Raw genomic sequence first — 56442 nt, forward strand, 5'->3', positions numbered from 1 at the left:
ACCGCCTCACCGAGGCGACCGTCCGGGCGCTCGGCGCTCACGGCGTGGCCGAGGTCGTCGTCGAGGTCGTCGACGTGCGCGACGTCGCCCACGACGTCACGAACAACGTGCTGACCGGGTTCGCGTCCCCCGAGCTGCAGGTGCGGCTCGACGCGATCGCCGAGGCCGACGCGCTCGTCGTCGCCACGCCCGTGTATGCCGCGTCGTACAGCGGCCTGTTCAAGATGCTCGTCGACGTCCTGCCGAAGGACGCGTTGCGCGACACCCCGGTTCTGCTCGGGGCGACGGGCGGGACAGCGCGCCACTCGCTCGCCATCGACCACGCGCTTCGACCGCTCTTCGCACACCTCGGCGCCCTCGTCGCGCCGGTGGCCGTCTTCGCCGCGAGCGAGGACTGGGGCAGCGTCGAGGCCGGGCGACTCGGTGAGCGCATCGAGCGGGCGGGGACGTCGTTCGCGGCGCTCGTCTCCGGCGCGCCTCGGGCCGCTCGGGTGGACCCGTTCGAGCAGGTCACCCCGTTCGAGGCGATGCTCACCGACCTGCGCGCCTGAACCCAGGCGTCCACGTCTCGTGCCCGGTCAGCCCTGTGGCTGACCGGGCACGTCGTCGTCCGGCGACGGCCGGCATGCCGGTGGTGCCTGGTGTCGCGTGCCCCCGACCGGCACCGACCGACCCGAACGCACGCGGCCGGGGAGTGCTCCCCATGGCCCCCTCGTCGGGGACCCCCTACGGTGGGGCCACCGTCGACAGGAGGACCGCGTGCTCTACCGCAAGGGTGCTGACCCGGAGGCTCTGGACCGTACCGCCCGCGAGCTGAGCGCATGCGCCGGCGAGGTCGAGGGCATCCGCGCCAACGGCACGAGAGCCCTGGCCGCCATCGGCCGCTCGTGGGGCGGCGCCGATGCCGAGGCGGCCCAGCAGAGCTGGCGTTCGACGGCCGAGGCGCTGTCCTCACTGGGATCGACCCTCGACGGACTGGCACGCCGGCTCGGCGACAACGCGCGTGCCCAGCGCACCGCGAGCACGACCACGGGCCCCCTCCTCGAGCCCGGCGCCCTCCTCCCACTGGCACCGGGCACCGTCCCGGGCTTCCCGGGCGGCCTGCCGGGTAGCGGCGGCACGGGACCGTCCCTGCCGCCGTTCGCCGACGGCCTCCGGGGCACCATGCCGCACCAGCTGGACCTCGAGCTCGCCCAGCTCGCCCAGGGCGTCTACGACGGCACGGGCACCGAGACCTACCACCCGCTCGAGCCGTCCGAGCTGGAGTCCCTGGGCATCGACCCGCGCGCCCTGAGCGGACCCGGCGGCTTCGACGCGAACATCTACCGCGACGAGCAGGGCCACTACGTCCTGGCCTTCGCCGGCACCGACCCGAAGAGCGCCGCCGACTGGGAGGCGAACGCCCAGCAGGGCGTGGGCCGGCCCAGCTCACAGCACCTGCAGGCGATCGCGCTGGCGCAACAGCTCGCTGCCGGGGTGGGCAGCGAGAACATGGTGCTCACCGGGCACTCGCTCGGCGGTGGACTGGCCAGCACGGCCTCCGTCGCCACCGACGTGCCGGCCGTCACGTTCAACGCGGCCGGAGTGCACCCCAACACGGTGGCTGCCGCCCTCGGCCTCAGCCACGGCGAGGGCGGTCTGGCCTCCGGGCAGATCCGCAACTACCACGTTCGCGGGGAGATCCTCACGACCCTGCAGAACCCGCTCGGGTCGTTCGTCGACCACGTGCCCCCGATCGGCGACAGCGTGCTCCCCAACGCCCTCGGCACGCAGATCGCGCTGAACCCCGTCAAGGGTCCCGACCTGCATCCCACCCCCTGGGGACTCGTCAGTCCCGTGATCGGTGTCGCCGACACCGTCAAGGACCTCGGTGGCTACGCCGTCGGCCTGCACCAGACGCCCTCGGTGATCGAGGCCATGAACGCGAGCTCCTACTTCGGCAAGCAGTGAGCGCGCTCAGCCGAGGTCGAGCTGCTCGACGATCATGTCCGCGATGGCCAGGGAGGCGGTCGCCGCGGGCGACGGGGCGTTGCGGATGCACAGGACCGGGCCGACCCGACTGAACCGGAAGTCCTCCACGAGCGAGCCGTCCGGGTCCATGGCCTGGGCGCGCACCCCCGGTGCAGCCGGCAGCACGTCGGAGTCGGCGATCGCGGGGACGTAGCGCCGGGCCCGGTGGACGAACGCACGGCGGCTGAGCGAGCCGACGACCTCGTAGGCCCCGGTGCGCACGTTGGCGCGGGCGAGGCGCCGGAACCCGCGAGACGCCGCCAGCTCCCTGAGCACCTCGAGGTCGACGTCGCGCTTGCGGTATCCCTCGCGTGCCGTCGCGAGCACGGCGTTGGGGCCGAGCAGCACGGTGTCGTCGACCCGCCTGGTGAGGTGGACGCCGAGGAACGGGTAGCGCGGGTCGGGCACCGGGTAGACGAGGCCACGCACGAGCTTCGCCGCGGAGGGGGACAACCGGTGGTACTCGCCCCGGAAGGGCACGATCGCCGGACTCGGGCCGTCGCCCGCCAGCATCGCCAGCCGGTCGGCGTACAGGCCGCCGGCAAGGACGACCCGGTCGGCGCGAAGGGCGCGCTCGTCGGCGGCGCGGACGTCGACGGTCTCGCCCCGACGCTCGAGAGCGACGACCTCGAATCCGGTGACGACCTGCGCCCCCGCCCCCTTCGCGTCGTCGAGCATGGCGGAGGCCACCTGCGAGAAGTCGGTGATCGCGGTGGTGGGGGAGTGCAACGCGGCTCGGCCCACCGCGTGCGGCTCGATCTCGCGCAGCTCCCGGGCGTCGAGCCAGCGCAGGCCCGGGACCCCGTTGGCGAGCGCCCTGGCCTCGATGTCGCGCAGCCGCGTCTCCTCGGTCTCGTCGAGGGCGATGACGAGCTTGCCGACCTCCTCGTAGGGCAGTGCCCGCTCGGTGCAGTACTGCTTGAGCCGCCGGACCCCCTCTCGTGACAGCGTCGCCTTCGCCGAGCCGGGCGCGTAGTAGATGCCGGCGTGCACGACGCCGCTGTTGCGCGACGTCTGGTGCCGGGCGGGCTCGGGCTCCTTCTCGATGAGCGTCACGTCCGGGCGCGGATCCGACAGCGCGAGGCGTCGTGCCACGGCGGACCCCACGATGCCGCCCCCGACGACGACGACGTGCGGGCGGCTCACTCGTCGCTCACTTCTCGGTCACCCGCCGCTCAGCCCGCGCTCGCCCGCTTGGCCGCCTCCACGTCGGCGCGGGTCGGCTTCTGGAGGTGGGCGGCATACGGCTCCGGGTGACGCTCGACGTATTCCTTGATGTACGGGCAGAGGGCCACGATCGAGCGACCGGACTCCACCGTCCGGTCGAGCGCGTGCGAGGCGAGGCGACCCGCGAGGCCCTGCCCCTCGTACTCGGGACGCACCTCCGTGTGGAAGAAGACCACCCGCTCGGGCTGGTCGGCACCGCCACCGGGGACGACGGCGTAGGCCGCCACGCCGATGACGTCATCTCCGTCGCGCAGCTCGAACCGCCCCTGCTCCGGGTTGTCGACCACCTGCACGGAGTCAGGCGAGTCGGTGGAGTCGGTGGCCCCTTCACCGTCGCTCTGTCCTGTGTGCTCACCCGTCTGCTCCGTCATGGGCCCAGCATGGCAGGGTTGGCCCATGGCGAAGTACTTCGACGTCCATCCCGTTGACCCGCAGCCCCGGGCGATCGGGCAGGCGGTCGAGATCCTGCGGTCCGGCGGCCTCATCGCCTACCCGACCGACTCGTGCTTCGCCCTCGGCTGCTCCCTGGACAACCCCGAGGGCAAGGAGCGCATCCTGCGCATCCGCCGCCTCGACGAGAAGCACCATTTCACCCTGGTGTGCGCCGACTTCGCGCAGCTCGGCCAGTTCGTGCACCTCGACAACGCCGTCTTCCGCGCCATCAAGGCGGCCACACCCGGGCCGTACACGTTCATCCTGCCGGCGACCAAGGAGGTGCCCCGGCGGTTGCTGCACGCGAAGAAGAAGACGGTCGGCGTCCGCATCCCCGAGCACCCCGTCGTCCGCGAGCTGCTCAAGGCCATGGGCGAGCCGATCCTCTCGAGCACGCTGCTCCTCCCCGACGACGAGGAGCCGATGACCGAGGGGTGGCTCATCAAGGACCAGCTCGACCACGTCATCGACGCCGTCATCGACTCGGGGGAGTGCGGGCTCGAGCCGACGACCGTGGTGGACTGGTCCGAGGGCTATCCCGTGGTGACGCGGGTCGGAGCCGGGGACCCCGCGCCTTTCGAGTGACACGTCCTCCCGCGGCCGCCACCTCTGTCGCGGGCCGCCTCCCGTGCTGTTCAATCGGGCCATGAGCCACGCGCCGACGCGGGAGTCGATGACGGCACTGCTGGCGGGGCTCGACCCCGCTGAGCAGGAGACGATCCGGCTGCGCCTGGAGCGCTGGGGCGACGACCTCGTCGCGGCACTGGCCACGCTCTACCCCGAGCGCGACGTGTCGACGCTCGCCCTGCGGCTGCTGGAGCGTGCCGTCACGGGCTTCCGTGAACGCGACCCGGAGCTGCGCCGCCTCGACCAGAGACGCCTGCTGCGTCCCGACTGGCTCCAGCAGCCCGAGATGTTCGGCTATGCCTGCTACACCGACCGCTTCGCGGACGACCTCCACGGCGTGGCCGGTCGCCTCGGCTACCTGCGCGAGCTCGGGGTCACCTACCTGCACCTCATGCCGCTGCTGCTGCCGCGAGAGGGCGACAACGACGGCGGCTACGCCGTGGCCGACTACCGGCGCATCCGCCCCGACCTCGGCGACACCGAGGACCTGCGGGCGCTGACGAGGGCACTGCGCGGTGAGGGCATCTCCCTGGTGCTCGACCTCGTGCTCAACCACGTGGCCAAGGAGCACGAGTGGGCCCGCCGCGCCAGGGCGGGGGAGTCGCACTACCGCGACTACTTCCACGTCTACCCCGACCGGGTCGTGCCCGACGCCTACGAGCGCACCCTTCCCGAGGTGTTCCCCGACTTCGCGCCGGGCAACTTCACGTGGGACGACGAGCTCGAGGGCTGGGTCTGGACCACCTTCAACCAGTGGCAGTGGGACGTCGACTGGTCCAACCCCGACGTGCTGGTCGAGTACGCCGAGATCGTGCTGCACCTGGCGAACCTCGGGGTCGAGGTGCTGCGCCTCGACGCCATCGCCTTCACGTGGAAACGGCTCGGCACCACGTGCCAGAACCAGCCCGAGGTGCACGCGGTGGCCCAGGCACTGCGGGCCGTCGCCCGGATCGCCTGCCCGGCGCTCGCGTTCAAGGCCGAGGCGATCGTCGGCCCCCGCGACCTCGTGCAGTACCTCGGCATCGGCACGCACGTCGGCCGGGTCAGCGACCTCGCCTATCACAACAGCCTCATGGTGCAGGTCTGGTCGATGCTCGCCACCGGCAGCACGCAGCTGGCCCGAGTCGCTTTGTCGGCGCTGCCACCCACGCCGCCCAGTGGGACCTGGATCTGCTACGTCCGCTGCCACGACGACATCGGGTGGGCGATCGACGACGAGGACGCCGCGCGGGCAGGCCTCGACGGCTTCGCGCACCGGCGGTTCCTCTCGGACTGGTATGCCGGCGAGTTCCCCGGCTCGTGGGCGCGCGGTCTGGTGTTCCAGGCCAACCCGGCCACCGGTGACAAGCGGATCAGTGGGACTGCCGCGGCCCTGACCGGGCTGCAGGCCGGCGAGGAGGCCGGCGAGGAGGCCGACGACCTCGCCGGGCGCGACCTGGGCCTGGCACGCCTCTTCCTGGCCCACGCCGTCGTGGCCGGATGGGGCGGCATACCGGTCGTGTGGAGCGGGGACGAGCTCGGACTGCCGAACGACCCGCGATGGGACCGGGAGCCCGGCCACGAGGACGACAACCGCTGGGTGCACCGGGAGCGCCTCGACTGGGACGTGGCCGCGCAGCGGGCGGACCTCGACACCACCGCCGGCAAGGTGTTCCAGGGGCTGCGCCACCTGGCCCGCGTCCGCGCGGGCCTGCCGCAGCTGCACGCCTCCGCCGTCGTGCAGGTCGTCCCGGACAGCGACGACGGGGTGCTCGTCGTCGTCAGGGCGCATCCCAGCGGGTCGATGGTGTGCGCGTACAACGTGACCTCCACGTGGCGCACGGTGGACGTCCGGCACTTCGCCGACGCGGGGATCGAGCGGCCGTTCGACGCGATCGGCGGACACCCAGTCTTCGGCGGGGCGGATGGCCTGGCCTCCCTCAGCCCGTATGCGGCGTGGTGGGTCGTCGAGGCTCCGCCCCAGCCGCGCCGGTTCTAGTCCTCATGAATCACCTTGTGGCACAACCGTTTTCGCCCATAATCGACATTATGATGTTCGTGCCGTGACCGCTCGGCGTCACCACGTGTCGACCCACGCACCGTGCGGGTGGGCCACGCCGACGAGGCGCGGCTCGGCCTCGACGCCGGCCACCCAGGTCCGCAGGCCGAGGACGGTGGGGGCACCCTCCGTGCGCGGGTCGTCGTCGGGCAGGCCGGGCACGCAGCCGGGCGGCTCGGCCGTGAGCCAGGTCAGCCGCGGAACGGTCCCGGCGATCCCGGCCAGGTTCTGCGCCAAGGCTGCTCGTCGGTCGCGGTCGACGTAGGTCAGCGCCCAGGAGCTGTAGACGACGACGTGCTCGACGCCTCCGACTCCACGGGCCTGCTCACGCGCTGCGTCGACCCCTCGCGCGACGTCGCCGACGAGGTCGCCCTGCAGGACGAGGGGAGGACGGGAGCGCATGAGCTGCCGCGCCGTCCGGAACCGCTCGACGCGTCCCGGCACGTCCGGCCAGAGACACGCCAGCAGCCACCGCACAGCGTCCTCGTCCTCGAGGTCGACGGGCTCCCGGTCCACGCCGGCGCGCCCGAGGACCTGTGGCAACGGCCCCAGGGCGCGATGCCCGACCGACCGGTCGAGCCCCTCGCACCGGACCGGAGACGCCGCGTCGCCGACCGAGCTCCGGTTGCCGTCGGTCGTCACCGTCGTGACGCGGTAGCGATCCAGCCCGAGCAGCAGGCCTGCGCTGGCCCCGAGCTCGACGAGGGCAACCGGAGCGACTGCGGGGGCGGGAGCCGGGGAGCCCTCGCCGCTCAGGCGTCCTGCGGCTGCGAGTCCTGCCGCCAGGTACACGCTGCGGTTGACCTCGTTGGTCTGCGTGGTCCGGGTGGCGATCAGGTGGCGCAGCTCCTCGGCGTGCTCGAGGACGGTGGCGCGCACGCCGGGCCAGGGGTCGCCGGCGGCCAGGGAGTCACGCCCGACCACGTTGGCGTACCACCGGGCCGCCCGGACGTCGGGCTGCCGCAGCACGAGGTCGTGGAGGGCGGCGAACCACAGCACCGGACGCGCCTGCCCGGGCTGCGCCGCGACCAGCAGCTCTGCTGTCGGCGGGTCCTCGGCGACGCTCCGGCTCACGGCGCCGTAGAGCGGCAACGACGCGTACTCGCTGCCGAACTCGCGGAACCGGCGGCGCACCCGGTCCAGGCGTTCGGGCTCCGTCCCGCCGCCCTCATCGCCCGACCGGTGCTGGTCAGGTGGCGCCGGCACCGTCGGCCCGCTCGAGCAGCACGGCCACCTCGTGGTGGGAGGTCTGGGGGAACATGTCGAACAGGCGTGCGTCGCGGGCCCGCAGTGACGGCATGGCGGCGAGGTCGCGAGCGAGGGAGTCGACGTTGCAGCTGGAGTAGAGGACGTGGGTGGCCGCCGATGCCTCGAGCCAGGCGGCCAGCGCCGGGCCGATCCCGCGTCGGGGCGGGTTGACGACGACGAGCGAGGCGGTGTCGGCACGCTCGGTCACCCCGGGCAGCGCCGTCACGTCGGTGGCGTCGCCCACGGTGAAGGCGAGGTCGGCGCCGGTCGCCCCGGACGAGCGCAACGCCGCTGCGCTTCGCCGTGCCGAGGCGACGGCCTCAGGGGCGACCTCCACGCCCCGGACCACGCGGTCGGTCCGACCCGGCGCGACCGCGGCCTGCAGCGCGAAACCGCCGACGCCGCAGTAGAGGTCGAGGACGACGGCGGGGTCGATCCGGGCCACCCACTCCCGAGCCTGCTGGTAGAGCCCGGCGGCCACGCCGGTGTTGGTCTGGAAGAAGCTGTTGGGACGCAGGAACAGCTCGACGCCGCCGAGGCGCATGGGCAGGACGTCGGCCTCGGTCAGGATGACCTCGACGTCGCCCTCGGTGACGGCCTTGTGCTCCGGCTGGAGGTTGACCGACACGACCCGCGCCTCGGGCAGGGCGTCGAGCACGCGCGGCAGGCGTGAGCGCAGCAGCGCCAGATGCTTCTGCGAGCGCAGCACGAAGCGGAGCATCGCCTCCCCGTCGGGGGAGTGGGTGAGCAGGACGTGCTTGACCTCGCCCCGGCGCGCCGGCACGTCGTAGGGCTCGAGGCCCAGCGCGTCGAGCAGGCCGGCGACCCGCGGCACCAGCTCCGCGAGGCCCGGCTCGTAGAGGCCGCAGTGGCGCAGGTCGATGCCGGCGCCGCCGCGGTCGAGGATCCCGACGGTCACCGCGCCGGGGGAGCCGCCGACGACGAGCTTGGCCTTGTTGCGGAACTGCGCCTCGGGACCGGCGTGCGCGGGCAGCCAGGCGACACCCGGCGTCACCGGTGCCAGCACGTCGCGGACGTGGCGTTGCTTGTCGTCCAGCTGGACGGCATACGGCACGCCCATGAGGGTGCACGAGCGGCACCCGGCGGCGTCGAAATAGTCACACTGCATCGCGGCCAAGGCTACGGGGCGCGGGAGGCGTCTACGTCGACGGCGGGACGGACGAGGAGGGCTTGCGATCAGCGAAATGACATAATGTCGATTATCGGCGTTACAAGGGTTTCTCCGGGAGCCGCGCCGCGCCGGTCTCGAGCGACCTGAGCCACGTGCGCAACGACGACTCCAACGTCGCGCGCTCGTCGGGCTGCAGCCCGACGAGCAGCGCCTCGTCGCCCGCCATGACCTCGGCAATGATGCCGTCGAGCCGTGACGAGCCGTCGGGTGTCAGCTGCACGTGCACCGTCCGGCGGTCCGGCTCCTCACGGACCCGTGCCACCAGGCCGAGCCGCTCCATGGCCTGCACCCGCTGCGTCGTGGCTCCGGGCGTCACCCGACACCGCCGGGACAGCTCGCCGGCGCTGAGGCGGTACGGTGCGCCACTGAGCCGCAGCGTCACGAGGACGTCGAGATGGCTCTGGTCGAGCCCGTGGGCGGCCAGCACATGCGCCCGATGGTCCATGACGATCGCGGCCAGTCGCCAGACGGGCGTGATGATGCCGATCGACGAGGCGTCCACGTCGGGGCGCTCTCGCCCCCACGCCTCGACCATCTCGCCGACCTCGTCCCCCGGAACCGCGCTCACGCATTCATTTTAGCACTAAAGTCACTGCTCGTCCCGGCCCGACGCCGTCTCCGGCGTGTTGGCCGCCGACCCTGCCCGGGTCGCCCGGCCGTGTGGGACAGTCCTGCCATGTCGCACGTCGTCGTCAACGCCGCACGCCCGGAGACGCGTGAGCAGCGCGCCTGGTACTGGTACGACTGGGCCAACTCGGCCTACGTCACGACCACGGCAACGGTGCTGATGAGCCCGTACCTGACGTCGGTGGCCGAGCAGGCGGCGTGCCCAGGCCTCCCCTCCGGCCAGGACTGCGCGACGGACCTGTCGGTGCTCGGCATCCCGGTGGCGCCCGGCTCGCTGTGGTTCTTCACCGTGACCTTCACGACGCTCCTGTCGGCCGTCGTGCTGATCTTCATCGGCGCCGTCGCCGACCGCAGTCCCCGGCCGACGCGGCTGCTCGCCGGCTTCGCCTGGGTCGGCGCCCTCGCGGCGAGCCTGATGTTCCTCGTCGCCGGCACCAACTGGCAGCTCGGGGCGCTGCTGGTCGTCGTCGCCGGGATCTGCCTCGGGGCCTCCCTGGTGGTCTACGACTCGATCCTGTGCCGCATCGCCAACGAGAACGAGCGCGACCGGGTCTCGTCCAAGGGCTGGGCCTTCGGCTACCTCGGCGGCGGCACCCTGCTCGCGCTCAACTTCGCCCTCGACTTCTTCCACACCGACCTGGGCCTCGACCGCGCCCTGTCCACCCGCATCAGCATCCTGTCCGCAGGGCTCTGGTGGGGCGGGTTCACCCTGATCCCCTACCTCGGTCTGCGCCATCTCGAGGGCACCGTCGACACGCCGGTGTCGCGCTCCGCGGGCATCGTCGGCGGCAGCATCGCGCAGCTGCGCACCACCTTCCGCGACCTCGCCAACTACCCGCAGACCAAGCTGTTCCTGCTCGCCTACCTCTTCTTCAACGACGGCATCCAGACGGTCATCGGCAGCTCGAGCGTCTACGGCTCCAAGGAGCTCGGCTTCTCGGAGACGACCGTGCTCGGGGTCTTCCTCTTCGTGCAGTTCGTCGCCTTCTTCGGCGCGCGCCTCTTCGGCCGGGTTGCCGCCAGTATCGGCGCGTGGCGCACCGTGCTCTACGGGCTCGGCCTGTGGACCGTCGTCGTCGTCTTCGCCTTCCTCGTCCCGTCGAAGTCGCTCGTGATCTTCCTCGCCCTGGCCCTGCTCATCGGCATCGTGCTCGGCGGCACACAGGCGCTCTCGCGCTCCCTCTACAGCCAGCTCATCCCCCGCGGCCGCGAGGCGGAGTACTTCAGCCTCTACCAGGCCATGGAGCGCGGCACGAGCTGGTTCGGCACGCTGATCTTCGGGCTGGTCTACCAGTTCACCCTCAGCTACCGGTGGGCCATCATCGCTCTCATCGTCTTCTTCGCCCTCGGCGGCGCCCTGCTCTCCCGGGTCCGCATGCGCGAGGGCATCGAGCAGGCTGGCAACCCCGTGCCGCTCGTCGTCTGAGGTCCGCTTACAATTCGACGTCCGCCCGGGGAACAAGGCGGCGTATTCGGTCGTTCAAGCGTCTGTGAGGGTATGACACCGACAGAGGTGTCACAGGGCAGAGTCTTGGAGGGGTCCAGATGGCCGATCGAGCACTACGCGGTTCCAACCTCGGTGCGAGGAGCATGGAATCCGACGAGAACGTCGTCCCGAGTGAGCGTCAGCTCACCATCTACGTCTGCCCGCAGGGACACCGCACCGAGCTTCCCTTCTCGATCGAGGCCGACATCCCCTCCACGTGGGAGTGCCGTTGCGGCCTCGACGCCAAGCTGCAGGGCGACGGCCCCGAGCCGGAGGCCAAGCCGGTCAAGCACCAGCGCACGCACTGGGACATGCTGCTCGAGCGTCGCTCCATCCCGGAGCTCGAGGAGCTGCTCGAGGAGCGCCTGACGCTGCTGCGCGAGTCCCGTGGCGAGAAGCCTCGGCGCCGCAAGACGGCCTGACGGCCGACACAGACCGCACAACCGAGAAGCCCGTCCCGTTCGTGGGGGCGGGCTTCTCGCCTGCCGTATGCCGGACGCCGGGCCAGGTGATCGCGTGGAGGTGATGCCGAGCCTCAGACGATGTCGCCACCACCTCGGACGGAGCGACCGGCGCGTCAGTCCTCGTCGATGATCTCGCCCTCGACCACCTCGTCGCTGCTGCCCGAGCGCTGCGGTCCGTGCGGGTCCGGCTCCGACCAGCCCGTGCCGCTCGGCTGCTCCGTGACCCGCGGCCCGGTGAAGCGTTCCGTCTGGGCGAGCAGGCGGCGTGAGATGACCGCGGCGAGCAGGCTGCGGGCGACCGGTCGGGTGAACGGCAGGACGAGGAGGAGCCCGAGCACGTCGGTGACGAAACCCGGGATGAGCAGGAGGGACCCGCCGGCGAGCACGACGATGCCGTCCGCGATCTCGCGCGCCGGCATGCGGCCGCTGCGCACCGCCTGCTGCAGCTCACGCCAGGCCCGCCCGCCCTCGTGACGGATGAGCCACGCGCCGAGCAGCGAGGTGGCCACCAGCAGCAGGAACGTGGCCCAGCCGCCGATCCACTGCCCGACCGCCACGATCACGACGATCTCGAGGATCGGGAGCACGAGCAGCGCGGCCACGGCGAGCCGGGTCAGGCGTACGCGCCGCGTGCGCGAAGGCCGGGGCGTGGCAGTCATGACCGCTTCCCCACCGGCTCGCGCTCGCGGACCTTGCCGACGGCCGAGCGCAGCTGGCCGACGCGGTGCTCGAGCCCCCACCGGGTGACGCTGGTGAGCGCCTCCCGGACGATGTCCTTGCCCATCTTCGAGACCCCCACCTCCCGCTCGACGAACGTGATGGGCACCTCGACGACGGTGAGGCCGGCGCGGACCGCACGCAGCGTCAGGTCGATCTGGAAGCAGTAGCCCTGCGACTCGACGCCCTGCAGGCCCATGGTCCGCAATGCGCTGGCCCGGTAGACGCGGTAGCCGGCCGTCGCGTCGTTGACCGCCATGCCGAGCAGCACCTTCGTGTAGATGTTGGCGCCGACCGAGAGCACCTTGCGGCGCAGCGGCCAGTTGCGCACCTCGCCGCCCTTGACCCAGCGGGCGCCGATGACGACATCGGCCCGGGGCAGGGCCGCGAGCAGCGACGGGAGCTGCTCGGGCAGGTGCGAGCCGTCGGCGTCCATCTCGACGGCGGCGTCGTAGCCGCGCTCGAGAACGATGGCGAAGCCGGCGAGGTAGGCCTTGCCGAGGCCCTCCTTGCTCGTGCGGTGCACGACGTGGAGCTGGGGGTCGGCAGCGGCCAGGTCGTCGGCGACCTGGCCCGTGCCGTCGGGTGAGCCGTCGTCGAGCACGAAGACGTCGGCAGTGGGCACGCTCGCGCGCACCCGCGCGACGATGCCCGGCAGGTTGTCCCGCTCGTTGTAGGTCGGGATGAGCACGGCCACTCGGGTCACGGGCTCACGGTGCGTCGTCGTCATCCTGCTCCTTCGTTGGCTCCGGCGTCGGCTCCGGCGTCGGGTCCGGGGTCGGGCCCGGGGTCGGGCCCGGGGTCGGGCCCGGGGTCGGGCCCGGGGTCGGGCCCGGATCTGGGTCCGGGATTCGGTCCGGCGCAGTGACCGGCACGGTCGGCGACGTCGCCGGGCGACCACCGCGGAGCCCGAGGGCGAGCATCGTCAGCAGCGCGGCGGCGGCAACCCATTCCGGGGCCTCCCCCAGCCGGGTCGCCAGTGTCGTGGCGTCTCGCAAGGGTAGTGCCCCTCGGACCACCGCCTGTGTGAAAAGCGACGTCACCTGGTGCGCGGTTCCGTCAGGAGTGATGAGCGCACTCTGGCCGACCGTCGAGACGTGCACGACCGACCGGCCGAACTCCATGGCCCGCACGCGGCTGATCGCCAACTGTTGGGGCGACTCCGCGGTGTAGCCGAACGTCGCGTTGTTGGTCTGCACGACGAGCACGTTCGCGCCGGCCTGCACGGCGTCGCGCATGATGTCGTCGTAGGCCACCTCGAAGCAGATCGCCAGCCCTGCCCGGATCTGCCGACCTCCGGCGGTCGTGACGGTGAAGACGCCCGGCTGCGGGCCGGGGACGAAGTCGTTCCGGACGAGGTCGACCTCCTTGCTGAAGTTCCTCCAGAAGGACCGGTTCGGGATGTACTCGGCGAACGGCACCGGGTGGCGCTTGACGTAGCGGTCGGTGTTGCCCTTCCCGGGCTCGAAGAGGAGCGCGACATTCGACAGGTACCCCACCGGCTCCTCGAGCAGGCCGCCGACGATGAGCGGCCGTTGCAGACTCTGCACCGTCTGGAGGATCTCGGCCTTGGCGTCGGCGTTGCGCAGCGGGTCGATGTCGGAGGCGTTCTCGGGCCACACGACGAGGTCCGGCGCCGGCGCCCGGCCGGCCGCGACGTCCTGCTGCGCCTTCAGCGTCGCCGCGACGTGGTTGTCGAGCACCGCCCGTCGCTCGGCGTTGAACTCCAGGCCGGGGCGGGCCACGTTGCCCTGCACCCCGAGGAACTGCACGGCCGGCCCGTCGGTGGGCAGCGGCACGGCGAACCCGGCGAGGCCCAGCACGAGCACGGCGAGCGCCGGGAGCCAGACTGCGCGTGACGGCATACGGGAGGAGGTGGTGCCGGACGCCTCGGTCTCGACGCGTCCACTCCCCCGGGCGTGCCGGGCGAGCACCCGCTGCGCGGCGAGCGAGAGCAGGCCAGCGCTGAGGGCGATGACGAAGCCGACGAGCGGTGCCCCGCCGAGCGCGACGAGGCGCCCGAAGGGCGAGTCGGCCTGGCTGAAGGCGAGCTTCACCCACGGGAAGCCGCCGTAGGGCGCGCGCCCGCGCAGGCCCTCCGTCACCACCCAGACGAGGGCGAAGGCGACCGGGCGGACGGTCCCGCGGCGGCTCAGCCAGCCGTAGAGCGCTCCGGCGAGGGCGACGAAGAGCGCCTCCAGCGTGGCCAGCGCGATCCACGGCACGGAGCCGACGTAGATGCCCGACCAGCTGAGGGTGGGCACGAAGAAGACGAGGCCCCCGGCCAGCCCGAGCAGGAAGCCGCGCCGGGCACCCGTTCCGGTCCACGACCACGCCCACAGCGCGAGCGCCAGCGGTGCCGTGACCCACACGTCGAACGTCGGGAAGGCGAAGCAGAGCAGCCCGCCGCCGAGCATGGACAGGAGGAGACGCAGCACGGGACCACCGTATGTTGCCCGGCGCCGAGCTCGGCGGTCAGGGCACCACCACGACGCCCCGCGCCGTGGTGGCGACAACCGGCGGGTCGAGCACCCGGGCGGCCGAACCGCCGCCCTCCTCGTCGCCGCGGGCCACGACGCGCACCTCGAAGTCCATCTCCCGCGAGCGCCGGCCGACGCGGACGAGCTCGGCCGAGATCTCGATCACGTCACCGGCCTGGACCCGCGAGCGGAACTGGACGTCGCTGTAGGAGGCGAAGAGCCCCTCGTCGCCGTCCGTCACGATGCACAGCTCCGTCGCGACGTCACCGAAGGCGGCCAGGGAGTAGGCGCCGTCGACGAGGTTGCCGGCGTAGTGGGCGTAGGAGTAGGGCACGTAGCGGCGGTGCGTCACGCGCATCCCGACGGTGGCCTTCGTCGTCGGGCGGGTCGTCGGGCGGATCGTCCGCGGGTCCTGGGCCTCGGTCATCATCTCGCCTTTCGCTCGGTCATCTCGTGCACGAGGTAGCTCGCGACCTCGGCAGGGGTCGTGCCGCGGCCGAAGATCCGGTCGACCCCGAGCGTCGTCTCGGAGCCCTCCTCGAAGCGCGGGCCGCCGACGACGAGGATCGGGACCTGCCCCGCGGGATAGGCCTCGCGGAACGCCGCGGACATCTGGCTCGTGTTGTGCAGGTGCGCGTCCTTCTGCGTGACCACCTGGCTGACGAGGACCGCGTCCGCCTTCTCCGCGCGGGCCCGCGCGACGAGGTCCGGCACGAGCACCTGGGCGCCGAGGTTGACCACCTTGACCTCCCGGTAGTACTCGAGTCCCTTTTCCCCTGCGAAGCCCTTGATGTTGAGGATGGCGTCGATGCCGACGGTGTGCGCGTCCGTGCCGATGCACGCGCCGACGACGACGAGCTTGCGGCGCAGCTGCCGGCGGATGGCGAGGTTGGCGTCCTTGGCCGAGAGCAGCGGGTACTCGCGCTCGACGACGTGCACCTCGTCCAGGTTGACCAGGTGCGTCGAGCTGCCGTAGACGACGAAGAAGGTGAAGTCCGGGCCCATCGCCTTGGCGTGGACGAGCAGGGCGGGGTCGAGACCCATCTTGCGCGCCAGCCGCAGCGCGGCGCCCTCGGCCAGCTTGTCGTGCGGCAGCGGCAGGGTGAACGACACCTGCACCATCCCGTCGCCCGTCGTGTCTCCGTAGGGCCGGATCACCCTGCTCATCGAGCGACCCCCTCCGAGGGCGTATGCCGTGAGCCGGCGGGCGGTCGCCACGCGTCGAGGGCGCTGATCGCGGGGTTGTCGTAGTCGTCGGCGCGCCTGCTGACGCCGTCGAGCCCCTTGCCCCCGGTCGCTGGACGCTTCATCAGGCCGAAGGTGCCGTCGGCGATCGCCGCCAGCAGCGGCGCGTCTCCGGCTGGGTCGGTGTCGCTCACGATGCGGTCGAGCAGGTCCACCGCCTCGGAGAGGACCTGCCGGGCCCGCGTCTGGATGAACCCGTCGCGTGGCGGATGGAAGTCCTCGGCCAGCCCGCTCGCGGCGTTCATGACGTAGCGGACGTTCTGCAGGGCGAGGTCCCGGTCGGACAGGAACGGGGTGACGACGGCCTCGGTCATCATGCCGACGAGCAGGATGCCCTGGCCGGTCATGGCCCCGACGAGGTTGAAGAAGCCGTCGAGGAGGTAGCCGCGGAAGATGTCGCCCGTCATGTGCTTGGTCGGCGGCATCCACTTCAGCGGGGCGTCCGGGAAGAGGGTGCGCGCCAGCAGGGCGTGGGCCAGCTCCATCCGGAAGCTGTCCGGCAGGTCCGGGTTGATCTCGAAGGCGTGGCCGAGGCCCAGCTGCCAGTCCTCCAGCCCCGCCTCCTTGGCGAACTCCTCGTTGAGCAGCTGGCTCACCGTGACCGTGTGCGCCGCCTCGACGGCGTCGGCGGTCGTGAGGTAGTTGTCCTCACCGGTGTTGATGATGATGCCGGCGCGGGCGTGCACCTGCCGCGAGAAGCGCTGGTCGACGAAGGTGCGGATCGGGTTGATGTCGCGGAAGAGGATGCCGTACATCGAGTCGTTGAGCATCATGTCGAGACGCTCCATGCCGGCGAGCGCCGCGATCTCGGGCATGCACAGGCCCGAGGCGTAGTTGGTGAGGCGGACGTAGCGACCGAGCTCCCTGCTGACGTCGTCGAGCGCGGCGCGCATGAGCCGGAAGTTCTCCTGAGTGGCGTACGTGCCGGCGAAGCCCTCACGGGTGGCCCCCTCGGGCACGTAGTCGAGCAGCGACTGTCCGGTCGAGCGGATGACGGCGATGACGTCGGCGCCCTCCCGGGCTGCCGCCTGGGCCTGCGGGATGTCCTCGTGGATGTCGCCCGTCGCGACGATGAGGTAGATCCACGGCTTGCTGGCAGGGTCGCCGTGACGCCGCACGAGGCGCTCCCGCGTCGCGCGGGCGCGGTCGATGGTGCGCAGGCCGGCGCCGACCCCCTTGGCGGCGGCACGCCGCGCGGCCGCAGCCTCGCGCCCCGTCGGGAGGCGGAAGGCGACGTTGCCGCTCGCCGCCTTCTGGGCCAGCGTCGTCAGGTCCGGGGCCTCACCACGCAGCAGCGCGTCGTAGACGGGCGTCGTCGCTCCGTGCTCCAGGCCGACCGCGTCGCGGACGGCGGTGACGAGGTGGTTGACCCACGGCACGCGTTCGTGGTCGGCGCCGGAGAGGCCGGCGAGGCGCAGCGTGGCCCGCTCGACCGACACCGTGGTGTGGCTCCTGGCGATCTCGACGACGGGCGCTGCCGCCTTGCGCGCGAGCGAGCGGGCCCGCCGGACCACGGCCGGGTCGAGGTCGAGCAGGGCGGAGGAGCGGCTCATGCGTCAGATCCTGCCGTCTCGTGCGCGAGACGCGACTCGAACAGCGTCCGGACCGCCGGTACGTCTCTCAGGAGCGACAGGGCCAGCTCGGCGTGCCCGGGCACGAACCCGTTGCCGATGAGCATGCGCACGTCCGCGGCCAGGCCTTCCGCGCCGAGCGCGGCGGCGGCGAAGCTCGTCGCCATGCTGAAGAAGATGAGCGTGCCGCCCTGGGCGGTCGCGAGGATGGCGGGCTGCTCGCACCCGGGCACGTCGACGCAGACCACGGTCACGTCGGCGGGGCCCCCTGCGGTCTCGACGGCCGCGGACAGGCCGAGGGGAGAGCGCGCGTCGGCCAGCACCACGGCGTCGGCCAGCCCGCTGACCTCGAGGGCCACCCGCTCGCGCTCGACGGGGACGACCCCGATGGTGCGGCCGGCCCCGGCTGCACGGGCCGCGGCCAGCGACAGCGAGCCCGACTTGCCCGCCCCGCCGAGGACGGCGACGGTGGGCCCGACGCCGCGGGCGGCATACTCCCCCACGACCCGCTCGACGAGCGCGGGCGCGCCGCACACGTCCATGACCATGAGGGCGAGGCGCGGGTCGAGGTCGTCGGGCAGCCGGGCGGCGATGCTGCGCCCGAAGAGGATGGCGTGTCCGCGGGCCGGGACCTGCTCGGAGAGGCCGTCCCAGCGCTCGAGGCGGTCGGTGACCGCCAGCGGCGTCAGCGACAGCGACACGAGGGTCGCGACCCTGTCACCGGCATGCAGGCCCAGCGGGCTCTCGGGGCCGACCTCCTCGACGGTGCCGATGAGCATGCCGCCCGACCCGGTCACGGGGTTCTGCATCTTGCCGCGCGTGGCGATGATGTCGAGGACCTCCGCGCGCACCGCTCCCCCGTCGATGAGCCCGTCCGCGGAGTGCTTCTCGGCCAGCTGACGGTAGGACGCGGCGTCGAGGTTGAGCGTGTCGACGGCGATGCGCACCTCGTCGGGCCAGAGCTGCGGGCGGGCGTCGAGGCGCCGGGCTGTCTGCGGGAGCGTGATGTCGTCGTCGGTGGGCTCGAGGACCCGGTGCAGGCCGACGGGCGAGGCCACCCGGTCGTCGGGCGTGGACACTGCATTCACGGCGAAGATCCTCCGGTCGTCGTCGACACCTACGGGAAATCCTTTCGCATCATAGGGGTCGTCGCGTCGCCCCTTCGGATATCGTCGGTTCATGACACTGGTGTCACAGCCCTACGAGTACGCCCGCCGCCGGCTCGTCGAGCCGGACTGGACCCGGCTGCCCGGCTGGGCCCACGTCAGCCAGGCCGACTGGGACAGCGCCCAGTGGCAGCGGGTCAACTGTGTCAAGAACCTCAAGCAGCTGCGAGCGGTGATGGGCGACCTGCTCGACGACCGCTTCTACGACGACCTCGAGCGGGACCAGGCGGAGCGCGCGACGATGTCGATGCTGGTTCCGCCGCAGATGCTCAACACGATGGTGCCCGCGACGGACGCACCCGTGCCGACCGCCGGCGCCGACTACACCGAGGCGTTCTACGCCGACCCGGTCCGGCGCTACATGCTGCCGGTCTTCTCCGACCGCCGCACCGACTGGCCCTCGCACCCGCACTCCACCCGGGACTCGCTGCACGAGCACGACATGTGGGTCGCCGAGGGTCTCACGCACCGCTACCCGACCAAGGTGCTCGCCGAGCTGCTGCCCACCTGCCCGCAGTACTGCGGGCACTGCACGCGCATGGATCTTGTCGGCAACTCGACGGCGCAGGTCGCCAAGCTGCGCTTCGACCTCAAGCCGGTCGCCAGGCACGACGCCATCCTCGACTACCTGCGCCGCACCCCGGTGGTGCGCGACGTCGTGGTCTCCGGCGGCGACGTCGCGAACATGCCGTGGAAGAACCTCGAGTCCTTCGTCGACCAGCTGCTCGACATCGACAACATCCGCGACATCCGCCTCGCGAGCAAGGCGCTGATGGGCCTGCCCCAGCACTGGTTCGCCGGGGACGTCGTCGAGGGCGTGGCGCGCGTGTCGACCAAGGCCCGCGCACGTGGGGTGTCGCTCGCCATCCACACGCACGTCAACAGCGCCCAGTCGGTGACGCCCTCGGTCGCCCGGGCGGCGCGGGCGATGCTCGACGCAGGCATCCGCGACGTGCGCAACCAGGGCGTCCTGATGCGCGGCGTCAACGACTCCACCGAGCAGCTGCTCGACCTGTGCTTCGCGCTCGCCGACGAGGCCTGCGTGACGCCCTACTACTTCTACATGTGCGACATGATCCCGTTCGCGGAGCACTGGCGGCTCTCGCTGGCCGAGGCACAGCACCTCCAGCACTCGATGATGGGCTACCTCCCCGGCTTCTCCACCCCACGGATCGTCTGCGACGTGCCGTTCGTCGGCAAGCGGTGGGTCCACCAGGTCGAGGAGTACGACACCGAGCGCGGTATCTCCTACTGGCGCAAGAACTACCGCACCTCGATCGAGGGCGACGACACCGAGGCGCTGTCGCGCGAGTACGTCTACTACGACCCCATCTACACGCTGCCCGAGTCAGGCCGCCGGTGGTGGCAGGAGTCCGTCGACCACGAGGCGGTGGCAGCGCGCGCCGCCGCGACGGCCGCCGCCAGCCGCGCCGTCGCCCAGACCCAGCTCGTCTGACAGGCACCGTCCCGGCCGCGGAACCCCTGCTCACGATCCTGCGCCTGGCCGCGCTGCTCGGCTCGCTCGTCGGCATGCCGCTCCTCTTCCTCGTGGCCGGGATGTTCACGCCGGCGTCCTGGCGCCGCAAGGGTTCCCATAGGTATGCCGTCGACCGGTGCCTCCGGCTCCTGGTCTTCTCGTGGCACGTGACCCTGCTGCCGCTGTCGACAGGGGCTGGGTCCGGTCCGGCGGGACGTCCTCGCCATAGACTGCGTCGGTGACCTCCCGCTCCCCCGGCGCCCGTGTCCGCGTCCCCCGCGCCGAGCGCGAGGCACAGATGCTGGCCGTGGCGGAGCAGGTCTTCTCCACCCGCGGCGTGCAGGCCGCCACGATGGACGAGATCGCCGAGCTCGTCGGCGTGACCAAGCCGCTCATCTACGACTACTTCGGCTCCAAGGAGGGTCTGCTCGCCGCGACGATCGAGCGGGCCCGGGGCCAGCTGCTGTCGGCGCTCATCGACTCCTGGGTCGCCCGGCCCCTGGCGGCGCCGCGTGAGCGGGTGCACGGAGCGGTGCACGCCTTCTTCTCCTTCATCGACGACCACGACTCGGCGTTCGCGCTGCTGCGCACCGAGGGCGCCCTTATCGGGGAAGCGTCGGCGTCCGTCGAGCGCATCCGACAGCAGACTGCCAAGGCGTTCGCCGAGGGACTACGCACGCTGCCGGCCTTCGTCGGACTCGAGCCGAGGCGGGTGACCGTCATGGCCGAGATCCTCATCGGTGGCTGCGAGAGGCTGGCCGTGTGGCGCACCACGCACCCGGGCACCACCGCCACCGAGGCCACGGAGCTGGTGGTGACGACGATCTGGGACGGCCTCTGCTCCGTCCCCGACGCCTGATGGCCCGGGACCGCCCCGGCGCCGGGCCCGCGACCCCCGCCACCGTGGCACTCGACCGCGCCGGCGTGCCCTACGCGCGCCGCCCGTACCCGCACGACCCGGCGGTGCCCAGCTACGGGATGGAGGCGGCCGAGGCTCTCGGGGTGGACCCGGCCCGCGTCTTCAAGACCCTCCTCGTCGACGCCGGGAAGGGCCTGGCCGTCGGGGTCGTGCCCGTGGACGGCCGGCTGGACCTCAAGGCGCTCGCCTCGGCGCTCGGGGCCAAGAGCGTCACCATGGCCGACCCCTCGGCCGCCGAGCGCAGCACCGGCTACGTGGTGGGCGGCATCTCCCCCGTCGGGCAGAAGCGGGCGCTGCCCACGGTGCTCGACGAGACGGCATACGCCCATTCGACGATCTTCGTCTCGGGTGGGCGCCGTGGCTTCGACATCGAGATCACGCCCGACGACCTCGCCGCGGTGACTCGAGCCGTCCGGGCCCGGATCGGCAGGGCCTGACGACGCTCAGGCGTCCTGGGGTGGCGCGACCGAGGCGCTGCGCCCCTCCCACGGGGTGGAGAGCACGACGGTGGTGCGGGTCGAGACGTTGGCGGCCGAGCGGATGCGCGCCAGCAGGTCCTCGAGGTCGCTCGGGGTGGCGACGCGGACCTTCAGGACGTAGCTCTCCTCCCCCGCCACCGAGTGGCAGTCCTCGATCTCGGTGATGTGCCACAGGCGCTCCGGGACGTCGTCCGGCGCACTGGGGTCGAAGGGGGTGACGGAGATCAGCGCCGTCAGCGGCAGACCGAGCGCCTCCGGGGACACCTGCGCGGCGTAGCCGGTCACGACCCCGCGCTCCTCGAGCCGCCGCACCCGCTGGTGGACCGCTGAGGTGGACAGCCCCGTGGCCTTGCCGAGGTCGGTGTAGCTCATCCGGCCGTCCGCGAGCAGCAGGCCGACGAGGCGACGGTCGAGATCTTCCATGGCCGCAGGCTAGTGCAGGGGTCACGGGCCGGGCGCTCCGTTCCTCATCGCGGTACGTCCGCAGGTCCGTCCGCCGTCGCGTGCGGCCGGTACCCTCACGCGTATGCCGTCCCGCACCCCTCGGATGCTCCTCCTCGACTCCGCCTCGCTCTACTTCCGTGCCTTCTTCGGCGTGCCCGAGGTCTTCGGGCCGAGCGGTGTCCCCACCAACGCCGTGCGGGGCCTGCTCGACATGATCGCCTCGCTCGTGGAGCGTGGGCGGCCCACTCACGTCGTGGCCTGCTGGGACAACGACTGGCGGCCGGCGTTCCGGGTCGAGGCGATCCCGTCGTACAAGGCGCACCGGGTGGCCGAGCCGGGCGACGACGAGCTCGCCGGCGAGCAGGTGCCCGAGGCCCTCGGCGTGCAGGTGCCGATCATCGTCGACGCACTGCGTGCCCTGGGCATCGCCCGGGTCGGCGTCGACGGCTACGAGGCCGACGACGTCATCGGCACGCTCGCCACCCGCTACAGCGGGCGTATGCCGGTCGACATCGTCACGGGCGACCGCGACTTGTTCCAGCTCGTCGACGACGCCAACCAGGTGCGTGTGGTCTACACCGCCCGCGGCGGGGTGCGCTCCCCCGACCTCGTCGACGAGGCCTTCCTCGCCGCCAAGTACGGCGTCGGCACGGGTCCGGCGTATGCCGACATGGCGGTCCTGCGTGGCGACACGAGCGACGGCCTGCCCGGCGTGGCCGGCATCGGTGAGAAGACCGCCGCCAAGCTCATCACGACCTACGGCACGCTCGAGGCGATCCGCGCCGCCATCGACGGTGGTGACCCCGCCATCAAGGGCGCCCAGCGGGCCCGGCTCGAGGCGGCGGCCGACTATCTCGACGCGGCCCCTCGCGTCGTCGCGGTCGCCAAGGACGCCGCCGTGCCCGACCACGACCTCACGGCGCCGTCCGCCGTGGCCGACCCCGTCCTGATGTCCAGGCTCGCGCTCGAGCATGGCCTCACCTCGTCCTTCGACCGCCTCATCTCGGCGCTCGGCATCGCCTGACGGGGACCGCCCCCGGGAGGGCGCATACTGGAGGGTGCCCAACCACGGAAGCCCAGACCGCCGACGCCATCTCTCCAGCAGCCCGTTCAGGCCAGCTCCGACACCCGACGTCGAGGAGTTCTCGGTCGGCGACCGGGTGTCGCACCTGCGCCACGGCCTCGGTGTCGTGATCGCGACCACGGCCGACACGGTGACCCTGAAGTTCGAGTCGGGGGTCGTACGCGTCAACAGCCCCTTCGAGCGCGTGACGCGCATCTGAGGCGCATCAGGGGCGCGCTGGCGTGGGGAACCTGTCGCCCCACGTCGCGCCACGGCGCTTGGAACGATGACGAAGGCCGGTCCCCTTTCGGGGACCGGCCTTCGGCGTGCGGACCTGGGTCCGGCGGGTTCAGCTCAGATCGGTGCGATCAGAGCGCGCGCACGCGCATCGCCTGCGGACCCTTGGGGCCCTGCTCGACGTCGAACTCGACGGCCTGGTTCTCCTCGAGGCTGCGGTAGCCGTTGCCCGTGATCTCCGAGTAGTGGACGAAGACGTCGGGACCCTCGGTCGGGGCGATGAAGCCGAAGCCCTTCTCCGAGTTGAACCACTTGACGGTTCCCTGTGCCATGTTTTCTCCTTTGGGTGAAGTGAGCCGTTGCGTGTCAGCGACCCCCGGTCGGCAGAGACGCGACCACTCCAGAAACCCTGAAGAAACAGTTGCGCTCGCAATGTCGTTCCTTGCGAGCGTGTGAAGACACGAGCACCAAAAACGTCGACCGGTGCTGCAACCATAGCCGAGGCAGGCGCTCCGGGGACAATCGCCGCCACATCGGGAACGGCGGGACGGCTCCGGAGTCTCAGTCGAGGCGGTCGGCCGCGACGACGCCTCGCAGCACGGCGTCGCTCGCCTTCCGCGCCGTCTTCGCCAGCTCGGGGTCGGCCGCGTCAGTGAGCTGGCCCAGCAGGTCGATGACCTGCTTGCAGCGGCGGACGAAGTCCCCTGCTGCGAGGTCGGTCCCGCGCAGCACGTCCTCGAGCCGGTGCCCGCTCGCCCACCGGTGCATGGCCCAGGCGATCCCGCCGTCCGGCATACCGGTGCGCGGCAACGCGAGGGCGCCTTCGGCGTCCTCGAGGTCGGACCAGATCTCGATCATCCGGTCGTACGCCTCGCGCACGTCGTCGTTGGGCCAGCGGGGCGTGAGCCCGCCCTCCTCACGGCGCGGCTCGTGGATCAGCGTCGAGACGATGGCGGACAGGGACGGCGCGTCGAGCCTGCGCCAGGTCCCCTCGCGCAGGCACTCGGCCGCGAGCAGGTCCTTCTCCGTGTAGAGCTGGCGCAGGCGGTTGCCCTCCTCGGTCACCGACTGCCCACCGTCGCCGAGGTAGCCCATCGTCAGGAGCAGCTCGCAGATGCGGTCGAACGTCTTGGCGACCGAGTTGGTGCGGCCGTCGATCTTGCGCTGGATGCCCTCGGTCTCGCGCCGCAGCCGCCACCACCGCTCCGCCCAGCGCGCGTGGTTCTCGCGGTCGGGGCAGCGGTGGCAGGGGTGCGCCTTCATCCGCCGGCGCAGCTCGTCGATGCGCTCGTCGGTGGGGTCGTGCTCGGTGTCGCGCCGGCGCCGCGGCGGGTCGTGGGGCATCGTCGTGCGCAGCGTGGCCGCGAGGTCACGGCGAGCCTTCGGGTTGCGGGCGTTGAACTGCTTCGGCACGCGCATCGAGCCGAGGGGCTCGAGCGGCGTCGGCACGTCGTGCAGCGTGAGACGCCGCAGCTGGCGGTCCTCGGTGACGACGGCGGGGGACGCGGCCTCGCCCTTGCCGCCCCGGTTGGGCATGACGACGACGGCGAGGCCGCTGTGCCGCCCTGCCGGGATGCGGACGATGTCGCCGATCTTCAGCGACTCCAGGGAGATCGCCGCCGCAGCCCGGGTCGAGGCGGACCGCGCCCTGGCCCCCTCCTTCTCGAGGTCACGGATCTCGTTGCGGATCGCGGCGTACTCGGAGAAGTCACCGAGGTGGCAGGTCATCTGCTCGGCGTAGCCGGCGAGGGCCTCCTCGTTGCGCCGCACGGTGCGCACGAAGCCCACCACGGCGCGGTCTGCCTGGAACTGGGCGAACGAGGTCTCGAGGATCTTGCGAGCGTTCTCGCGTCCGAACTGGCGCACGAGGTTGACGGCCATGTTGTAGGTGGGGCGGAAGCTCGAGCGCAGCGGGTAGGTGCGGGTCGACGCGAGGCCCGCCACGCCGGCAGGGTCCAGCCCGCGGTTCCACAGGACGACGGCATGGCCCTCGACGTCGATCCCGCGCCGGCCGGCGCGGCCGGTGAGCTGGGTGTACTCGGCCGGGGAGATGTCGACGTGGCTCTCGCCGTTGAACTTGACGAGCTTCTCGAGGACCACGGTGCGGGCGGGCATGTTGATGCCCAGCGCCAGCGTCTCCGTCGCGAAGACCGCACGGATGCGGCCGGCCGTGAAGAGCTCTTCGACGATCTCGCGGAAGGTCGGCAGCATCCCGGCGTGGTGCGCGGCGAAGCCCCGGGAGATGCCATCGACGAAGTCCCAGTAGCCGAGCACCGAGAGGTCCTCCTCGGCCAGGCCCTGGATGCGCTCCTCGACGAGCCGGCGGTTGGCCTCGCCGTCGATCTCGGGGATCAAGCGCATGCCGCTCGAGAGCAGCTGGCCGACCGCTCCGTCGCACCCGGCCCGGCTGAAGATGAAGGTGATGGCGGGCAGCAGGCCCTCCCGCTCGAGGCGGTCGATGACCTCGGCACGGGTCGCTCCCCCGCCGGGACGGCCGCCCCGCGCGAAGCCGCGGCCGCCGTCCCCGCCTCCGGGGCCCCGGCCACCCGAGGAGTCCCCGCCTCGGCGGCCCCGGACCGCCCAGTCGTCACGACCACTCCCGCGACCGTTGCCGTGCCCGCTGCCCCGGCCGTTCTTGCCGCGCGGGCGCCCCTTGTCGCGCCCGCCCCGGGAGCTGACCCAGTGCGAGTCCCACGCGCCGCGGCCCTCCGAGCCGCGGATGGCGTGCACCAGGTCCGGGTTGACGCTCACGGGGTAGTAGCCGGGGTCGGCCGCGAAGGACTCGTCGTCCGCGTCGGACGGACGCTCCTCGACGAAGAGGTCGAAGAGCGTCTGGCCCACCATCATGTGCTGCCACAGCGGCACCGGCCGGTGCTCCGAGACGATGACCTCGGTGTCGCCCCGCACCTCGCCCAGCCACGCACCGAACTCCTCGGCGTTGCTGACGGTCGCCGACAGCGACACGACGCTCACGTCGGGCGGCAGGTGGATGATGACCTCCTCCCACACCGCGCCCCGGAACCGGTCGGCGAGGTAGTGGACCTCATCCATGACGACCCAGCCCAGGCCGCGCAAGGTGGTCGACCCGGCATACATCATGTTGCGCAGCACCTCGGTCGTCATGACGACGACCGGTGCCTCCCCGTTGATCGACGCGTCGCCCGTGAGCAGGCCGACGCGCTCGGCGCCGTGGACGCGGACGAGGTCGGTGTACTTCTGGTTCGACAGCGCCTTGATGGGCGTCGTGTAGAACGCCTTGCGCCCGGTCGCGAGGGCCATGTGCACGGCGAACTCGCCGACGATCGTCTTGCCCGCCCCCGTGGGCGCGGCGACCAGCACTCCGCGGCCCTCCTCGACGGCCCGGCAGGCCTCGACCTGGAAGTCGTCCAGCGGGAAGTCGAGTTGCGCGGCGAACTCGGTCAGGCGTGGCCAGCTGGCGATCACGTGGGCACCTCGGTCGGGGTCAGGACGTGAAGGGCGCCGGGGACGACCTCTGCGTCGATGGGAAGGTCGGCGAACATCTCGCCGTCAGCCTGCGAAGAAATGCCGTCTGCCTCCAAGCGAACTCGACGGGCCCGGTGGATCTGCACCGCCGGATGCGTGATGTGCGTCCCCGCGTAGACCTTGGGGAAGACCCGGAGGAAGGCCGGGATCGACAGTGCACCCACGATCATGACATCGAAGTACCCGTCGGCCACATCCGCATTCGGGCACACCCGCATGCCTCCTCCGAAGGAGGTGGTGTTGGCGACGGCCACGAGCATCGCGCGCGTGTCGATGCGGCAGCCGTCGAGCTCCACGGCATACGGGATGGGGCGGAAGACGGGCAGCTCCCGCAGCACGGCGAGGTTGTAGCGCATCTGCCCCCGCGGCCACGTCATCCGCTGGGCGCGCGCGTTGACGACGGCGTCGAAGCCGGCCCCGAGCACCCCGCCGAACCACCGCTCGCCGGCCGCGGCGTGGCTGACCCGGCCCAGGTCGACCCGTCGCGTCGCTCCCTCGTCGACCACGGCCACGGCGGCGGGGGCGTCGCGCACGGGCAGCCCGAGGTTGCGGGCGAAGTCGTTGCCGGTGCCCGCCGCGACGACGGCGAGCCGGGTCGAGGTGCCGCCGCAGAGGTTGACCCCGAGGTGGACCATGCCGTCGCCGCCCACGACGGCCACGACGTCGACCCCCTGCTGCACAACCTGGCGAGCCCGATCACGGGCCTCGGCGTAGTCGCGTCCCGAGACGTCGACGACCTCGTGGCCCGCCTCGCGCAGCAGCCGGGCGGCCTGCACACCGATGACCCGGCCGGCCCCCTTCCCCGACGTCGGGTTGACGATCAGGGCGACGCGCTGGGACACACCCGAACGCTACAGGGAGGACGCCTGGTCGTCGGGGACCTCGAGCCAGTCGGGCTTGTGCTCGTCCTTGCGGCGGTCGACGAGGAACGCGACCCCCACCGAGGCGAAGTAGAGCGCCACCATGGGTGCCGACAGGAAGAGCATGGTGTACGCGTCGGGCGTCGGCGTCATGATGGCCGCGAAGACGAGGATGATCATGACGGCCGGACGCCAGCCCTTGAGCATCGTGCGGGCAGGCAGGACCCCGATGAGGTTGAGCGCCACGAGGAAGACCGGCAGCAGGAACGCACAGCCGAAGGCGACGATGAACTTCAGGACGAAGTTGAGGTACTGCGAGCCGTCCTGCAGGTTGTAGGCGCCCGTCGGCGTGAAGCCGAGCAGGACGGCCACGGCCTTGGGGACCATGATGAACGCGAAGAAGCAGCCGGCGAGGAAGAGCGGGACAGCGGCCACCACGAAGAGCCGGGCGACGAGCTTCTCCTTGCTCGTCAGGCCCGGGACGATGAAGCCCCAGATCTGGAAGAGCCAGATGGGCGAGGCGATGATGAGCCCCACGAAGAGCGAGGTCGTCAGCTGGAGCGCGAAGGCATCGGTCATGCCGGCGAAGTTGATGTTGACGACGCTGTGCCGCTGGGCGGCCAGATCCGTCAGCGGCTTGGTCAGCGCGGCGATGACCCGCTCGTAGTAGACCCAGCCGACCACGCCGCCGATGACGATCGCGATCGCGCTGATGGTGATGCGGTTGCGCAGCTCACGGAGGTGGTCACCGAGCGACATCCGCCCCTCGGGGTCGCGCTGACGTCGGAGTGAGGGCATTCAGGTCAGTCCGGTGAAGGGGTCTGGGGTCCGACCCACTCAGAACGTGGTGTCGCGACGGATGTCGTCGGTGCTGCCGGGCTGCGTCGAGCCGGGCGTGGTGCCGCTGTGCGTCGACGTGGTCGGCGCGCCGCTGGCGCTGGCGGCACGAAGGCGGTCGGCCTCGGCGCGGGCCTCGGCAGCGCGGCGCTCGGCGTCGGCGAGACGGGCCTGCGCGGCACGGCGCTCGGCGTCGGCGTCGACGACGTCACCGGGGACGGTGCTGCGCGAGGCCTCGCTGGCACCCGGCTTGCCGTCCTTCTTCAGCTCGTCGACCTCGGACTTGAAGACGCGGGCGGAGCGGCCGAGGCTGCGGGCCATGTCGGGGAGCTTCTTCCAGCCGAACAGGGCGATGAGCACGACCGCGATGATGATGAGTTCGGGGGCACCCAGGTTGGGCATGGTGACGTCTCCTCGTGGAAAACCGGTCCGGGTCCGGACCGTCAGGTGCAGCCTCGGTGCTGCAGATGTCCAGCATACGTGCGGCCGGTGAACTCGACCCGCCGAGTTCCGGGAGACCCACGGGTGCCCGCATGGTGGACAGCGCCGTCCACCACGTGAACCTGGCCGGGGCCGCCGTCACACGCGGTCGTAGGCCGCGAGCGCGTCGCTCGCCTCCTGTGCCACCGCGTCGACGAGCTCCGACGGCTCGACGACGCGCGCCTCCCCGACGAGGCGCAGGACCAGGCGCCGCACCAGGGCGGGGTCGGCCACCTTGAGCGTCACCTGCAGCGACCCGTCGTCGCCGCGGACCACCCCCTCGTTGGGGTAGTAGTCGGCGATCCACGCCGCCCAGCGACTGGCTTCGAGCACGACGGTGAGGTCGTTCTCCCCGGGGACGAAGACGTCGTCGAGGTCGCGCTGGCGAGCCTCGGGCGGTGGCGTCCCGTCGACGTCGAGGACCGTGACGTCCTCGATGCGGTCGAGGCGGAACAGGCGCACGCCACGGGCCCGGTGGCAGTAGCCCTCGACGTACCACTGGGAGTCGAGGTTGAGGATGCGCATGATGTCGACGTCGCGCTCGGTGGACTCGTCGCGGGTCGCGACGTAGTAGCGCAGGTGCACCCGCCGGCCGCGGGCGAAGGCGTCCTTGAGGGTCGCCATCGCCGGGTGCTGGCTGCCGTCGTCGAGATCGAGGGCGATGCGTCCGGTGGGCTCCCCCACCGTGGTGGCAGCCGCGGCGCGGATCTTCTCCAGGGTGCGCTCGACGACGTCGGAGCCGACGATGGTCGACCCCAGCGCCTGCAGGCCGGCCGTGAGCGTGACGGCCTCGTCGCGCGAGAGGCGCATCGGGGCCGCGATGTCGTCGGCGTTGTCGAGGTAGACGTAGCCGCTGTCCCACTGGGCGTCGATGAGCTCGGCGTGGCCGTAGCCCGGCGTGCCGCAGACGAAGAGCAGCTCGAGGTCCTCGACGATCTGGTCCTCGTCGACCCCGAACTCGCGGGCGACGTCGGCGATGGCCACCCCGCGGTGCTGGAGCAGCCACGGCACCATGTCGAGCAGCCGGCCGAGGCGCTGGGTGGCCGTCTCGGCGGGCCGGCGGGCCGTCGTGCGTCGGGCGGCGCTCATGCCTGCTCCCCCGTTCGCGTCGGCTCCGTCGCCGGCCGTGCACCGACCGGCTCTGCACCCACCGGCTCCGCGTCGACCCGCTCGTGCGCCTGCGCCACCGCCAGCAGTGCCGAACGGACCGCGTCGACGAGCTCGGGCGGCGACACGGCGATCGCGTGGGTGCCGAGCGCGACGACGTCGCGGTCGGTGGTGCCACGGCGGTACGGCAGCTCGATCTCGGCCCACGACTCGTTCAGCTCGGTGGTGCGCTGGGCGTGCCGGCGCAGCGTGTGGCCGCGGCCGTGGCGCACGCGCACGACGGCGGTGCCCTCCGGCTCGGGCTGCGCCGCCTCGAGGGCCACCTCGGGCACGTGGTCGGTCGGGACGGCATACGACCCCGCGCGGCCCCTGCGGCCCACCGGGCCCTCGAACCGGCTCAGGCGGAAGGCGCGCTCGCCGCGACGGTCGACGTCGTAGCCGGTGAGGTACCAGCGGCCGTGCCAGTTCTTCAGGGCCCAGGGCTGCACGTGCCGGGTGGTCAGCTCCCCGTCGTTGCGGCGGTAGTCGAAGGTGATCGGCTGCAGCGCCGACACGGCGGCGTGCACGGCCTCGAAGGCGGGCTCCTTGGTGCGGATGCGCGGCTCGGCACCGGCGGCGACCGACTCGTCGATCTCGACGCCTGACAGGCGCAGCTTGCGCAGGCCGGCCGACGCGGCCCCGGAGATGCTCGCCGTCGACCACGCCCGCGCAGCCAGCGCGAGCGCGGCCATCTCGTCGGGCTCGAAGCTGATCGCGGGCAGGGCCGTCTCACTGGCGTCGATGCGGTAGCCGACCTCGTCGTCGAAGAGCACGTCGATCACGGTCGTCGTGATGGGGATCCCCATCTCGCGCAGCTCGTCCTTGTCGCGCTCGAACATCCGGTCGAACGCCTCGACCGAGCTCGCCTGGGCGTACGCCGGCAGCGACTCGCGGATCTTCTGCTTCGAGACCGGGCGTCGGGCCGACTTGAGCGCGAGTATGAGGTTGAGCAGCCGTTCGGTCTTCTCGGCCGAGGCAGACGCAGGGCTCATCGAGACCTTCCTGACGGGGGCGGCGCGCGTGCGGGCAGTCCGACGCTACCCGAACATGCGATCGAATAGGGTCACCGCATGATCCAGTGGCGCCGTGGTGTCGTCGTCGAGGTGCTCTCCAGTTGGGCGGGGGCGGTCGAGTATGCCGTCCGCCTCCCCTCGGGCGACCGCGTCCGCGCGCTCGGCTACGTCGACGCCGTCGGCGTGCTGGCTCCCGGCACCGTGGTGCTGCTCAACACCACGGCGCTCGAGCGGGGGCTCGGCACGGGTGGCCTCGCCATCGTCGTCGCGGCACCGGACGTCCTCCCCCGGCCTGTCGACGACGTGACGGCGGTCAGGGGCCATGTCGTCAAGGCGCGGTACACGCCGAGCCAGACGATGGTCCTGGGAGTCGACGAGCAGGACAGCGAGCACCACGCGGCCCTCGCGGACGCCGACGACCTCGCCGGGATGCCGGTGGTCGTCGCGGACCTCCACTCGGCCTTGCCGGCGATCCTGGCGGGGCTGCGGGAGGTGGCCCCCGACCTCCGGGTCGCCTACGTCATGACCGACGGCGGCGCCCTGCCCATCGACTTCTCCCGCACGGTCGCCGCTCTGCGTGGGGCGGGCTGGCTCGCGGCGTCCGTCACCGTCGGGCAGGCGCACGGCGGCGACCTCGAGGCGGTCAACGTCCACACCGGCCTGCTGGCCGCCCACCACGTCGTCGGCGCCGACGTCACCGTCGTCTCCCAGGGCCCGGGCAACCTCGGGACGGGCACCCGGTGGGGCTTCTCGGGCACCTCGGCCGGTGAGGCCGTCAACGCGGCCGGAACCCTCCGCGGTCGTCCCGTCTGCTCCCTGCGGATCTCGGAGGCCGACCCTCGCGAGCGGCACCGCGGGGTCTCGCACCACAGCCTCACGGCGTACGGCCGCGTGTCGCTCGTCCCGGCGGACGTGCCCGTGCCCCGCCTGCCCGGGGGGCTCGGGAGGCGTGTCCTCGACCAGGCGCGCGAGCTGTGCGGCGCCAGCGGCGGCCGGCTCGGCCTGCACGAGGTGGACGTCGAGGGGCTCGACGCGGCGCTGCGCGACACGCCCGTGCCCCTGCGCACGATGGGGCGCGGATACGACGACGACCGCGCCGGTTTCCTCGGCGCGGCCGTCGCGGGGCGGTATGCCGCCCGGATGCTGAAGGACTAGGACTGTTCGGCGCGCGTCACGCCCCGACTGAAGAGCGAGGCGAGCGCAGCGAGCGACTCGAGGAGGGAAGGCGTGACGTCAGGGCGCGCCGAACCGGCGAGCGGAGCGAGCCCATGTGACCGTGCTATCTCACGTCGTCGAGGTCGACGACGAAGATCAGGGTCTCGCCGGGCTTGATCGCGCCGCCTGCGCCGCGCTCCCCGTAGGCCAGGTGCGAGGGGATGGTGAGCCTGCGCCGGCCGCCGACCTTCATGCCCTCGATGCCCTTGTCCCAACCGGGGATGACCATGCCGACGCCGAGGCGGAAGGCCAGCGGCTCACCGCGGTTCCACGACGAGTCGAACTCCTCGCCGGTCGAGTGCGCGACACCGACGTAGTGGGCGCTGACGGTGTCGCCGGCTTTGGCCTCGCGGCCCTCACCCTCGATGAGGTCCTCGACGACGAGATCGGTGGGCGCGTCACCCTCCGGGAAGTCGATCTCGGGCTTCGTGCGGTCGGCGTCCAGTGCCATGGTGGTCTGCCTTTCGTCGCTGCTGGTTCAGGGCGTTGCGGGTCTGTCTCAGTAGGCGTCGAGGATGTCCACGACGAAGACGAGGGTGTCCGTGCCGGAGATCTTCGGCGGGCTGCCGGCAGTGCCGTAGCCGTCCTTGGGCGGGATGACGAGCAGCACGCGGCTACCGACCTTCTTGCCCACCAGCGAGTTGTCCCAACCCTTGATGACGCCACCGACCCCGATCGGGAAGTCGGCCGCCTGGCCGTGCTGCCACGAGGAGTCGAAGACGCTGCCGTCCTTCCAGAGCACGCCGTGGTACTGGGCGCTGATCGTCTGGCCCTTCTGCACCGTCGGGCCACTGCCCTCCACGAGCGTCACGGCCTGGGTGGTCGTGGGGGCCTTCGTCTTGGGGACGGTGACGGTCGGTGCCTTCGTCGGGCCGTTCTTGAACTCGACCGTCGGCAGGCCCGCGGGCGAGGGCTTCTGCGCGCCGTCGACCTTGGTCAGCGGGGTGTGGACGTCGGCGATGTCGGCGACGACGACGATCGTGTCGGTGCCCTTGACGCCCAGCTGCTGGTTGCCGGCGCTGCCGAAGCCCTTGGCCGGCGGGATCGTGAAGACGATGCGGCCGCCCTTGGTCGCGCCCACCAGGCCCTCGGTGAAACCGGCCACGATGTCGGTCCGCGCGAGGCGGTAGCCCTCGGGCGAGCGTCCCGCGGCGAAGCCGTCGTCGAGGAGCTTGCCGCTGGTGCCGTTGTAGATCTCGGCGCGCAGCCGCACCGTGTCCGCCCTGGTCGCGGCCTTGCCCGTCCCGGGCGTCAGCACCTTGTGCTCGACGTCCTTCGAGCTGATCGGCGTCTTGCCGAGCGTGACCTTGGGCGCGGTCTTGAGGTCCACCGCGCCGGTGGCCGTGACGCCCTGCAGGGCAGCCGACGCGGCGGCCGTCGTGGAGGTCGCTGCGGCGTCGGACCCGCTCGAGCCGGAGCCGCACGCGGCGACGGTGGACAGGCCGAGGGCGGCGGTCAGGACAACGGCCACGCGGGAGGCCGGACGGTTGAGACGCACAGGGAAGACTTTCGGTCGGGGCGGGCGGGCTCGGAGTCCCGCTGGGCAGAGCCCGGTCACTGTAACGCCCGCGCTTGTGCAGGCCCCACAGCGCAGTCACAGGTTCTGACAGGTTGCGGCGGGTGCCGTCGCGCCACGGGACGTGCGGGCCGGTCCCCCCCGGCGGCGGCGTGGCCGCCCGGCCTCAGAGCGGACGCTGCGTGCCGGGCGACCGGTCGATGCTCTCCATCAGCCGCTCCACCCGCTCGTCGACGGCCCGGAACGGGTCCTTGCACAGCACGGTGCGCTGCGCCTGGTCGTTGAGCTTAAGGTGCACCCAGTCGACGGTGAAGTCGCGCCCGTGGGCCTGGGCCGCGCGGATGAAGTCGCCCCGCAGCTTGGCGCGCGTCGTCTGCGGCGGCCGCACCTTGGCCTCGAAGACCTCGACGTCCGAGGCGACCCGGGCCGTGCGGCCGTGTCGCTGCAGCAGGTAGAAGAGGCCGCGGCGGCGGTTGATGTCGTGGTAGGCGAGGTCGAGCTGCTGCACCCGTGCATCGGTGAGGGCCAGGCCGTGCTTGGCACGGTAGCGCTCGATGAGGCGGTACTTGATGACCCAGTCGATCTCGGTCTCGATCGCGCCGAGGTCTCCGGCCGCGATGGCGTCGAGTGCCCGGCCCCACAGGTCGATCACCTGCTTGGTGTCGGGACTGTGCATGCCCTCGCGGTCCACGAACTCGATGACCTTGTCGAGGTACTCGCGCTGCATGTCGATGGCCGAGAGCTCACGGCCGTTGGCCAGGCGCACCGTGGCCCGTCCGCTCGGGTCGTGGCTCATCGTGCGGATGGCGCGGATGGGGTTCTCCATCGACAGGTCGCGCATGACGACGCCGGCCTCGATCATGCGCAGCACGAGGTCCGCGCTGCCGACCTTGAGCAGGTTGGTCGTCTCGGACATGTTGGAGTCGCCCACGATGACGTGGAGGCGGCGGTACCTCTCGGCGTCCGCGTGCGGCTCGTCGCGCGTGTTGATGATCGGGCGGCTGCGAGTCGTCGCCGACGACACGCCCTCCCAGATGTGGTCGGCCCGCTGGCTGGCGGCGAAGCTGGCCCCGTGGGCCGTGGTGACGACCTTCCCGGCCCCGCACATGATCTGGCGGCTGATCAGGAACGGGATGAACATGTCGGACACTCGCTGGAAGTCGCCGGTGCGCCCGTAGAGGTAGTTCTCGTGGCAGCCGTAGGAGTTGCCGGCGGAGTCGGTGTTGTTCTTGAAGACGAAGATCTCGCCCTCGACCCCGTCGTCGCGCAGACGGCCCTGGGCGTCCTCCACGAGGCCTTCGAGGATGCGCTCCCCCGCCTTGTCCTGCACGACCAGCTCGCGCACCGAGTCACACTCCGCCGTCGCGTACTCCGGGTGCGAGCCCACGTCGAGGTAGAGGCGGGCGCCGTTGCCGAGGAAGACGTTGCTCGAGCGCCCCCAGGCCACGACGCGACGGAACAGGTAGCGGGCCACCTCGTCCGGGGTCAGCCGCCGCTGGCCCTGGGTCGTGCACGTGACGCCGTACTCGTTCTCGATCCCGAAGATCCGCCGGTCCATGAACCAACTCTAGGCGGCACCATCGCTTTCGCCTGATCCGACGGGCCGCGTCGGCAGCCGGGTCAGTGCGGCGGGGCGAGGTCGGCGTAGTCCTGCCGGCTGAGCGGCCGGGTGACGAGCTGCCCGTGGCCGACGGGCACGGGCACGGGCTCCGAGCCGCTGACGAGCCTGACCTCCGCAGCCAGGGTGTCGGCCGAGACGGTGAAGACGATCTGCGCCATGGCGACCTCCTGCTCGGCGACCGACAGCCGGTCGTAGCCCGAAGGGACCGACACGTCGGCCGTCCGCGGGCCGCTCATCGTGCCCGTGAGGGGATGCGACGAGGCCGGCAGGGCGGTCCGGAGGCCCGCGGCGAGCTCCGCGGCGCCGACCGGGGCCGAGAGCGCGCGCAGCACCGGATCCACTCCCCTGCCGGGTGACACCGCGCGCGTCACGCGCTCGAGCCGGCGTCCGTGAACGAGGTAGACCTGCATGGTGAGCGGCACCCCGGGCGTGCTGGTCGGGGCACTGGTCGCGCGGGTGTCGGGGACGGCGACGCTCTCGGGCTCGGACTGGGCAGAGAGCCCACAGCCACCGAGGAGCACGACCAGGAGCGGGCCGGCGACCCCTCCCCCGATCTTCCGGACCAGGCCGCCGACGCGTCGTGATTCCCCGGGTCGGTCCCGCCGCACGTGACCGGGGCGGACGGCATACGAAAGGGTGGGCGCGTCGTGCGACACGGCACACGGAACGTATGCCGTGTCGCCGGGGACGGTGGGCACAGCGTCAGTGCAGCGGCAGCACGACGACAAGACGCGCGCCTCCGGCGTCGCTCGTGGTCACCTGCACCGCGCCTCCGTGCGCCGATACGTGCCGCTGGACGATGGCGAGCCCGAGGCCGACCCCCCGCTCACCGCTGCCCCCGGCGCGCGCGAAGCGGTCGAAGACGCGGCCCCGCTCCGACTCCGGGATGCCCGGGCCGGCGTCGTCGACGGTGATCCGTGCGGTGTCCCCGTCGCCCTCAACCGTCACCCCGACGCACCCTCCGCCGTGGTGCTCGGCGTTGGCCACGAGGTTGGCGACCACCCGCTCGAGGCGACGCTTGTCGACGTGCCCGTCGAGGACCGAGCCCGGCTCGACGCGGGTGACCCCCCGCCCGGCCGTGCCGTTCGCTGCCCGCCGCACGAGCTCCCCCACGTCGACCGGCTCGAGCTGCAGCTCCTCGCCGGCGTCGTGGCGCGAGATCTCGAGGAGGTCGACGACGAGCGCCCGCAACCGCCTGAGGTCGTCGGCCAGCAGGTCGACGGGCTCGCGGACGGCACCGGGAAGCTGGTCGCGCCGGTTGGCGATGACCTCCATCGAGTTGAGCATCGTGGTCAGGGGCGTGCGCAGCTCGTGGCTGAGGTCCGCGGCGAAACGGGAGTCGGCGCGCACCCGGTGCTCGAGCTGCTCCACCGTGCGGTTGAACGAGCGGGCGAGAGGGTCGAGGTCCGGGTCACCGTGGGAGCGGAGCCGGACGTCCAGCCGACCGCCCGCCACGGCCCCGGCCAGCAACGTCAGCTCGGCAAGGGGACGCAGCGCCACGCGGCTGGCCCGGCGGCCCAGGGCGACACCGACGAACGAGGTGGTGACGGCCGCGGCGCCCAGCGCCCACGCGAGGGTGGTCCTCCTTTGCTCGAGCTCGGTCAGCGGGAACACCTCGAAGAGCGCGTCGCCCCGTCGCTGCAACGGCGCTCCGACGACCAGGCTGAGGTGGCCGTCGACCACCACGCGCTGGATGGCGACGGCCCGCGACGTCACGGCCGCGACGAGTGCAGGCGGCACGATGGCGGCCGCGGTGGGCGAGGGGCTGGCGTAGAAGTGGCCGGAGACGAGCGCGGCGGACGCGTCGGCGTCGTTCGTCGGGAGGCCGCCCAGCAGCGAACCGACCGGTGCCGCCCCGCGGGCGAGCGCCGCGGCGAGCACGGAGCTGCCGAGCGTGGTCTCGCTGGCCGCGGTGTCCTGCCGGTCGGCGAGGAGGTACCCGGAGACGACCACCCACGACAGCACCGACACGAGCACCGAGATGGCCAGGGCCAGCAGGCCGAACGTCACCTCGAGCCTCCTGCGCAGCCCGGGAGCCGGCCGCACACCCCGGGACAAGCCGCCGGACAGTCCCGGCCACGCGCTCCGCCGCGTGCCCTCAGCGGGGAGGAGCTGCCTGCGGCCCCGCCACATCCGAGCCCGGTCGCCGCGCATGGGCGCCTCAGCCGGCCAGCCGGTAGCCGAGCCCACGCGCGGTGACGACGTGCGTAGGGCTGGCCGGGTCCAGCTCGACCTTCGTGCGCAACCGGCGGATGTGCACGTCGACGATGCGGCTGTCACCGAAGTAGCCGTAGCCCCACACCCGGTCGAGCAGGTGCTCGCGGCTGCAGATGCGTCCCTCCACGGAGGCGAGCTCCACCAGGAGCCGGAACTCCGTGCGGGTGAGGTTGACCGGCTGGCCGCCCCGTCGGACCACGCCGTCGTCGATGCCGATGTCCAGGTCCCCGGAGACGACGTGGCGGGTGGGGCGCCCGATGAGCGGCTCCGTGCGGCGCAGCAACGCCCGCATGCGTGCGGCGAGCTCCTTGGCGACCAGTGGCTTCGTCACGTAGTCGTCGGCACCGGACTCCAGCCCCGCCACGACGTCGTGGCTGTCGGTCCTGGCCGTCACCATGATGATCGGGACGTCACTGCCTCGGCGCACCTCCCGGCAGACCGCGAAGCCGTCGCGGTCCGGCAGCATCACGTCGAGCAGCATGATGTCCGGCGGTGAGGCCTTGACGGACTCCACGCACTGGCCGCCGTCCGCGGCCTCGAGCACGGTGAAGCCCTCGTCCTCCAGCGCCAGCCGCAGGACCCTCCTGACCCGTGCGTCGTCCTCGACGAGAAGAACCCGCCGCATGGCTCCAGCGTAGGTCGGGTGTCTGGAGGCGATCCGGCGAACTCCTGTGAGAAGGCCTTTCGTATGTCGATCTGTGACCTGGCGACGTCCTGTGTGACGAGCACTTTGCGATCGCGTGACATCCGCGCCGGCTCGGCCTCTGGTGTCACGCAGCCGTGCCTAGCGTGAGCACGACGGGCGCCCGCGGGGGCTCCCGGGACCGGTCGTCACCGGCCCGTCCTACGTGACCAAGGAGAGACCATGCCCCTGAGAAAGTGGCCTGTGACGGCCCTCGCGGTGGTGGCGACCAGCTGCCTGACCGTGACGGCCTGCAACTCCGGTGGCGGCACGACCTCCGGCAGCACGGGCGCCGGCGGCACCGGCGCCTCGGCGAACGCGGTGCGCGGCGGCACCCTCAACATGCTCGGCAGTGGCGACGTCGACTACATGGACCCCAACATCAGCTACTACTCCATCGGCTACCTGGGCCTGCGGCCCTGGAGCCGCCAGCTCTTCACCTACCCGGCGGTCGAGGGACAGACGACGAAGGCCGTGCCCGACCTGGCACAGTCCTTGCCGACCCAGGGCGACGGCCTCAGCGCCGACGGCAAGACCTACACCATCAAGATCCGGTCGGGCGCCAAGTGGAACACCAACCCGGCCCGGCAGGTGACCGCGGCCGACATGGTCCGTGGGGTCAAACGCAGCTGCAACCCGGTCCAGCCCTTCGGCGGCCTGCCCGACTACCTCGACCTCGTCACGGGGCTCCAGACCTTCTGCAGCGGCTTCGCCAAGGTCGGGCACACTCCCGCGGCGATCGCCTCCTACATCGAGCAGACTCCCCTGCCGGGCGTCGTCGCCAAGGACGACCTCACCGTCGTCTTCACGCTCAACCACCCGGCCAGCTTCTTCACCGACATGCTGACGCTCCCCGCCTTCTCCCCCGCCCCGAAGGAGTGGGACGCCTACCTGCCGGCGAGCCCGGAGCTCGCGCAGCACACCCTGTCGGACGGCCCGTACCAGATCGAGAGCTACACGCCCACGAAGAACATCACGTTCACGCGCAACCCGGCCTGGGACGCCGCCTCCGACCCCGTGCGCAAGGCCTACGTCGACAAGATCGTCATCAACGAGACGGTGACCCAGGACTCGACGCAGCAGCAGCTGCAGACCGGCACGCCCAGTGCGGACATGGAGTGGGACAACTTCCCACCACCCTCGCAGCTGCCCGCCCTGATCGCCAAGAACGACCCGAACCTGACCATCGGCCCGTCCGCCTCGTCCAACCCGTACATCGTCTTCAACACCGCCTCGCCGAACAACAACAAGGCACTGGGCAACGTCAAGGTGCGCCAGGCCCTCGGGTACGCGCTCAACCGGACCAACATCATCCAGGTCCTGGGTGGCCCCAAGCTCAACGAGCCACTGAGCCACGTGCTGCCCTCGGACATCGTCGGCGGTGAGCAGAACTTCGACCTCTACCCGTACGACCCGAACAAGGCCACGCAGATGCTGGCAGCCGCGGGGTTCCCCAACGGGCTGACCCTCAAGATGCTCTACCGCAACTCCTCGGAGGGCAGCAGCAAGACGTTCCAGACGGCGCAGCAGGACCTGTCGAAGGCCGGGATCACGGTGCAGGGCGTTCCCTCGCCGAACGCCGACTTCTACACCAAGTACCTCCAGGAGCCGTCCGTGGCCAGGCGCGGGGTGTGGGACCTCGCGGTGGCCGGGTGGGGCGCCGACTGGTACGGCAACGCGGCGGTGTCGTTCTTCAACCCGCTCTTCAGCGGTGCCCCGTCGTTCCCGCCCAGTGGCAGCAACTTCGGCCTCTACGAGAGCTCGAGCGCCAACACGCTCATCCACCAGGCGTCCACCTCCCCGACCCAGCAGGAGGCGGCCAACCTCTGGGCCCAGGCCGACCGGAAGGTCATGGAGGACGCACCGTTCTTCCCGATCACCAATCCGAAGCAGGCCAACTACCACGGGAGCCAGGTCCAGGGCACCGTCTACGTGCCGGCGATGCAGAACTACGACCCGACGAACGTGTGGCTGACCGCCGACAAGCAGGGCGGCTGACGCAGCCGGCGCCGCGTCGCATGCCCTCACTCCACGCCTCCAGTGGGCCCACTCCCGGTCCACGGGAGGCCGTGGAGGGTCTCCCCCGCCGCCGTGCACTCGCCGACGGCCCCACTCGTGGAAGGCGATCCGATGGCCCTGCTCGAGGTGCGTGACCTCTCCGTCTCGTTCGCGACCCCCGACGGCGTCGTCCAGGCGGTGCGCAGCCTGTCCTTCGACGTCGACCGCGGCACGACGCTCGCGATCGTCGGCGAGTCCGGCTCCGGGAAGAGCGTCGCGACGCAGACGATCACGGGTCTCACCCGCGGTGCGCGGGTGTCCGGGTCGGCCCGCTTCGATGGGGTCGAGCTGATCGGCGCCTCGCCCAAGACCCTCCAGGGCATCCGCGGCGCCAAGATCGGGATGATCTTCCAGGACCCGCTCTCGAGCCTGCATCCCTACTACACGGTGGGCTGGCAGATCGTCGAGATGATCCGGGCGCACCGGCCCCAGACGGCGACCGCGACGGCCCGCGCCCGCGCCGCCGAGCTGCTCGGGCTCGTCGGCATCCCCGGCGCGGCCAAGCGCCTCGACGACTACCCGCACCAGTTCTCCGGAGGCATGCGCCAGCGGGTCATGATCGCCATGGCGATGGCCCTGGACCCCGCCCTGCTGATCGCCGACGAGCCGACGACGGCGCTCGACGTGACCGTGCAGGCGCAGGTGCTCGGCGTCATGCAACGACTGCAGGAGGAGTTCGGCACGGCGATCGTCCTGATCACCCACGACCTCGGCGTCGTCGCCCAGATGTCCGACGACGTCGTCGTGATGTATGCCGGCCGGGCGATGGAGCGCGCGCCGCGACGCACGCTCTTCTACCTTCCCCACAACCCCTACACCCGCGGGCTGCTGGCGTCGCTGCCGGCGCAGGGCGGCACTCGCACCCGGCTCACCCCCATCGCCGGCACCCCGCCCTCACTGATCGACCCACCCGAGCAGTGCCCCTTCGCCAGCCGCTGCCCTGACGTGTTCGACCACTGCCGGCACGAGGTGCCCCGGCTCGACCCGGTGGCCCGGGACCCACGGCATACCTCCGCGTGCTTCCTTCCCAAGGACGGCGCGTCGCTGCGACCGGTCCCCGGCGCGGGTCGCCCCGCCACGGTGCGTCAGGAGGAGTCGGCGTGACCGCGAACCCCGAAGCCCCGCAGCGCGAGAGGACTCCCCCGGCATCCGCGCCGCTGCTGCGCGTCGACCACGTGACCAAGACCTTCCCGGTCGGCTCGAGCTCCCTCTGGCGCCGCGGTGACGTCCTGGTCCACGCCGTCGAGGACGTGTCCCTCGAGATCCGCACCGGCGAGACGCTCGGCCTCGTCGGCGAGACCGGCTGCGGCAAGTCGACGCTGGCCCGCTGCATCGCGCGCCTGTACGACGTGACCTCCGGCACCGTCACCTTCGACGGCCGCGACATCACGCAGCTGAGTCGACGCGAGCTGCGCACCGTGCGGCGCGAGGTGCAGGTGATCTTCCAGGACCCCTACGGCTCGCTCAACCCACGCCGGCGGGTGGGCTCGATCATCGGCGACCCGTTCGTCATCCACGGGATCGGCTCGGGGCGCGAGGTCAAGCTCCGGGTGCAGGAGCTCATGGAACGCGTGGGGCTCAACCCGGAGCACTACAACCGGTTCCCCGCCGAGTTCTCCGGCGGGCAGCGCCAGCGCATCGGAGTGGCCCGCGCCCTGGCCCTGCAGCCGCGGCTCATCATCTGCGACGAGCCCGTGTCGGCGCTCGACGTGTCGATCCAGGCCCAGATCATCAACCTGCTGATCGACCTTCAGACCGACTTCGGCCTGACGTACCTCTTCATCTCCCACGACCTGTCGGTCGTGCGACACGTCAGCGACCGCGTTGCCGTGATGTACCTGGGCCAGCTCGTGGAGGTCGCCCGCACGGAGGAGCTGTTCGGCACGGCCCGGCACCCCTACACGCGCGCCCTGCTGTCGGCGCTGCCGGTCCCCGACCCCGACGTCGCCGACAGCCGCCGCAGGACCATCCTCGTCGGCGACCTCCCGTCGCCGACCGACCCGCCCTCGGGCTGCCGGTTCCACACGAGGTGCCCGCGCGCCCAGGCCGACTGCTCGGCCGCGGTCCCGCCGCTGGAACCGGTGCTCGGCGACCGGCCGGAACACCGCACCGCCTGCTTCCACCCGCTCGCCGCCGGCGAGGAGCTCTCCTCCGACCCGTCGGCGGCCTTCGCGGCGCCGCCGGACGCCGACGTCCCGCACACGCAGGTCACACCTCACCCGACAGACGACGGAGGCGAACGACCGTGAGCGGCATCCTTCCCACCTCGGCCGCGAGCGAGGGCGTCGGCCCCGTGGCCGAGGCCGAGTCCACGGGGGGCCCAGAGACAACGCGGAGCGCCATCGAGGGCCGCAGCCCGTGGCTGCTGGCGTGGCAGCGGCTGCGTCGCGACCGCGTCGCGATGATCTCCCTCGTCGTGATCGTCCTCATCGTCCTGATGGCGATCTTCGCCCCGCTGACGACGGCGATCACCGGTCACCCCGTGAACGAGCAGTACCGCCAGACGGGCCTCACGCCCGACGGCCTCCCGACTCCCCCGTCCAGCCAGTTCTGGCTCGGCACCGACGACCTGGGCCGCGACATCTTCGTGCGGATCGCCTACGGCGCGCGGATCTCGTTGCTCGTGGGCGTCGTGGCCACCGCCCTCACGGTGGTGATCGGCGTCATCGTCGGACTCGCGGCCGGGTTCCTCGGCGGCTTCGTCGACACGGTGCTCGCCCGCCTCATCGACATCGTGCTCTCGGTGCCCTTCATCCTCGTGGCCGTGGCCCTCGTGTCGATCACCGGTCCGAGCCTCCTGGTGACCGTGCTCGTCATCGGCTTCTTCAGCTGGGCCTCCGTCGCCCGTATCGTCCGTGGCCAGGTGCTGTCGCTGCGGGAACGCGAGTTCGTCGAGGCGGCGAAGTCCCTGGGCGCCTCGGACAGCCGGATCATGTTCGTCGACATCCTGCCCAACGTCCTGGCGCCCGTCATCGTCTACGCCTCGCTGCTCATCCCGGTCGTCATCGTCGTCGAGGCCACCTTGAGCTTCCTCGGGCTGGGCCTGCCGCCGCCCACCGCCGACTGGGGCGGGATGATCAGCGAGTCCCAGAACTACTACACCGTGGCGTGGTGGTTCGTCGTCTTCCCGGGCACCGCCCTGCTCGTGACGACGCTCGCCTTCAACCTCTTCGGGGACGGCGTGCGGGACGCCTTCGACCCGCGAGCGGACCGCATCATGGCCGAGGTGTCGGACGTGACGGTCGAGCCCCTCGCGGACGTCGATGCCGTCGAGGCCGTCCCGACCGTCGAGACCAGGGACTAGGAGGCACTCATGGCCCGGTTCCTCGTGCGCCGCGTGGCGCTCGGCATCCTCGTCCTGTGGCTCATCACCGTGGCGGTGTTCGGCCTCTTCTTCGTCGCGCCCAACGACGTCGCCCGCGCCCTCGCCGGCCGACAGGCGACACCCGAGACCGTTGCCCTGATCTCGCACCGCCTCGGTCTCGACCAGCCCGTCTGGAGGCAGTACACGGACTTCCTGTGGAAGGCCCTGCACGGCGACCTCGGCTACGACTACTACCACCAGGTGCCGGTCACCGAGATCATGGGCGCCGCACTCCCGATCACCATCTCCGTCGTCGTGGGCGGCGCCATCATCTGGATGGTCCTCGGCCTGACCAACGGCGTCCTCTCGGCGATCCACCCGCGCTCGTTCACCGACCGGTCCCTGACGGCGTTCAGCCTCTTCTTCTACTCGATGCCCACCTTCCTGCTCGGGCTGCTCCTGCTCTACTTCTTCTACTTCCGCCTCACCCTGGCCGGGGTGGACATCTTCCCGCCCGGGGGCTACGCCCCCCTGACCGACGGCTTCGGGACGTGGTTCCAGCACATGGTGCTGCCGTGGTTCACCCTGGCGCTCGTCTCGGCGGCCACCTACACGCGCCTGACCCGCGCCTCGATGCTCGACGTGCTCGGCGAGGACTACGTGCGCACCGCCCGCTCGAAGGGCATCGGCGAGCGTCGCGTCATCCTGCGACACGGCCTGCGGGCCGCCCTGACCCCGGTCGTGACGCAGTTCGGCATCGACGTGGGGGCGCTTCTCGGCGGCGTCGTCGTCACCGAGACCGTGTTCTCCCTGCCGGGCCTCGGCAAGACGGCGATCGACGCCATCAACCAGCAGGACCTGCCGGTCATCATCGGGATCGTGCTCTTCGCCTCGGCGGCCGTCGTCGTGGCGAACATCGTGGTCGACATCGTGTATGCCGTGCTCGACCCCCGCGTTCGCCTGCACTGAGAGCGGCCTGCGGGCCGGTGCCAGCTCGCACCATCACCTGACGGGGCGCCCGGGGACGCGGTTGCGCCCTGGGTCGCAGCGGCCCAGCGGAGGCTGCCAGACTGTCGCCGTCCCCTCATGCCGTTGTCCCTCCACCTCCTCTGCATTGGACGGAAATGATCGACAGACCCCACTTCAAGTTCTCCCGCCGCGGCTACGAGCCGGAGGAGGTGGACTCCTTCATCGAGGCGCAGAACCGCACCCTGCAGGCGGCCAAGAAGGACGCCGCCGAGCGGAGTGTCGAGCTGACGAGGCTCAACGCCGCGCTGACCGACCTGCGGGGCCAGCTCGGCCAGCAGACACGCGTCATGGCCGACCTGAAGAAGAACGCGTCGACGGCTCCGGGGCAGGCCTACACCGAGCTCGGTGAGCGGATCGCCCAGATCCTCTCGCTCGCCGACCAGGAGGCCGCCGAGATGCGCGGCCGCGCCGCGGCTGACGCCGAGGAGATCCGCGAGCGGGCCAACCGAGCCGCGGCGGACCTCAAGAACACGACCACCTCGTATGCCGACCAGACCCGTTCGCGCGCCGACGAGGAGGCCGTTCGCGTCATCGCCCAGGCCACCCGCGAGGCTCAGGCCGTCGTCGCCGAGGCGCAGAGCGTCATGGCCGCCCAGCGTCAGGAGGCAGCCGCCGAGCTCGAGGCGCAGCGGGCCAAGGCCACGACCGCCTCTGCCGAGCTCGAGGTGAGCCTCGCGGCCCGCCGCGAGTCGGCGGACGTCGAGTTCGAGGCCCGTCGCCAGCAGATGGAGGCGGCCTTCACCGAGAGCGAAGCGCGCCTGCGCCAGCTGACCGAGCGCGCCGAGCACGACGCCGAGGAGTTGCGCTCGCGCGCCCGACGGATGCTCGAGACGGCACAGAGCCAGGCGGACCAGATCGTGTCCGAGGCTCGCGACCACGCCTCGCGGCTGCGCGAGGAGTCCGACCGGGAGCTGGCCGCCGCCGCCGCGCAGCGCGACAGCATCACGGCGCAGCTGGCCAACGTCCGCCAGATGCTCGCGACGCTCGGCGGCGGCGCACTCGTGCAGTCGGTGGAGTCGCTGGACGGTCCCGAGAAGGGCGGGGAGGTCGCACCGGCAGCCGGCCAGCCGCAGCCCGTCGCGAGCGAGACGCCCGGCCCTGTCACCGACGCTGACGCCGCCCCCGATGGAGAGCCGGCCGGGATGGCGGACCAAGCCCCGGCGCCGCACGACCGCGGGGTGGAGGAGGCAGACGGCTCGCAGGCCCTGGGTCGGCAGGCTGACGATCCGATCGCACCAGCCGAGTCGCCCGAGGGTGCCGAGCCGGACGAGGACCGCGAGGACGACGCCTCCTCCGACGCCTCGGGGCGCAGCTCGTCGAAGCCGCAGGCAGGCGCGGGCAGGCGGGTCGGCGCGAACCGCCGCTGACCCCGCCCGACACCCTTCGAGGGCCGCCCCCGTTCGGGGGGCGGCCCTCGTGTGCGTCCTCGTGCCTGACCGGCCGGTCAGCCGGAGGCGGCTGGCTGCGCCGGGCTCGCCCAGCGGCCTCAGGCCACCGGGCCGGGGGGCGGGGGCTGCGGGGAGCTCGCTGCTGCGTCGGACGAGCGCTCGGCCGGCTCGCCGAGGAGCTGCGCCAGCACGGGACCGACGATGCGGCGGAACGAACGCCGGGGACGCTCGCGGTCGAGCACCGCGACCTCGAGCTGGTCCTCGTCGAGCGTGCGGCGCTCGCCGTTCTCCCCCGCCCCCAGGACGTCGACGGCCAGGCGCACGGCCTCCGCGAGCGTCATTCCCGGACGCCAGCCGCTGCGCAGCCGCTCCTCCGCTGCGTCGCTCGCGCCACCCATGGCCACGAACCCGCGCTCGTCGGCGACGGACCCGTCGTAGGTGAGGCGGAAGATCTGGTCGCTGTCGCTGTCGGCGCCGACCTCGGCCACGACGATCTCGATCTCGAGGGGCTTGGACTCCTGCGTGAAGACGCCGCCGAGGATCTGCGCATACGTGTTGGCCAGTGCCCGGGCCGTGACGTCGGTGCGGTCGTAGGAGTAGCCGCGCAGGTCGGCGTAGCGGATGCCCGCGACCCGTAGGTTCTCGAACTCGTTGTAGCGCCCGACCGCGGCGAAGGCGATGCGGTCGTAGATCTCCGACACCTTGTGTAAGGCTCGCGACGGGTTCTCGGCGACGAAGGCGATGCCCTTGTCGTAGCCCACGACGACGACCGACCGGCCACGAGCGATCCCCTTGCGGGCGAAGTCCGCCCGGTCCTTCATGACCTGCTCGGGAGGGACGTAGAACGGCATGGTCATCGCGCGCCTCCCGGGTTGTCACGGCGCGCCGCGACGACACGCTGGACGTGACCCTCGAGCACGTCCTGGGGGACGAACCGGGCGCCGGCGTGGTCGACGACCGCAACCGTCGGCCAGATCTGGCGGCCGAGGTCCGGGCCTCCGGTGGCCGAGTCGTCGTCGGCCGCGTCGTAGAGCGCCTCGATGGCCACGGACACCGCCTGCTGCTCCTCGAGCCCGGGCCTCCACAGCTTCTTGAGCGCGCCGCGTGCGAAGACGGACCCGGAGCCGGTCGAGTGGTGGCCGACCTCGACGTAGCAGCCGCCGGTCACGTCGTAGGAGTAGATGCGCCCGGTCGCTGACTCGAGGTCGAACCCGGCATACGTCGGCACGACGGTCAGGCCCTGCATGGCGAGGCCGAGGTTGCCCCGGATCATCGAGGCGAGGCGGTTGGCCTTGCCCTCGAGGGACATGATGGCGCCCTCGATCTTCTCGTAGTGCTCGAGCTCCACCTGGTAGAGGCGAACCAGCTCGATCGCGAGCCCCGCGGTGCCGGCGATGCCGACCACGCTGTACTCGTCAGCGGCGAAGACCTTCTCCATGTCGCGGTTGGCGATGATGTTGCCCATCGTCGCCCGCCGGTCGCCGGCCATGACGACCCCGCCCTCGAAGAGCAGCGAGACGATCGTGGTGCCGTGCGGCGCCTCGATCGTGGTGCCGGAGGGCAGCCGGCGGGCGGACGGGAGCAGCTCGGGACGGTAGGCGGCGACGAACTCGGTGAACGACGACGACCCGGCCCGGAGGAAGGCGTCGTCGAGCTGTCGCGAGCGCCCCGTGGACGCTGGGGTCACTGGCCGCCCTTCTGCACGAAACCGCGGACGAACTCCTCGGCGTTGGACTCGAGGACTCCGTCGATCTCGTCGAGGACGCTGTCGATGTCGTCGCTCAGACCTTCCTTGACGGCGGCGCCGGCAGGTGCGGCGGGAGGCTCCTCCGGGGTCTCCGGCGGCTCCTCGTCACGACGCTGCGGCTTGACGTGCTCCTGACCCGGCATGGCTACCTCCCAGACGTGAAGACCTGTCGACTCGACCCTAACCCGTCAGGACCCCGGCATCCGAGCACCTCTCCCCGGACAGCCCACGCCGGGCGGCCGCAGGAACCGTCCCACAGCGGCATCGACCGGCCACCCTAGTCGGGCGTGGCCAGCCCCTGGAGCAGCTCGGCGACGTCGCTGCTCTGCTCGAGCAGGTCGCCGACCTGGGCCCGCGTGCCGCGCTCGGGCTCCAGGATCGGCACGCGCTGCAGGCTCGAGCGCCCCGGGACGTCGAAGACCACCGAGTCCCAGCTCGCCGAGAAGACCTGCGCGGTGAAGCGGCGCACGCACTCCCCCCGGAACCAGGCGCGGGTGTCCTCGGGTGGGGTGGTCTGCGCCGCCTTGACGTCTTCAGGCGTGACCAGGTCGCGGAGCATGCCTCGGTCCCTGAGTCGGTGCACCAGGCCCTTCTCGGGACGCACGTCGGCCCACTGGATGTCGATGGCCGCCAGGCGGTGGTCGTCCCAGGCCAGCCCGTCGCGGGCGCGGTAGCCCTCGAGCAGCTTGAGCTTGGCCACCCAGTCGAGCAGGCTCGCGCACGACATCACGTCACGGCCGAGCCCGGTGAGGACCTCCTCCCAGAGAGCCATGACCTCGCTCGTGGCCTCGGGCTCCGGGTCGTCGCCGCGCCGGTCGAGCCAGGCGCGGGCAGCCTCGAGGTACATCCACTGCAGGTCGAGCGCCGTCACCGAACGTCCGTCGACGAGCTCGACGGACGCCCGCAGCGACGGGTCGTGCGAGACCGTCTGGAGCGCAGCCACGGGCCGACGGATCGACCAGTCCTCGGTGAGGTGGCCGTCCTCGATCATCCCGAGCACGAGCGAGGTCGTCCCGACCTTGAGCAGGGTCGCGACGTCGAGGTGGGTGGCGTCGCCGACGATGACGTGCAGCCGCCGGTAGCGGTCGGCGACGGCGTGGGGCTCGTCGCGGGTGTTGATGATCGGCCGCTTGAGCGTCGTCTCGAGCCCGACCTCGGTCTCGAAGAAGTCGGCCCGCTGGGAGATCTGGTAGCCGGCACCCCGGCTGTCCACGCCGAGCCCGACCCGGCCGGCGCCGCACACGACCTGTCGCGTCACGAAGAACGGGATGAGGTGGCGCACGATGTCGGGGAAGGGGGTCCGCCGCGGCATGAGGTAGTTCTCGTGCGTGCCGTACGACTGGCCCTTGCCGTCGGCGTTGTTCTTGTAGAGGTTGACGGGCGGCTGCCCGGGGCGCGAGGCCAGCAGCCGGACGGACTCCAGCGCGATGGCGTCCCCGGCCCGGTCCCAGGTGACGGCGTCACGCGGGAGGGTGACCTCGGGTGAGCTGTACTCGGGGTGCGCGTGGTCGACGTAGTAGCGAGCCCCGTTGGTGAGCACGACGTTGGCCAGCGTGGGGTCCTCGACGTCGGTCAGCTGGCTCGGGTCGGCGGTCTGCCGGTCGAGCTGCCAGCCGCGGGCGTCGCGCAGCGGGTCCTCGAAGGCGTAGTCCCAGCTCGACTGGTTGGAACGGATGCCCTGGGCTGCGGCATACACGCTGACGACCTGCCCGGAGAGGAACATCGGGTTGGCCATCGGGTCGCCGGGCACCGAGATGCCGTACTCGGTCTCGAGTCCCATGATCCGCCGCACCGTCATGGCCCGACGATAACCGCCCCGGCCTGCCGTGACGGGCGCACCCCCTGACCACCAACCCATCGAGGACGTATGCCGTCCGGCGGGCTCAGATGGCGCCCACCTTCTGCAGGCGACTGAGCGAGAACCACCCGAACGGGATGGGCAGCCAGTAGGTCGCGAGGCGGTAGAGCAGAACCGAGGAGACGGCGGTGCCGCTGTCGACGCCGATCGAGATGAGGCCGAACGACATGGCCGCCTCGATGCCGCCCAGCCCGCCGGGCGTCGGCACGGCCGAGCCGACGATGGCACCGGCGAAGTAGACGACCGCGATGGCAGCCACCGGGGCCTCGCCACCGAAGGCCCTCGTCGCGCAGACGAGCGCGGCGACGAACGACATGTCGAGCATCAGGGCACCGCTGAGCAGCTGGGTCAGCTTCTTCGGGTGCTGGAGCACTGCGAGCACCTGCGGGACCGCCGCCCGGACCTGCGGTAGCACCTGGTCGGTGAGGATCGCCCGGATCCTGGGCACGGCGAGCAGACCCAGCGCGAGAATCACCACGGCGAGGATGGCTGCGACGAGGATCGGCGACGGACTGAACGAGACCGCCGGTCCCGTGCCCGCGAGGACGCCGGAGATCACGAGCAGCACGAAGTACGAGCAGAACTGGGCCACCTGCGCGACGCCGACGCTGGCGCCGGCGACGGTCGGCGACAGGCCCGAGGTCTGCAGGTAGCGGGTGTTGAGGGCGATGTTGCCGACGGCCGCGGGCGCGACGAGGCCGCTGAAGGCGACGGCCAGCTGCGTCATGTACGTCCGGACGAAGCGCAGGTGGATCTGCACGGCCCCGGCGAGGGCGAGGGAGGCCCCGGCGAACGTCGCGGCCGCGAAGAGGACGAGGAGGACGGCCCAGCGCCAGTCCGCCGTGGTCACGACCTTGCCGATGTCGACCTGGGCCAGCTGGGTCAGCAGCAGGTAGCCGGCGACCCCGCCCATGACGAGCGTCACGACGCCCTTGATCGAGATGCGGCGCAGCTCGACCGGCTCGACGGGCTCGGCCTGGGGTCGCAGGGCCACGAGCCGCTCCCGCAGCTCTCCGATCACCGACTTCGCGGCCCGCAGCGCCGTGCGGGTGTCCGAGCTCAGCGCCACGGGTTGGAGCACGGGGACGGCCCGCAGCACGGCGTCCTCGCCGAGCGCGGCCACGGCCGAGTCGACGGTGCGCTCGGGCCCGACGGCGAGCGCCACGGTGGTGAGCAGCTGCGCGAGGTCGATGCGCAGGCTGATGTCGTCGGCGGCGACGTCGCCGCTGCCCAGGCGAGCGAGTGCCACGCCGCCCGCGTCATCGAGCAGGACGGTCGAGGGGCCGAGCTGGCGGTGGACGATGCGACGCCGCTGCAGCGTGGCCGCCAGGTGCCAGATCGCCTGCAGCTGCGCCTGGTCGAGCCCGTCGGTGCGCTCGGCGACCGGGGTGCCCTGCGGCAGCACGTAGGCGATGACGGCGGAGAACGGGCCGACCTCCGAGACGGCGACCGGCCTCGGGGCCCGGATCCCCGCGTCGTGCAGTGCGAGCCCCATCAGCGCGCGGTGCTCGATCTCGGACTGCAGGGTCAGGGCCGGCGGGCGGGTGAAGCCGCTGCGCAGGCGGAGCACGCGCAGCAGGCGGCGGCCGGAGGCCAGCCCGAAGGTGTCGCGGTCGATGACGTGGACGTCGAGCGGCCCGCCGGAGGTGACCCCCAGGTAGCGGCGGTCGCCGGCATCGTTGCCGTCGATGAGCTCGAGCCTGGCCAGGGGGATGCCGCCCGACACGAGCACCGCCGCCACCTCGGTGCCCGGAGGGCGGGTCGAGCTGACGCCGAAGACGAGCCGGGACGCGAGCCCGACGATCCAGCCCACCAGGAGCGAGCAGGTCAGCGCCGCGAGCGTCATGGCGCCCGACAGGAGGGTGGTCACGAGGGTGGCCACGACGACGCCCGTCGCGATCGGTGAGATCCACTTGCGTCCGGAGATGTCGGCCACCGTGAGCAGGGCGACCATCGAGACGATGACGATGTCGAGCGGACCCGTGTGCCCGGTAGGGCTCGGCCGGGTCAGGACGCCGGTGACGAAGCCGCCCTTGCCCGACTGCACGAGCAGGCTCAGCACGATGACGAGGACGCCGGCCACGACCGCGGCGCCCAGGGCCTGGATGAGCTGCATGGGACGGCGGCGCACGAGCAGGTCGGCGCCGACGCCGATCGGCAGCAGCAGCACGCCGATGCCGCTCAGCCATCCCAGGAGGGTCAGCAGCAGGCGAGGCAGGCCGCTCGTGACGTCGGTGAGGTCCTGCTCGACGGCCCCTCGGGTCCCGGCAGCGAGGTCGGCGACCGCCAGGCCGAGCAGCAGGAGCAGCACGGCCGCGACCAGGCGTACGCCGTCGGCCGGACGCCGGACGCGGCCGGGGATCGGCGGCTCCACGACCTCGACGTCCGGAGCCGGCTCGGGGGACGACGGGCCCGGGAGCCGCGTGTCCTGCGCAGGGTGGATCGCCGTCCGTTCCTCGAGCGCGTCGTGCACGTGCTCCGTCCGGCGCATGGTCTCCCCCGTGGTGTCGTCCGAGTGCCGTGCGTCGCCGGGAGCGGCCCCCTGCGTGGGGGGCCGCGCCTGCTCCGCGTCGCCTGGCATGGGCCAATCCTGCCCGAGCCTGCTGCGGATTCGCCGCAGGGTGGGCCCGAAGCGGCGTACCGGGTGCAGCACTCTCTGGCCTCCTGACCAGGTGTCATCTGCGGGCCACCGGTGGAACACTGACGCCGTGACGGTCACCGACTCGTGGGACATGCCCCTGCGGACCAGGCTCCTGGTCCGCGCCCTCAACCGCTCGAGGGGCAGCGACCGCATGCTCGTCCCCGACGAGATCGCCCGTAGCAGAGCGTGGTTCGCGCCGACCCGCATCCCGTACACCTGGGTCACCGGACCGGTGCCCGCCGGGGTCGAGATCGCCGGCACGAGCTTCGCGGCGCGGGACGGGCAGTCCATCGAGGTGCGCACGTACCGGCCCCGCGGCGCCCCGGGTGACCATCTGCCGGCCCTGCTGTGGTTCCACGGCGGCGGGTGGGTGCTGGGCAACACGCGCGGCTACGACCCGATCTGCGCCTGGCTCGCCGACCGCGCCCGCGTCGTGGTGCTCAACGTCGACTACCGGCTCGCACCCGAGCACCGCGCCCCGCAAGCCGTGCACGACTGCGTCGACGCGACTCGCTGGGCCGCCTCGGGAGCATCGGACCCCACCGGAGCAGGGTGGCGCGGCGGCAGCCTCGGCCTCGCCGGCGACTCGGCGGGGGGCAACCTCGCGGCCGTGGTGGCACAGGTGATCCGCGACGAGGGCGGGGCCGACATCGCCTACCAGGCTCTGGTCTACCCGGCCGTCGACGCCACCATGAGCTCGGAGTCGGTGGCGCTGCACGCCGAGGCCCCGATCCTCACCCGAGCCGACATGGACGCCTTCCTCGCGCACTACCTCGGAGACGCCGAGGACGCGCTCGACCCGCTCGACCCGCTCGTCTCGCCGCTCCATGCCGAGCACCTCGGGGGCCTGGCCCCGGCCCTGGTGCAGACCGCGGACCTGGACCCGCTGCGCGACGAGGGCGCCGCGTACGCCGCAGCCCTGCGCGACGCCGGTGTCGACACACGCCACACGAACTACCCGCGTGTGCCGCACGGGTTCCTGAGCTTCCCCGGCGCCACGCGTGTCGGCGTGGCCGCGCGCGAGGAGCTGGTGCGCTGGGTGCGCGACCACGCGTACGACGGCGGGCTCCGATAGTCTGCAACGGCACGCCAGTCCGTGTGGATGGTCGGTGGATGGGTGGGGATGGTTTCGAAGTGAACGACGTCGTCGTGTTCAGCGGTTCCGCCCACCTGGAGCTGGCCGACCGGATCTGCACCCACCTCGGGGTGACCCGCTCCCCCGCGGACATCAAGCGCTTCAGCAACGACTGCCTGCAGGCGCAGCTGCTGGCGAACTGCCGCCAGCGCGACGTCTACATCGTGCAGCCGCTCGTCCCACCGACGCAGGAGCACCTGATGGAGCTGCTCCTGATGATCGACGCGGCGCGCGGCGCGTCTGCCGCGCAGATCACCGCCGTGATGCCGCACTACGCCTACGCCCGCTCGGACAAGAAGGACGCCTCGCGCATCTCGCTCGGCGGGCGTCTCGTCGCCGACCTGATCGCCACCGCCGGCTGCCACCGGGTGCTCACGATGGCCCTGCACGCCCCTCAGGTGCACGGCTTCTTCTCCACGCCGGTCGACCACCTGACCGCCATCGGTGTGCTCGCCGACCACTTCCGGGGCACCGACCTGTCCGGCTCCATCGTCGTGAGTCCTGACCTCGGCAACGCCAAGGTGGCCACCCAGTTCGCGCGTCTTCTCGGCCTGCCGGTCGCTGCCGGCTCGAAGCAGCGGGTGGCCGACGACAGGGTCGTCATCGACGCCATCGTCGGTGACGTGGCCGGACGCCGGGCGATCGTGCTCGACGACGAGATCGCCACCGGCGGTTCGATGGTCGAGCTCATCGACCGGTTGCAGGAGGCGGGCGCGACCGAGGCCGCCATCGTGTGCACGCACGGCCTCTTCGCCGGCAAGGCGGTCGAGCGCCTCCGCGGGCACCCCTTCGTCACCGAGGTCGTCACCACCGACACCGTGCCCCCGCCCGACGACTGGCCGGAGCTGACCGTGCGCTCGGTCTCGGCCCTGTTCGCCGAGGCGATCAGCCGCATCCACCAGGGCCGGTCCGTCAGCTCGCTCTTCGAGGGCGTCGACCCCACCCACGCACCGCCCCAGCCACGCCTGCCGTTCGACACGCTCCCGTGACCCGCCTGCCCTGGTGGCGCCGGCCGGGACCCGCCCTGGGCCTCGACGTCGCGCTCGTGCTCGTCTTCGCCGGGATCGGCAGGGCCAGCCACGACGAGGCCGGCCCGGTCCTCGGCGCCGTGCTCACCGCCTGGCCGTTCCTCGTCGGCACGCTCGTGGGCTGGCTCGTGGTGCGCATGCTGCGCGGGCGCTGGCCGGTCGACGTGGCACCCGGCGTCACGGTGTGGTTCGCCACCGTCCTCGTGGGCATGCTCCTGCGCCGCGCGACAGGCCTGGGCACCGCTGCGAGCTTCGTCGTGGTCGCCTCGGTCGTGCTCGCTGCGTTCCTGCTGGGCTGGCGTGCGTTGGGCGCGTATGCCGCCCGCCGCGCCCGCGCGCCCCACCGCACGTAGCCGACCCGCCCCCTGCTCAACCCTCGAGAGGCCACGTGCGGCCCACCCGGACCGTCGAGAGGCCGGGTGGCCCGGGAACCGGGCCACCCGGCATACGCGATCGGTCCAGGGGGCTGGGTTCAGAGGTACTGACCGGTGTTGGCCGTCGCGATGGAGCGGCCCGGCTCGGTGCCGTCCTTGCCCTTGATGAGGGTGCGGATGTAGACGATGCGCTCGCCCTTCTTGCCGCTGATCCGCGCCCAGTCATCGGGGTTGGTCGTGTTGGGCAGGTCCTCGTTCTCCTTGAACTCGTCGACGCAGCTGGCCAGCAGGTGCTCGACGCGGATGCCCTTCTGACCGGTCGTGAGGAACTCCTTGATGGCCAGCTTCTTGGCCCGGTCGACGATGTTCTGGATCATCGCGCCGGAGTTGAAGTCCTTGAAGTAGAGGATCTCCTTGTCGCCGCCCTGGTAGGTGACCTCGAGGAAGCGGTTCTCCTCCATCTCGGAGTACATCCGCTCCACCGCTGCCGTGATCATGGCCTCGACGGTGGCCTCGCGGTCGCCCGCGTGGACGGCGAGGTCGTGCTCGTGGAGCGGCAGGCTGCCGGTGAGGTACTTGCTGAAGATGTCCCGGGCGCTCTCCGCGTCGGGGCGTTCGATCTTGATCTTCGCGTCGAGGCGCCCGGGCCGCAGGATCGCGGGGTCGATCATGTCCTCGCGGTTGGAGGCGCCGATGACGATGACGTTGTCGAGCCGCTCGACGCCATCGATCTCGGCGAGCAGCTGCGGCACGATCGTCGTCTCGACGTCGCTGCTGACACCCGAGCCGCGCGTGCGGAATAGCGAGTCCATCTCGTCGAAGAACACGACGACGGGCGTGCCGTCGGACGCCTTCTCACGCGCGCGCTGGAAGATCAGCCGGATGTGCCGCTCGGTCTCGCCGACGTACTTGTTGAGCAGCTCCGGACCCTTGATGTTGAGGAAGTAGCTCTTCTCCGTCGCCTTGCCCGTGCGCGCCGCGACCTGCCGGGCCAGCGAGGCGGCGACCGCCTTGGCGATGAGCGTCTTGCCGCAGCCGGGAGGCCCGTAGAGCAGGACGCCCTTCGGGGGCTTGAGGGCGTGCTCCCGGTAGAGCTCGGGGTGCAGGAAGGGAAGCTCCACGGCATCGCGAATCTGCTCGATCTGCCCGGAGAGGCCACCGATGTCCTCGTAGTCGACGTCGGGCACCTCCTCGAGGACGAGCTCCTCCACCTCGAGCTTCGGGATGACCTCGTGGACGAAGTTGGAGCGGGGGTCGAGGGTCAGGGAGTCACCGACGCGGATGACCTCGGCGAGCAGGGGCGTCGCGATGCGACACACCCGCTCCTCGTCGCCGTGGGTCACGACGACGACGCGGTCACCGTCGATGCGCTCCTTGACGGTGACCACCTCGCCCACGCGCTCGTAGCCGTGGACCGAGACGACGTTGAGCGCCTCGTTGAGCATCACCTCGCGGCCGAGCCCGAGGTTGTCCTGGTCGACCGAGGGACTGATCGCCACGCGCATCTTGCGCCCGCCGGTGAGGATGTCGATCGCCCCGTCGTCGGGCGCGTCGAGGACCAGTCCGTAGGTGCTCGGTGGCTGCGCCAGGCGGTCGACCTCCTGCTTCAGGTTGACGATCTGCTCCCGAGCGTCCTTGAG

At 71.8% G+C, this 56442-nt stretch carries 53 protein-coding genes (2 of these 53 running past the window's edge); 21 read left to right on the forward strand and 32 right to left on the reverse strand.

What is annotated here, in order from left to right:
- A protein-coding gene (locus ABD194_RS18070) for a CE1759 family FMN reductase (RefSeq protein WP_343993925.1) crosses the window boundary here: on the forward strand, window positions 1-551 show its 3' portion. It extends 79 nt beyond the left edge of the window; the window shows 551 of its 630 coding nt (coding positions 80-630); the start codon falls outside the window, past its left edge; it ends in the stop codon at window positions 549-551.
- 208 nt (window positions 552-759) lie between these two features.
- Entirely contained in the window at window positions 760-1950 is a 1191-nt protein-coding gene (locus ABD194_RS18075) for a WXG100 family type VII secretion target (protein WP_343993927.1), read from the forward strand.
- Between the two features lie 6 nt (window positions 1951-1956).
- On the opposite strand, the gene lhgO is transcribed toward ABD194_RS18075, so the two are convergent.
- Entirely contained in the window at window positions 1957-3156 is a 1200-nt protein-coding gene (gene lhgO / locus ABD194_RS18080) for an L-2-hydroxyglutarate oxidase (protein WP_343993929.1), read from the reverse strand.
- A gap of 29 nt (window positions 3157-3185) precedes the next feature.
- Window positions 3186-3608 (reverse strand): GNAT family N-acetyltransferase, encoded by a 423-nt coding sequence (locus tag ABD194_RS18085; protein ID WP_343993931.1) that lies wholly within the window; start codon window positions 3606-3608, stop codon window positions 3186-3188.
- Between the two features lie 25 nt (window positions 3609-3633).
- On the opposite strand from ABD194_RS18085, the gene ABD194_RS18090 reads away from it, so the two are divergent.
- Window positions 3634-4254, forward strand: coding sequence for an L-threonylcarbamoyladenylate synthase (locus tag ABD194_RS18090; RefSeq protein WP_343993933.1), 621 nt, complete (start codon window positions 3634-3636; stop codon window positions 4252-4254).
- A gap of 61 nt (window positions 4255-4315) precedes the next feature.
- Window positions 4316-6274 carry an alpha-amylase family protein gene (locus ABD194_RS18095; RefSeq protein ID WP_425580007.1) on the forward strand — a complete coding sequence of 653 codons (1959 nt, stop codon included), beginning with the start codon at window positions 4316-4318 and terminating at the stop codon, window positions 6272-6274.
- A gap of 78 nt (window positions 6275-6352) precedes the next feature.
- Here the strand turns inward: ABD194_RS18095 and ABD194_RS18100 are convergent, their stop codons facing one another.
- The 3 genes from ABD194_RS18100 to ABD194_RS18110 all read right to left on the reverse strand — a co-directional run bounded on the left by ABD194_RS18100 (window position 6353) and on the right by ABD194_RS18110 (window position 9342).
- The gene (locus tag ABD194_RS18100) at window positions 6353-7540 is read right to left on the reverse strand and encodes a DUF2332 domain-containing protein (RefSeq protein ID WP_343993935.1); all 1188 of its coding nucleotides are present in this window, start codon (window positions 7538-7540) and stop codon (window positions 6353-6355) included.
- Window positions 7524-8711 (reverse strand): methyltransferase domain-containing protein, encoded by a 1188-nt coding sequence (locus ABD194_RS18105; protein WP_343993937.1) that lies wholly within the window; start codon window positions 8709-8711, stop codon window positions 7524-7526. The genes ABD194_RS18100 and ABD194_RS18105 overlap by 17 nt, the downstream gene beginning before the upstream one ends.
- 100 nt (window positions 8712-8811) lie before the next feature.
- Window positions 8812-9342: a MarR family winged helix-turn-helix transcriptional regulator gene (locus ABD194_RS18110; protein WP_343993939.1), complete on the reverse strand. Its 531-nt coding sequence runs from the start codon at window positions 9340-9342 to the stop codon at window positions 8812-8814.
- A gap of 108 nt (window positions 9343-9450) precedes the next feature.
- Between ABD194_RS18110 and ABD194_RS18115 the strand changes: the two genes are divergently transcribed.
- Together ABD194_RS18115 and ABD194_RS18120 are read left to right on the forward strand one after the other, a co-directional pair.
- Complete coding sequence (locus ABD194_RS18115) at window positions 9451-10827, forward strand: MFS transporter (protein ID WP_343993942.1); 1377 nt, start codon at window positions 9451-9453, stop codon at window positions 10825-10827.
- Between the two features lie 119 nt (window positions 10828-10946).
- Window positions 10947-11309: an RNA polymerase-binding protein RbpA gene (locus tag ABD194_RS18120; protein ID WP_343993944.1), complete on the forward strand. Its 363-nt coding sequence runs from the start codon at window positions 10947-10949 to the stop codon at window positions 11307-11309.
- A gap of 155 nt (window positions 11310-11464) precedes the next feature.
- Here the strand turns inward: ABD194_RS18120 and ABD194_RS18125 are convergent, their stop codons facing one another.
- From ABD194_RS18125 to kdd, 7 genes are read right to left on the reverse strand one after another with little or no spacing between them, the layout of a single operon-like run.
- Window positions 11465-12010 (reverse strand): FxsA family protein, encoded by a 546-nt coding sequence (locus tag ABD194_RS18125; protein WP_343993946.1) that lies wholly within the window; start codon window positions 12008-12010, stop codon window positions 11465-11467.
- Window positions 12007-12798 carry a polyprenol monophosphomannose synthase gene (locus ABD194_RS18130; RefSeq protein ID WP_343993948.1) on the reverse strand — a complete coding sequence of 264 codons (792 nt, stop codon included), beginning with the start codon at window positions 12796-12798 and terminating at the stop codon, window positions 12007-12009. Before ABD194_RS18130 ends, ABD194_RS18125 begins: the two co-directional genes overlap by 4 nt.
- On the reverse strand, window positions 12779-14506 hold the full coding sequence (lnt, locus tag ABD194_RS18135; RefSeq protein ID WP_343993950.1) for an apolipoprotein N-acyltransferase: 1728 nt from the start codon (window positions 14504-14506) through the stop codon (window positions 12779-12781). Before lnt ends, ABD194_RS18130 begins: the two co-directional genes overlap by 20 nt.
- Before the next feature lie 37 nt (window positions 14507-14543).
- A complete protein-coding gene (gene kal, locus ABD194_RS18140; protein ID WP_343993952.1) occupies window positions 14544-14975 on the reverse strand; it encodes a 3-aminobutyryl-CoA ammonia lyase in 432 nt (143 codons plus the stop codon).
- The gene (gene kamE, locus ABD194_RS18145) at window positions 14975-15715 is read right to left on the reverse strand and encodes a lysine 5,6-aminomutase subunit beta (RefSeq protein ID WP_343993954.1); all 741 of its coding nucleotides are present in this window, start codon (window positions 15713-15715) and stop codon (window positions 14975-14977) included. The genes kal and kamE overlap by 1 nt, the downstream gene beginning before the upstream one ends.
- Window positions 15712-17346 carry a lysine 5,6-aminomutase subunit alpha gene (kamD, locus tag ABD194_RS18150; RefSeq protein ID WP_343993956.1) on the reverse strand — a complete coding sequence of 545 codons (1635 nt, stop codon included), beginning with the start codon at window positions 17344-17346 and terminating at the stop codon, window positions 15712-15714. Before kamD ends, kamE begins: the two co-directional genes overlap by 4 nt.
- Window positions 17343-18452, reverse strand: a complete 1110-nt coding sequence (gene kdd / locus ABD194_RS18155) for an L-erythro-3,5-diaminohexanoate dehydrogenase (RefSeq protein WP_343993958.1) — start codon at window positions 18450-18452, stop codon at window positions 17343-17345. Before kdd ends, kamD begins: the two co-directional genes overlap by 4 nt.
- Window positions 18453-18543: 91 nt before the next feature.
- Between kdd and ABD194_RS18160 the strand changes: the two genes are divergently transcribed.
- The 3 genes from ABD194_RS18160 (at window position 18544) to ybaK (ending at window position 21363) form a co-directional block, all read left to right on the forward strand.
- A complete protein-coding gene (locus ABD194_RS18160; protein ID WP_343993960.1) occupies window positions 18544-19986 on the forward strand; it encodes a KamA family radical SAM protein in 1443 nt (480 codons plus the stop codon).
- Window positions 19987-20245: 259 nt separating this feature from the next.
- The gene (locus ABD194_RS18165; protein ID WP_343993962.1) at window positions 20246-20866 is read left to right on the forward strand and encodes a TetR/AcrR family transcriptional regulator; all 621 of its coding nucleotides are present in this window, start codon (window positions 20246-20248) and stop codon (window positions 20864-20866) included.
- Complete coding sequence (gene ybaK, locus ABD194_RS18170) at window positions 20866-21363, forward strand: Cys-tRNA(Pro) deacylase (protein ID WP_343993964.1); 498 nt, start codon at window positions 20866-20868, stop codon at window positions 21361-21363. Before ABD194_RS18165 ends, ybaK begins: the two co-directional genes overlap by 1 nt.
- A 6-nt stretch (window positions 21364-21369) precedes the next feature.
- On the opposite strand, the gene ABD194_RS18175 is transcribed toward ybaK, so the two are convergent.
- Window positions 21370-21828 carry an Lrp/AsnC family transcriptional regulator gene (locus ABD194_RS18175; protein WP_343993966.1) on the reverse strand — a complete coding sequence of 153 codons (459 nt, stop codon included), beginning with the start codon at window positions 21826-21828 and terminating at the stop codon, window positions 21370-21372.
- A 103-nt stretch (window positions 21829-21931) separates the two neighbouring features.
- On the opposite strand from ABD194_RS18175, the gene ABD194_RS18180 reads away from it, so the two are divergent.
- A complete protein-coding gene (locus ABD194_RS18180; RefSeq protein WP_343993968.1) occupies window positions 21932-22873 on the forward strand; it encodes a 5'-3' exonuclease in 942 nt (313 codons plus the stop codon).
- Between the two features lie 34 nt (window positions 22874-22907).
- Complete coding sequence (locus ABD194_RS18185; protein ID WP_343993970.1) at window positions 22908-23132, forward strand: hypothetical protein; 225 nt, start codon at window positions 22908-22910, stop codon at window positions 23130-23132.
- Between the two features lie 148 nt (window positions 23133-23280).
- Here ABD194_RS18185 and ABD194_RS18190 read toward each other — a convergent pair whose 3' ends face one another.
- The 7 genes from ABD194_RS18190 to ABD194_RS18220 form a co-directional block, all read right to left on the reverse strand.
- Entirely contained in the window at window positions 23281-23481 is a 201-nt protein-coding gene (locus ABD194_RS18190; protein WP_020144233.1) for a cold-shock protein, read from the reverse strand.
- A gap of 229 nt (window positions 23482-23710) precedes the next feature.
- A complete protein-coding gene (locus ABD194_RS18195) occupies window positions 23711-26593 on the reverse strand; it encodes a DEAD/DEAH box helicase (protein ID WP_343993979.1) in 2883 nt (960 codons plus the stop codon).
- The gene (locus tag ABD194_RS18200; protein WP_343993981.1) at window positions 26590-27495 is read right to left on the reverse strand and encodes a diacylglycerol kinase; all 906 of its coding nucleotides are present in this window, start codon (window positions 27493-27495) and stop codon (window positions 26590-26592) included. The genes ABD194_RS18195 and ABD194_RS18200 overlap by 4 nt, the downstream gene beginning before the upstream one ends.
- A gap of 9 nt (window positions 27496-27504) precedes the next feature.
- Window positions 27505-28311 carry a twin-arginine translocase subunit TatC gene (gene tatC / locus ABD194_RS18205; protein ID WP_343993983.1) on the reverse strand — a complete coding sequence of 269 codons (807 nt, stop codon included), beginning with the start codon at window positions 28309-28311 and terminating at the stop codon, window positions 27505-27507.
- 39 nt (window positions 28312-28350) lie between these two features.
- Window positions 28351-28752 carry a Sec-independent protein translocase subunit TatA gene (tatA, locus tag ABD194_RS18210; protein WP_343993985.1) on the reverse strand — a complete coding sequence of 134 codons (402 nt, stop codon included), beginning with the start codon at window positions 28750-28752 and terminating at the stop codon, window positions 28351-28353.
- A gap of 177 nt (window positions 28753-28929) precedes the next feature.
- On the reverse strand, window positions 28930-29919 hold the full coding sequence (locus ABD194_RS18215) for a helix-turn-helix transcriptional regulator (RefSeq protein ID WP_343993987.1): 990 nt from the start codon (window positions 29917-29919) through the stop codon (window positions 28930-28932).
- Complete coding sequence (locus tag ABD194_RS18220) at window positions 29916-30968, reverse strand: helix-turn-helix transcriptional regulator (protein ID WP_343993989.1); 1053 nt, start codon at window positions 30966-30968, stop codon at window positions 29916-29918. Before ABD194_RS18220 ends, ABD194_RS18215 begins: the two co-directional genes overlap by 4 nt.
- Before the next feature lie 78 nt (window positions 30969-31046).
- On the opposite strand from ABD194_RS18220, the gene ABD194_RS18225 reads away from it, so the two are divergent.
- Window positions 31047-32144: a DUF3866 family protein gene (locus tag ABD194_RS18225; RefSeq protein ID WP_343993991.1), complete on the forward strand. Its 1098-nt coding sequence runs from the start codon at window positions 31047-31049 to the stop codon at window positions 32142-32144.
- A 124-nt stretch (window positions 32145-32268) separates the two neighbouring features.
- Here the strand turns inward: ABD194_RS18225 and ABD194_RS18230 are convergent, their stop codons facing one another.
- The 6 genes from ABD194_RS18230 to ABD194_RS18255 form a co-directional block, all read right to left on the reverse strand.
- Window positions 32269-32655, reverse strand: coding sequence for an FKBP-type peptidyl-prolyl cis-trans isomerase (locus ABD194_RS18230; RefSeq protein ID WP_343993993.1), 387 nt, complete (start codon window positions 32653-32655; stop codon window positions 32269-32271).
- Between the two features lie 48 nt (window positions 32656-32703).
- The gene (locus ABD194_RS18235; RefSeq protein ID WP_343993995.1) at window positions 32704-33675 is read right to left on the reverse strand and encodes an FKBP-type peptidyl-prolyl cis-trans isomerase; all 972 of its coding nucleotides are present in this window, start codon (window positions 33673-33675) and stop codon (window positions 32704-32706) included.
- Between the two features lie 211 nt (window positions 33676-33886).
- Window positions 33887-35278 (reverse strand): Pup--protein ligase, encoded by a 1392-nt coding sequence (gene pafA, locus ABD194_RS18240; protein ID WP_343993997.1) that lies wholly within the window; start codon window positions 35276-35278, stop codon window positions 33887-33889.
- A gap of 62 nt (window positions 35279-35340) precedes the next feature.
- Entirely contained in the window at window positions 35341-36039 is a 699-nt protein-coding gene (locus ABD194_RS18245; RefSeq protein ID WP_343993999.1) for a GerMN domain-containing protein, read from the reverse strand.
- A gap of 4 nt (window positions 36040-36043) precedes the next feature.
- Window positions 36044-37351: a HAMP domain-containing sensor histidine kinase gene (locus ABD194_RS18250; RefSeq protein WP_343994001.1), complete on the reverse strand. Its 1308-nt coding sequence runs from the start codon at window positions 37349-37351 to the stop codon at window positions 36044-36046.
- A 151-nt stretch (window positions 37352-37502) separates the two neighbouring features.
- A complete protein-coding gene (locus ABD194_RS18255; protein WP_343994003.1) occupies window positions 37503-38183 on the reverse strand; it encodes a response regulator in 681 nt (226 codons plus the stop codon).
- 240 nt (window positions 38184-38423) lie between these two features.
- Between ABD194_RS18255 and ABD194_RS18260 the strand changes: the two genes are divergently transcribed.
- From ABD194_RS18260 to ABD194_RS18285, 6 genes are all read left to right on the forward strand, one after another.
- Window positions 38424-40238 (forward strand): ABC transporter substrate-binding protein, encoded by a 1815-nt coding sequence (locus tag ABD194_RS18260; RefSeq protein WP_343994005.1) that lies wholly within the window; start codon window positions 38424-38426, stop codon window positions 40236-40238.
- Window positions 40239-40370: 132 nt separating this feature from the next.
- Complete coding sequence (locus tag ABD194_RS18265; RefSeq protein WP_343994007.1) at window positions 40371-41402, forward strand: ABC transporter ATP-binding protein; 1032 nt, start codon at window positions 40371-40373, stop codon at window positions 41400-41402.
- Window positions 41399-42547 (forward strand): ABC transporter ATP-binding protein, encoded by a 1149-nt coding sequence (locus tag ABD194_RS18270; RefSeq protein ID WP_343994009.1) that lies wholly within the window; start codon window positions 41399-41401, stop codon window positions 42545-42547. The genes ABD194_RS18265 and ABD194_RS18270 overlap by 4 nt, the downstream gene beginning before the upstream one ends.
- A complete protein-coding gene (locus tag ABD194_RS18275; RefSeq protein ID WP_343994011.1) occupies window positions 42544-43602 on the forward strand; it encodes an ABC transporter permease in 1059 nt (352 codons plus the stop codon). The genes ABD194_RS18270 and ABD194_RS18275 overlap by 4 nt, the downstream gene beginning before the upstream one ends.
- 9 nt (window positions 43603-43611) lie before the next feature.
- On the forward strand, window positions 43612-44571 hold the full coding sequence (locus ABD194_RS18280; protein WP_343994013.1) for an ABC transporter permease: 960 nt from the start codon (window positions 43612-43614) through the stop codon (window positions 44569-44571).
- 155 nt (window positions 44572-44726) lie between these two features.
- A complete protein-coding gene (locus ABD194_RS18285; protein WP_343994015.1) occupies window positions 44727-45998 on the forward strand; it encodes a coiled-coil domain-containing protein in 1272 nt (423 codons plus the stop codon).
- A 119-nt stretch (window positions 45999-46117) separates the two neighbouring features.
- Here the strand turns inward: ABD194_RS18285 and prcA are convergent, their stop codons facing one another.
- The 5 genes from prcA to ABD194_RS18310 form a co-directional block, all read right to left on the reverse strand.
- Entirely contained in the window at window positions 46118-46876 is a 759-nt protein-coding gene (gene prcA, locus ABD194_RS18290) for a proteasome subunit alpha (RefSeq protein WP_343994017.1), read from the reverse strand.
- Entirely contained in the window at window positions 46873-47706 is an 834-nt protein-coding gene (gene prcB / locus ABD194_RS18295; RefSeq protein ID WP_343994019.1) for a proteasome subunit beta, read from the reverse strand. Before prcB ends, prcA begins: the two co-directional genes overlap by 4 nt.
- Window positions 47703-47909, reverse strand: coding sequence for a ubiquitin-like protein Pup (locus ABD194_RS18300; RefSeq protein ID WP_343994021.1), 207 nt, complete (start codon window positions 47907-47909; stop codon window positions 47703-47705). Before ABD194_RS18300 ends, prcB begins: the two co-directional genes overlap by 4 nt.
- A gap of 134 nt (window positions 47910-48043) precedes the next feature.
- Window positions 48044-49564 carry a depupylase/deamidase Dop gene (gene dop, locus ABD194_RS18305; RefSeq protein WP_343994023.1) on the reverse strand — a complete coding sequence of 507 codons (1521 nt, stop codon included), beginning with the start codon at window positions 49562-49564 and terminating at the stop codon, window positions 48044-48046.
- Window positions 49565-49649: 85 nt separating this feature from the next.
- Window positions 49650-52205, reverse strand: a complete 2556-nt coding sequence (locus tag ABD194_RS18310; RefSeq protein WP_343994025.1) for a lysylphosphatidylglycerol synthase domain-containing protein — start codon at window positions 52203-52205, stop codon at window positions 49650-49652.
- Between the two features lie 127 nt (window positions 52206-52332).
- On the opposite strand from ABD194_RS18310, the gene ABD194_RS18315 reads away from it, so the two are divergent.
- The 3 genes from ABD194_RS18315 to ABD194_RS18325 are packed head-to-tail and all read left to right on the forward strand — an operon-like array spanning window position 52333 to window position 54781.
- Window positions 52333-53340, forward strand: coding sequence for an alpha/beta hydrolase (locus ABD194_RS18315; RefSeq protein ID WP_343994027.1), 1008 nt, complete (start codon window positions 52333-52335; stop codon window positions 53338-53340).
- 59 nt (window positions 53341-53399) lie between these two features.
- Window positions 53400-54389, forward strand: a complete 990-nt coding sequence (locus tag ABD194_RS18320) for a ribose-phosphate diphosphokinase (RefSeq protein WP_343994029.1) — start codon at window positions 53400-53402, stop codon at window positions 54387-54389.
- Window positions 54386-54781, forward strand: a complete 396-nt coding sequence (locus ABD194_RS18325) for a DUF3054 domain-containing protein (RefSeq protein ID WP_343994031.1) — start codon at window positions 54386-54388, stop codon at window positions 54779-54781. Before ABD194_RS18320 ends, ABD194_RS18325 begins: the two co-directional genes overlap by 4 nt.
- Before the next feature lie 119 nt (window positions 54782-54900).
- Here ABD194_RS18325 and arc read toward each other — a convergent pair whose 3' ends face one another.
- Window positions 54901-56442, reverse strand: partial view of a proteasome ATPase gene (gene arc, locus ABD194_RS18330; protein ID WP_343994033.1) — the 3' portion only. It continues 249 nt past the right edge of the window; only the last 1542 of its 1791 coding nucleotides appear in the window; its start codon lies beyond the right edge, outside the window; it ends in the stop codon at window positions 54901-54903.

It is taken from the genome of Terrabacter terrae, from assembly GCF_039529575.1.
Lineage (GTDB): Bacteria > Actinomycetota > Actinomycetes > Actinomycetales > Dermatophilaceae > Terrabacter > Terrabacter terrae.

What these genes read in the sequence shown, in the direction of transcription:
- ybaK (WP_343993964.1), top strand. Translation starts at nt 20,866, where the DNA reads ATGGCCCGGGACCGCCCCGGCGCCGGGCCCGCGACCCCCGCCACCGTG.
- ABD194_RS18310 (WP_343994025.1), bottom strand. Translation starts at nt 52,205, where the DNA reads ATGCCAGGCGACGCGGAGCAGGCGCGGCCCCCCACGCAGGGGGCCGCT.
- ABD194_RS18260 (WP_343994005.1), top strand. Translation starts at nt 38,424, where the DNA reads ATGCCCCTGAGAAAGTGGCCTGTGACGGCCCTCGCGGTGGTGGCGACC.
- ABD194_RS18115 (WP_343993942.1), top strand. Translation starts at nt 9,451, where the DNA reads ATGTCGCACGTCGTCGTCAACGCCGCACGCCCGGAGACGCGTGAGCAG.
- tatC (WP_343993983.1), bottom strand. Translation starts at nt 28,311, where the DNA reads ATGCCCTCACTCCGACGTCAGCGCGACCCCGAGGGGCGGATGTCGCTC.
- kal (WP_343993952.1), bottom strand. Translation starts at nt 14,975, where the DNA reads ATGACCGAGGCCCAGGACCCGCGGACGATCCGCCCGACGACCCGCCCG.
- pafA (WP_343993997.1), bottom strand. Translation starts at nt 35,278, where the DNA reads ATGGACCGGCGGATCTTCGGGATCGAGAACGAGTACGGCGTCACGTGC.
- kamE (WP_343993954.1), bottom strand. Translation starts at nt 15,715, where the DNA reads ATGAGCAGGGTGATCCGGCCCTACGGAGACACGACGGGCGACGGGATG.
- ABD194_RS18130 (WP_343993948.1), bottom strand. Translation starts at nt 12,798, where the DNA reads ATGACGACGACGCACCGTGAGCCCGTGACCCGAGTGGCCGTGCTCATC.
- ABD194_RS18280 (WP_343994013.1), top strand. Translation starts at nt 43,612, where the DNA reads ATGGCCCGGTTCCTCGTGCGCCGCGTGGCGCTCGGCATCCTCGTCCTG.
- ABD194_RS18215 (WP_343993987.1), bottom strand. Translation starts at nt 29,919, where the DNA reads ATGAGCGCCGCCCGACGCACGACGGCCCGCCGGCCCGCCGAGACGGCC.
- ABD194_RS18220 (WP_343993989.1), bottom strand. Translation starts at nt 30,968, where the DNA reads ATGAGCCCTGCGTCTGCCTCGGCCGAGAAGACCGAACGGCTGCTCAAC.
- ABD194_RS18265 (WP_343994007.1), top strand. Translation starts at nt 40,371, where the DNA reads ATGGCCCTGCTCGAGGTGCGTGACCTCTCCGTCTCGTTCGCGACCCCC.
- dop (WP_343994023.1), bottom strand. Translation starts at nt 49,564, where the DNA reads ATGACGGTGCGGCGGATCATGGGACTCGAGACCGAGTACGGCATCTCG.
- tatA (WP_343993985.1), bottom strand. Translation starts at nt 28,752, where the DNA reads ATGCCCAACCTGGGTGCCCCCGAACTCATCATCATCGCGGTCGTGCTC.
- ABD194_RS18285 (WP_343994015.1), top strand. Translation starts at nt 44,727, where the DNA reads ATGATCGACAGACCCCACTTCAAGTTCTCCCGCCGCGGCTACGAGCCG.
- ABD194_RS18175 (WP_343993966.1), bottom strand. Translation starts at nt 21,828, where the DNA reads ATGGAAGATCTCGACCGTCGCCTCGTCGGCCTGCTGCTCGCGGACGGC.
- ABD194_RS18300 (WP_343994021.1), bottom strand. Translation starts at nt 47,909, where the DNA reads ATGCCGGGTCAGGAGCACGTCAAGCCGCAGCGTCGTGACGAGGAGCCG.
- ABD194_RS18180 (WP_343993968.1), top strand. Translation starts at nt 21,932, where the DNA reads ATGCCGTCCCGCACCCCTCGGATGCTCCTCCTCGACTCCGCCTCGCTC.
- ABD194_RS18085 (WP_343993931.1), bottom strand. Translation starts at nt 3,608, where the DNA reads ATGACGGAGCAGACGGGTGAGCACACAGGACAGAGCGACGGTGAAGGG.
- ABD194_RS18125 (WP_343993946.1), bottom strand. Translation starts at nt 12,010, where the DNA reads ATGACTGCCACGCCCCGGCCTTCGCGCACGCGGCGCGTACGCCTGACC.
- ABD194_RS18160 (WP_343993960.1), top strand. Translation starts at nt 18,544, where the DNA reads ATGACACTGGTGTCACAGCCCTACGAGTACGCCCGCCGCCGGCTCGTC.
- ABD194_RS18190 (WP_020144233.1), bottom strand. Translation starts at nt 23,481, where the DNA reads ATGGCACAGGGAACCGTCAAGTGGTTCAACTCGGAGAAGGGCTTCGGC.
- ABD194_RS18090 (WP_343993933.1), top strand. Translation starts at nt 3,634, where the DNA reads ATGGCGAAGTACTTCGACGTCCATCCCGTTGACCCGCAGCCCCGGGCG.
- ABD194_RS18105 (WP_343993937.1), bottom strand. Translation starts at nt 8,711, where the DNA reads ATGCAGTGTGACTATTTCGACGCCGCCGGGTGCCGCTCGTGCACCCTC.
- ABD194_RS18095 (WP_425580007.1), top strand. Translation starts at nt 4,316, where the DNA reads ATGAGCCACGCGCCGACGCGGGAGTCGATGACGGCACTGCTGGCGGGG.
- ABD194_RS18255 (WP_343994003.1), bottom strand. Translation starts at nt 38,183, where the DNA reads ATGCGGCGGGTTCTTCTCGTCGAGGACGACGCACGGGTCAGGAGGGTC.
- ABD194_RS18225 (WP_343993991.1), top strand. Translation starts at nt 31,047, where the DNA reads ATGATCCAGTGGCGCCGTGGTGTCGTCGTCGAGGTGCTCTCCAGTTGG.
- kamD (WP_343993956.1), bottom strand. Translation starts at nt 17,346, where the DNA reads ATGAGCCGCTCCTCCGCCCTGCTCGACCTCGACCCGGCCGTGGTCCGG.
- prcA (WP_343994017.1), bottom strand. Translation starts at nt 46,876, where the DNA reads ATGACCATGCCGTTCTACGTCCCTCCCGAGCAGGTCATGAAGGACCGG.
- ABD194_RS18120 (WP_343993944.1), top strand. Translation starts at nt 10,947, where the DNA reads ATGGCCGATCGAGCACTACGCGGTTCCAACCTCGGTGCGAGGAGCATG.
- ABD194_RS18230 (WP_343993993.1), bottom strand. Translation starts at nt 32,655, where the DNA reads ATGGCACTGGACGCCGACCGCACGAAGCCCGAGATCGACTTCCCGGAG.